Below are 54,585 nucleotides of genomic sequence, written 5' to 3'. Positions count from 1 at the left end.
TAGACGTGCCGCTGTCGATGGTGGTGGACACCTTTATGCTGCCGTTCGATGCGCAGCATGGCCCCTACGAGTAACTTCGTTCAGCGGGTGGCGAACACCACCAGCTGGTAGCCTTTCTGCCCGCAATGGAAAGGCGCCAGCGCCGTCATCCCCAGCCCTTGCACGTGAGCGGCCAACGAATGCGGATTGTCGTCGTCGATAAACAGTGCGCCCACGTCGTAATCATGGCGGGTGTGCGCTTTGACTGCGGCGTAGAGGCGCTTTAATACGCCTTTGCCGCGCCAGGCCATGCTGAGGCAGACCGGGCCGTAGAGAAATACCCGCTGCTCACGCAGCGGCCGTCCGGCGAATGAGTGCGTGGCGAGCGTCGCCAGCATCGCATCCACCACCGGCGGCCGCGGCTGCGCGTCGGCGGGCATCAGGCAAACGAACCCCGCCAGTTGGCCTTCCTGTTCCGCCACCCATATGCCGATGCTGCGGTTGATCGCCGTCAGCTGCGCCTCATTCATGCGCGATACGATAAATCCCTGCCGTTTTTGGCGCTCATCGAGCGCTTCCGGCACGTTTTCCGCCTGCAGCTGCAAAATGGCGGGGTAGTCGGTGGGGCGGGCCTGGCGAATGTTCATGCTGCCTCCTTGGCGTTCAAAGCGTCGTGCGGGTTAACGTTCATCCCACTCATCGGCGGCGGCCTGGCCTTCTTCGGTATCCAACGGCGGCTCGAGCTGGAAGTCGCCTTCCTCCCATTCGTACAGGGTGTTTTCGTCTATCCACTCGGCGGTGATTTCCACCTCGTCGTAGTCACCGTCGAAGATCGCCTGCGCCGCCGCACCGCTGCGCAGCGTCAGGCATTCCACCGCCTCGCCTTCTTCTTCGAAGAACTCCGCCTGCCACATCGTGTCGCCATCCTGCATCACGTACTTTTGCAGATTGAACTGCTGCGGCACCGGCGGTTCGTCACCGCCGCCGCCTTCGGCGGTGTCGAGAAACTCTTCGCGTGCGGCCTCGATGGCTTCTTCCAGGGTTGCATACAGGCTCATGTTCGCCTCCGTTGACAATGAGAGTAAAGCGTCCGGCGCACTGCCGGTGCGGTGGGGGAAACGTCAAAACTAATTGTTGTCTCACTGGCGCAGGATGCAAATTTTTTTGTTGTCCGCTTTGCGACGATGGTTGTCCGCAAAGCGGGAGAAGAGGAGGCGATGGCGGGAAATAATGACGCATCGTTCACTCTGGCGTCAGGAGAAGCCCATGTTAATCGACCCTTCAAGCAAATACCGACCGTTCCCGCCGGTGGCGTTGCCGGACCGCCAATGGCCTGCGCGTACGCTGCGGCAGGCGCCGCGCTGGTGTTCCAGCGATCTGCGCGACGGCAACCAGGCGCTGGCGGAGCCTATGGATAACGCGCGCAAGCGCGAGTTCTATCAACTGCTGTTGCAGTGCGGTTTCAAAGAGATCGAGGTGGCTTTCCCTTCGGCGTCGCAAACGGACTTCGACTTTGTGCGCGCCCTGATCGACGAGCGGCTGATCCCGGACGATGTCACCATTCAGGTGCTGACGCAGTCGCGCGACGATCTGATCGACCGCACCTTCGAGGCGCTGCAGGGGGCGCCGCGGGCTATCGTGCATCTGTACAACGCCACGGCGCCGATGTTTCGCGACATCGTGTTCCGCCAGGATAAGGCGGCTACCGTGGCGCTGGCGGTGAACGGCGCGCGGCGCATTCGCCGGCATTGCGAGGCGCAGCCTGATACCGTCTGGTGCTTCGAATATTCGCCGGAAACCTTCTGCTTTACCGAATTGGCGTTCGCGCTGGAGATCTGCGAAGCGGTGGCGGATGTTTGGCAACCGGGGGCACAGCGGCCGATGATCATCAACCTGCCGGCGACGGTGGAGGTGAGTACGCCCAACGTGTATGCCGATCAGATCGAATGGTTCTGTCGTCACTTCAGCCGTCGCGCTGATGTGACGATCGGCGTGCACCCGCATAACGATCGCGGCACCGGCGTGGCCTGTGCGGAGCTGGCCTTGCTGGCCGGCGCCGATCGGGTCGAAGGCTGCCTGTTCGGCAACGGAGAGCGCACCGGCAACGTCGATCTGGTCACGCTGGCGTTGAATCTTTATACCCAGGGCGTGGCGCCGGGCCTGGACTTCAGCCGCCTGAAGCAGGTGGTGGAGGTGGTGGAGCAGTGCAATCAGCTGCCGGTGCATCCTCGCCATCCTTATGCCGGCGAGTTGGTGTTTACCGCCTTTTCCGGTTCGCATCAGGATGCGATCAAGAAAGGTTTCGCCGCGCAACGGCAGCGGCAAGATGGCCGCTGGCAGGTGCCATACCTGCCGCTCGATCCCGCCGATGTCGGTTGCAGCTATGAAGCGGTGATCCGGGTCAACAGCCAGTCCGGCAAAAGCGGCGCCGCCTGGCTGTTGGAGCAGAACCATGGGCTGGCGTTGCCGCGCGGTTTGCAGATCGATTTCAGCCAGGTGGTCCAGCGCGCGACCGACGGCAGCGGCAAAGAAATGAGCGGCGCGCAGCTGTGGCGTTTATTCCGCGATACTTACGGGCTGGTGGAGCAGCCGCGTTTGCAGCTGTTGAGCTACCAAACGGAAAGCCATGGGGTAGAGGCCTACAGCTTCAACGCGCGAGTCGCCTGGCAGGGGGAGCCACTGCGCCTGCAGGGGGCCGGCAACGGTCTGCTTTCCAGCGCGGTGGATGCGCTGCGTCAGCGTTTCGGCTTGTCGCTGGCGATCGAGGATTATCACGAGCATACGTTGGGACATCAGAGCGATAGCCGAGCGGTGGCCTATATTCGCTGTACGCTGCCGCAAGGTGAGGCGACTTACGGCGTTGGCATCGACGCCGACTCCGCCAGCGCCTCGCTGCAGGCGCTGTTCAACGTCGCCGGGCGCTATCTGGCGCCAACGTCGGCGCAGTCCGGCTGAAATAGTCGCTGGGCGCTACTCCCAGCAGCCGGCGGAACATGGCGCTGAACGCGCTGGGGCTGTCATAGCCGAGATCCAGCGCCACTTCCAACACCGAGCGTCCGGTCGCCAGCGCGTTCAGCGCCGCCAGCAAACGGGCGCGTCGCACCCAATCGCCAAAACGCAGCCCGGTTTCTCGCTGGAAGCGCCGCGACAGGGTGCGTCCGCTGACATTGAGGCGTTCGGCCGCCTGTTCCAGCGTCCAGGGCTGCGCCAGCGTGGCCTGAATATGGCGGCACAGGGCGAGCAGCGAGGCCTCGCGCGGCTCGGGCAGGTGCAGCGGCAAGCTCGGCAGCACCCGTAATTCATCCAGAATCAACTCCATGATGCGCTCGTCGCGCCCGCCGCTGGGGTAGCCGGGCGCAATCTCCATCGCGCTGATAATCAGCTCGCGCAGCAGCGGCGACACCTGCACCACCTGGCACTGAGCCGGCAGATCGGCGCGCGCCAGCGGATCGATGAATAACGTCCTGGCCGCTACCTGGCCGGTGATGCGTAGACTGTGCACCACTTTCGCCGGTACCCAGACGCCGCGGCCGGGCGGCACCACCCAACTGCCGAGCCGGGTAGTGACCTGCACCACGCCGCTCAGGGTGTGGATCAGCTGCGCGCAGTTATGGTAGTGCTCCGGCTCGCTCTCACCATGATGATAATCCCTGGCTAACGGCCGGACAGGCTGATCGGGCGGCAGAACGTCGTGAAAAAACAGCATCGCTGGCGCCCTCCGCGCGGCAAAAGGATAAGACCAAACAGCATGCCATGCGGCGTTATTTCACGCCAGCCTGTGGCTTTGCGTGTCAATACTTTATAAAATAATATTATATAATTTTGTATATTGATGGAGGGGCAATGGATATTGACGCGATGCGTAAGGCGGCGGCGCAGGCCGGCGCGATGCTGCGCACCCTGGGTAACGAAGATCGGCTGCTGCTGCTGTGCCGGCTCAGTCAGGGCGAGATGGCGGTGAGCGAACTGGCGCAGGCGCTGGATATCCGCCAGCCGACGCTGTCCCAGCAGCTTGGCGTGCTGCGGGAGGAAGGGTTGGTGTCCACCCGGCGCGCCGGCAAGCAGATTTACTATGCGGTGGCCGATGCCAAAGCGCTGGCGCTGCTCCATACCCTGTATCAGCTCTATTGCCCACAACCGGAGAACCGCGATGACCATTGACTGGCAACACTTCACGCCTTATTCCGCGCTGGCGGGCGGGGCCATTATCGGCGGCGCGGTGGCGCTGCTGCTGCTGTTCAACGGCCGGATTGCCGGCATCAGCGGCATTACCGGCGGTGTATTGAGTGCCGGTGGCCAGGAGCGGGGCTGGCGCGCCGCATTTATTGGCGGGTTGCTGCTCTCTCCCTGGCTGTATGCTGCCGCTGCGGCTTTGCCGTCCGGTGAGATCGCGGTCGGCAACGGTGGGCTGGCGGCCGCAGGGCTGTTGGTGGGATTGGGCACTCGATTGGGCAGCGGTTGCACCAGCGGGCACGGCGTGTGCGGCGTCGCACGGTTGGCGCCGCGTTCGCTGGCCGCCACGGCGGTGTTTATGCTGCTGGGCTTTATGACCGTGTGGTTGATGCGCCACCTGGCGGGAGGTTGAGAATGCTTAAAACGCTGTTGGCGCTGCTGAGCGGCGTCATTTTCGGTCTGGGGCTGATCGTCGCCGGCATGGCCAATCCAGCCAAAGTGTTGGCGTTTCTCGACGTTACCGGCGCGTGGGATCCCTCGCTGGCGTTGGTGATGGCTGGTGCGATCGCGGTGGCGGCGCCGGCCTTCCTGTGGGCGAGGCGACGAGAGCGTAGCCTGTTGGGGGAAACGCTGCAGATCCCGGCCGCCGGGCGTCTGGATCGTCGTTTGCTGGCGGGCAGCGCGCTGTTCGGCATCGGCTGGGGCATCGCGGGTATTTGCCCCGGCCCAGCCTGGGTGTTGGCCGGGGCGGAGATAAGCCGGGTATGGCCGTTCCTGCTGGCGATGCTGGCGGGCATGGCGCTGTATGACGTTATCATGAGGAGGAGGAGGACATGTCGATAGCCAAAGCGGTGTTGCGCATCGCGCGCCCGACCGACCGGTTGCAAGAGATTGCTACGCTGTATTGCCGCGGGCTGGGGTTCGAAAAGCTGGGCGAGTTTGTCGATCATCAGGGGTTCGACGGCATGATGATCGGGCATCCGCAGCATGCCTACCATCTGGAGTCACGCAGCATCGTGGGGTGCGGGTCGGGCAGGCGCCGACGCAGGATCATCTACTGGTATTTTATCTGCCGGATGAGAACGAATGGCGGGCCGCGTGTGAGCGGATGCGGGCGGCGGGATTCTTATCGGTCGCCGCCTATAATCCCTATTGGGATCGGGCGGGGCAAACCTTTGAAGATCCTGATGGCTACCGGGTGGTATTGCAGCATCAGGCCTGGCAGGCATAAAAAAACCGGCGCATCGAGCGCCGGTTTGCGAGATAAAACGGGCTATCCGTCAGGCGTTGGTCGCCGGTTTTTGCGCGCTCTTGGACTGGGTATTTTCCAGCATGCGGCGAATCGGCACGATCAGCACGATAAGCACGGCGGCGCAGATCAGCAACGCGACTGAGCAGCGGGCGAACAGATTCGGCAGCATATCCAGTTGGTCGGCCTTGACGTGACCGCCGATCAGACCGGCCGCCAGGTTGCCCAACGCACTGGCGCAGAACCACAGCCCCATCATCTGACCGCGCATTCTCTCCGGCGCCAGCAGCGTCATGGTGGCCAGCCCGATCGGGCTCAGGCACAGCTCACCCAGCGTCAGCATCAGGATACTGCCCACCAGCCACATCGGCGATACGCCGGCGCCGCCGTTGCTCAGCACATTCTGCGCGGCCAGCATCATCAGGCCAAAACCGCCGGCGGCGCACAGGATGCCGATCACGAACTTGGTGATGCTGCTCGGACGCACGTTATTGCGCGCCAGCGCAGGCCAGGCCCAGCTGAAGACCGGTGCCAGCAGGATGATGAACAGGGCGTTGATCGACTGGAACCATACCGCCGGGATCTCGAAGTCGCCGATCATGCGATTGGTGTAATCGTTGGCGAACAGGTTAAACGAGGTCGGTTTCTGTTCAAACGCTGACCAGAAGAACGCGGCGGAGATCAGCAGGATGAAGCACACCAGCAGGCGTGCGCGCTCTTTGCGGCTCAGGCCGGCAAAGGCGAACAGATAGATGAAGTACAACGTGACCGACGCGGCGATCACATACACCAGCACGCTGGCCACCTCGACCGGATTGATGACGATAGTGCCTTGGGCGATCAGCACGATGACCGCCACCAGGATGGCCGCCAACGCCAGCAACCAGGCGCCGACGCCTTTTTTCTTCGCGACCGGGCTGTTCCAGGTGGAGTCCAGGCCCACTTCGCGGTCATAGCGTTTCATCGCCGGGACGGCGAACACCCGGAAGATCACCAACGCCACCAGCATCCCGATACCGCCGATGCCGAAGCCCCAGTGCCAGCCGTGTGACTTGATCAGCCAGCCGGAGATCAGCGGGGCGATGAACGAACCGATGTTGATGCCCATGTAGAACAGCGAGAAACCGCCGTCGCGACGCGCATCGCCTTTCTTGTACAGCGTACCGACCATCACCGAGATACAGGTCTTGAACAGGCCGGAACCGAGCACGATGAACATCAGACCGATGAAGAACAGGTTGGTGCCCATCACTGCGGACAGCGCGATCGACAGGTGGCCGAGCGCGATCAGAATCGAACCGTACCAGACGGCCTTGCGTTGGCCGAGCCAGTTGTCCGCCAACCAGCCGCCCGGCAGCGCCGCCAGGTACATGCTGCCGGCGAAGATGCCGACGATCGCCGACGCGTTCTCGCGCGCCAGGCCCAGGCCGCCGTCGTACACCGTGGCGGCCATAAACAGGATCAGCAGCGGACGGATGCCGTAGAACGAGAAGCGCTCCCACATTTCGGTGAAGAACAGAGAACCCAGCGGATAGGGATGGCCGAAGAAGGTCCGGCTTTCTGACTTATTGACAGAGGATTGCATAACGATTTCCCAATAAAAGGCGCTGCAAGGCTGCAGCCCGTACTGTGGTATGTATGTGTATTTAATGAAGGCGATCCGCCCAATGCGGATTACCCGACAAAACCGCGGCTGCAACGCTGATAAACCGTGGAAAGCGTGCTGACCTTTTCTTCACTTGGCCGATGGTTCACATCTGGCGTGATATTATTTAACCATTTGATAACTGGTCGTTGGTTTTGTCTAGTACCTGTATCCCATTTTTTAGACGAAAAGTCGACAAGCATCTCCTTTTCTGGTTTTTCTGTTGGTTGTGACAGGAATATGATTGACAGCGGGTTTTATGCGCTGAAAGTTAATTATTTGTTGATAAACAAGATGTTGTATTAAGAAAGTTCTGAGTTAGGTGAAAATTCACCGGCGGCGAGAAAGCATTATTAAAAATAGGGGAAACGCGCCGTTGATCCGGCCAATGGCGAAAGCTGGCGATAAATGCAGCTATTGCTCTTCCTGCAGCGTATCTTCCCGCATATAGCCCGGCCGTCGTCGCAGACACCACCAGGAATAGCCGGCGTTGAACAGCACCACCAGCGCGGTGACGCCGAAGACCGCGCGAAAACCGTAACCGGCGGAGACTGCGGCGCCGAGCAGCGGGCCGCTGACGTTGCCGACGTCGCGGAACGACTGGTTATAGCTGAAAATACGGCCGGCCACCTGATTGGTGCAGTTATAAATCAACAGCGTCTGTACCGCTGGCAGCAACGCGCCGTCGGCCGCCCCCAGCAGAAAACGCAGCACCCCGAGTTGCCACGGTGTTTGCACGAACGCCATCGGGATCAGCAGCAGCACCGAAACGATCAGCATGAACACCAGTATGCGTTCCGGGCCGATGCGATCGCCCAGCTTGCCCAGCCGCGGGGCGCTCATCAATGCCGCGACACCGGGCACCGAGGCGATCAGCCCGCTGATAAACGCCAGATTGTGGGTGGCGCCGGCCAAATCGCGCACATACAGCGTCAGGATCGGCGCGATCGAGCCGGTGGCGATCTGGATGATCATGGTGGTGACGAACAGGCTGAGCACCAGCTTCGGGTTTTTCAGCGAAGCGAACACCTGTTTTGCGTGCAGCATGTCGCGCTTTTGCACCGGGGTGAATTGTTCTTTGACATACAGCAGCGTCAGCACGAAGCAGGCGAACAGCACCGCAGCGGTGATATAAAACACCGGGCGCAGGCCGTATAAATCGGCCAGCAGCCCCCCGATCAGCGGGCCGACCAGCGCACCGCCGACGCCGCCGGTGGACAGGGTGCCGAGCGCCCAGCCGCTGCGGTTGCGCGGCACCTGGGTGGCGATCAGCGCGTTGGCGTTGGGAATGAACCCGCCGAGCAGCCCCAGCACCGCACGCAGCGCGAGAAACTGCCAGACCGTTTGCGCCATGCCCATCAGCGCCATGACGATCGCCATACCGAGCGCCGAACGCAGCAGCATCAGTTTGCGGCCGCGTCGATCGGCCAGGGCGCCCCAGAACGGCGCGGCGATAGCGGAAAACAGGAAGGTGATGCTGAACAGCAGACCGGACCACATGTTGAGCGCCTGATGGCCGGTAACGCCCAGCGTCTCTACGTACAGCGGCAGAAACGGCATCACCAGGCTGAAGGCGGCGCCGGTGAGAAAACATCCCAGCCAGGCGACGAAAAGATTGCGTTTCCAGTTAACGGGTTCTGCTGCCGAAGCCATAAATGTCCACTGCCGAAAGGTGACGCGTTTTGCCGGTGGCGAGATGATGGGGCAAAACGTGAAAGTTAGCGTGGTAAGTATGCGCCGCAGGCGCGGCGACGGCAAACGAGGGGACGCAGATAGGGCAAAAAATGAAATAAAGTTTTAAAAATGGCGTTTAAACCTTATTCCGCGCTTGGCGCGCGGAATTTACAGCGTTTTATAGTCCGGCCAGCGCCTCGAAACCGGCAGCGGTGGTGGTGGCGCTAAAGTCGGTGACCTCGTAGTGGGCCACGGCGTTGAACGGATCTTCGGCCAGGATGGCGTCCAGCCGAGCACGCTCAATGCCTTTGGCCAGGATCACGCCGCCGGTGCGGGGATTCTTGCGGCCGGAGGCGACGAAGGTGCCGTCCTGAAAATATTTCTTAAGCCAGGCGATATGGCCTTCAAGGTGGCTGTCGACGTCGGCGATCGGGCGATGGTAGGTCAGGCTGACAATGTACATGGCGGCTCCAAGGGTGGCGGCAAAAGCATTACCATCCCACCCTCGCCGGCGATTCTCAAGGGGCGCGCAATAAAAAACCCGCCGGCGGCGGGTTTGCGTGATCAGTACAGCGAAGGCTCGCCTTCCGGGCGGGTCTTGAAGCGGCGGTGCAGCCACATGTATTGGTCCGGCGCCATCAGGATCTCTTTTTCCACCACTTTATTCATAAAGGCGGCGGCGTCGAGTTCGTTGTCCAGCGGGAAGTCTTCCACCGCCGGCTGCATGATCAGCTCATAGCCTTTGCCGTCCGGCAGGCGACGCGGGGTGAACGGAATGATCGCCGGTTTGCCCATCCGCACCAGCACGTAGCTGCCGGTGGTGGTGGCGGCTTTATCCACCGCGAACAGCGGCACGAAAACGCTGCTGCGCGGGCCGTAGTCGTGATCCGGCGCATACCAGATGATATCGCCCTGTTTCAGGGCGCGGATCATGCCTTTGACGTCTTTACGATCCAACATCGATTTGTTGGAACGCATCCGGCCCCAGGTTTGCAGCCAGTCCATCAGCTTGTTGTCGTGCGGGCGGTAAACGCCGATGCCCGGGTTGTGAATGCCGAAGATGCGCGCGCCCAGCTCCAGCGTCAAAAAGTGCAGGCCAATAAGCAACACGCCCTGATGGTTGTCGCGCGCTTTTTGAATGTGCTCCAGGCCGCTGACCTTGAACCAGCGCTCGATGCGCCAGTTCGGCCAGAACCACGCCATGCCGGTTTCAAATAACCCCATGCCGACCGATTCGAAATTCTTTACCACCAGCGCATCGCGTTCAGCCTGCGGCATGTCGGGAAAACAGAGTTCGAGGTTACGTTGGGCGATAACGACGCGCCGCTTGAGAAAGCGCATGGAAAATCGCCCGATCGAGGTGCCGAGCCAGTAGATGACGGGATAAGGCAGCAACACCAGCAGATACAGCAAGCCGATGCCTACCCAGGTCAGCCAGTAGCGCGGGTGCAGTAAGGAGCGATTGAAAGTAGGAACTTGAGTCATGGGTTCTCTGTTTTAATACGGTTGTTTAAGTGTAATGACAGAGTCATAGCATGGTCTGACGGCCGGGTGGGCTCGGTCGCAAGGTTCTTTTCTGCCGATTGTTTGCGACTATTGTGGCATTTTTCTGACGATCCGGGAAAACACAACGCATTAAAATCCCTTTTTGGGCGTTAAATATGCATCGAATGCCGAATTTTTCCACAATGTTTCCTGCCAAAAGCCCATGGCGATATCATTATCAGGAAGGTCAATACGGTGGCATCCGGGATGAGTGCGCGATGCAGGTATGCGCACGCGAGCGCCAGGGCTGCGCGGCGGCGGTTTTTCGGGTATGATGTGCGCCGCGCGCGGGCCGGCTGGCTGCGCGCGGTAATCAGTCACCTCCCGAAAGACAGGAAAGTACACCATGCCAGTGTTACATAACCGAATTTCTAATGAGGAACTGAAGGCGCGCATGCTGGCGGAAACCGAACCGCGCACCACAGTTTCTTTTTACAAATACTTCTCCATCGACGATCCCAAGGCGTTTCGCGACAGCCTGTACGTTCAGTTCGAAAAACTGAAGGTGTTCGGCCGCATCTACGTGGCGAAAGAGGGTATCAACGCGCAGATCAGCGTGCCGCAGCATAACTTCGACGCGTTCAAAGCCGCGCTGTTCGCCTCGCACCCGGCGTTGGATCAGGTCCGCCTGAATATCGCGCTGGAAGACGACGGCAAGTCCTTCTGGGTGCTGCGCCTCAAGGTGCGCGAGCGCATCGTGGCTGACGGCATCGATGACGAAAGCTTCGATCCGAGCAACGTCGGTGAGTATCTGCAGGCCGATCGCGTCAATCAGATGATCGACGATCCAAATACGGTATTCGTCGATATGCGCAACCACTATGAGTACGAAGTCGGTCATTTCGAAAACGCCATCGAGGTGCCGTCGGATACCTTCCGCGATCAGCTGCCGATGGCGGTGGAGATGCTGCAGGACAGCAAAGACAAGAATATCGTCATGTACTGCACCGGCGGCATTCGCTGTGAAAAAGCCAGCGCCTATATGCTGCACAACGGCTTTAAAAACATCTACCACGTGGAAGGCGGGATTATCGAGTACACCCGCAAAGCGAAAGAACAGGGGTTGCCGCTGAAGTTTATCGGCAAAAACTTCGTGTTCGATGAGCGTATGGGGGAGCGCATCTCCGACGATGTGATCGCCAACTGCCACCAGTGCGGCGCGCCGTGCGATACCCATACCAACTGTAAGAACGACGGCTGCCATCTGCTGTTCATTCAGTGCCCGAGCTGCGCCGCCAAGTTTGAAGGATGCTGCAGCGAGATTTGCCGCGAAGAGCTGAAGCTGCCGCGCGAAGAGCAACGCGCGCGCCGTGCCGGCCGCGAAAATGGCGTCAAGATTTTCAATAAATCGAAAGGATTGTTGCAGACCACGATGCACATTCCGGCACCGGAAGAAGAAGGCCCAGCCCGCTGAGCCTGAGGAACCGACAAGCCCGGCCGCCAAGCCGGGCTTTTTTTATTTCTCGCGCACGCCTTCTACGGAGATGATCAGCTCAACGTCTTGCGACGCCGGGCCCAGATCGGTGGTGATGCCAAAATCTTTCAGCTTGATCTTGCCGTTGGCTTCAAAGCCGGCGCGGTAGCCGCCCCACGGATCGTTGCCCTGGCCAATCAGTTTGGCATCGAGCGTAACCGGTTTGGTGACGCCGTTCAGCGTCAGGTTACCGACCACCGCGTAACCGTCGCCGCTTTTCTTCACTTCGGTGGATTCAAACTTGGCTTGCTTGTTCTTCTCCACGTTGAGGAACTCGGCGCTGCGCAGGTGCTTGTCGCGCTCGGCGTGGTTGGTGTCGACGCTGGCGGTATTGATGGTCACGTTGACCTTGTCCTTGGACGGATCTTTCTCGTCGAAGGTGAAGCCGCCGTCGAAGTCTTTAAAGCTGCCGTACAGCCAGCTGTAGCCCAGGTGCTGGATGCGGAATTCGATAAAGGCGTGTTGGCCTTGTTTATCGATCTTGTAGTCTGCCGCCAGTGCGGAACCGGCGCTCAGCAGCAGGGCGCCTGCGGTCAGGCCCAATACGGTCTTTTTCAACATAGCAATCTCCATAAATCCAAAGGTTAATCGGCGCTGCTACCCAGCATCCGTTTCAAAGTGACATCACGATCGATAAAGTGATGTTTAAGCGCGGCCAGCCCGTGCAGTACCGAGAGCACTACCACGGCCCAGGCCAGGTAAAGGTGTATGGCGCCGGCGGTGTCGGCCTGTTCCGCCATGCCGGTCACGGTGGCGGGCACGTTGAACCAGCCGAACACGCTGATCGGTTGGCCGTCTGCGGTGGAGATCAGATAGCCGCTGATCAGAATGCCGAACAACACGGCGTACAGCGCCAGATGTGCGAGGATGGCGCTGACGCGAGTGAGGCGGCCATAGCTGGCCAGCGGTTTAGGCGGCGGTGAGACAAAGCGCCAGACCACGCGGATCACCATCACGATGAACAGCAGCGTGCCGATGCTTTTGTGGATCTCCGGCGCCTGATGGTACCAGACGTCGTAATAGCCCAGCGTGACCATCCACAGGCCGAGTGCGAACATGCCGTACACCGTCAGCGCCACCAGCCAGTGGATCAACACTGACACATGGCCGAAACGATCGGCGGTATTTTTCCAGAGCATCCTGTTTCCTTCGATTACCGATTGGCTGGCTGCAATAATTAAACTTTAGGAAACATAAAATCAATAATAAATTTAACTATGTTACTACTTTGAAATATTAGTCAGTGAATTTGTTCGAGATGTTCGGAGTTAATCAGATAAATCGTTGGAGATAATATTATTTCGCTCACGAGAGGTTCACGCTAGTCATTGAAAAATGGGGCTATTATCTATTAATGTCAGCTTTTGTCATTTTACGTAAACCCCTCGTGAGTTGCCCGGCGAGATTATTTGTTGGCAAAGGTTATGCCTATTTATTGCGGCGCAGGGCAGGGCGGAAAGATTAACTTTGTCGAACGGTTGCGCTAAATCCCCTGCGGTGCAGAGGCGGATTTTGCTACCATTAGCGCCAAGAGCCGGCGCCCTGGCGCCGGTTAACCCAGTGAAATAACAAGGAAACGTCATGGGCCGAACCCGTGTGACCGACAGCAGCCTGCGTCTGGCCGTCCTGCTGGCGATGTTGGTGATCATTTTGGCCGGGGTGAAAGCCGCCGCCGACATTGTGGTGCCGTTTTTGCTGGCGGTATTTCTCGCCATGGTGCTGAATCCGCTGGTGGCGATGCTGGAGCGTAAACGGGTGCCGCGTATCGTCGGGGTGACGCTGCTGGTGACGGCGGTGATCGTGGTCGTGATGCTGTTTATCGGCATGCTGGGGGCTTCGCTGAACGAGTTCGCCCGTTCGCTGCCGCAGTACCGCGGCATGATGATCGAGAAGCTGCGCGAGCTGCAGCATTACGCCGACCGTTTCAATATCAGCCTTTCCAGCGAAGCGATGCTGCAGTATGTCGATCCCAGCGCGGCGATGAATCTGGTCACCCGCATGCTGGGGCACCTGTCTGGCGCGATGACCAACGTCTTCCTGCTCCTGATGACCGTGGTGTTTATGCTGTTCGAAGTGCAGTTGCTGCCTTACAAGCTGCAGCAGGCGCTGGATAAACCGAACGAGGGGCTCGCCGCGATGCGGCGGGCGTTGGATGGCGTGACGCGCTATCTGGTGATTAAAACCATCATCAGCCTGGCCACGGGGGTAATCGTCTGGATCTTCCTGGCGGCGGTCGGCGTGCGTTTTGCCTTTATCTGGGGGCTGCTGGCATTTCTGCTTAACTACATTCCCAACATTGGCTCGGTATTGGCCGCCATTCCGCCGCTGATTCAGGCGCTGTTGTTCAACGGATTAGGAGATGCGCTGGTGGTGGCAGGCGGCTTTATCGCTGTCAACATGGTGATCGGCAATATCCTCGAGCCGCGCGTGATGGGGCGCGGGCTGGGGCTGTCGACGCTGGTGGTGTTCCTGTCGCTGATCTTTTGGGGCTGGCTGCTCGGCCCGGTGGGCATGTTGCTGTCGGTGCCGCTGACGATCGTGGCGCGCATCGCGCTGGAGACTACCGAGGGCGGCTATCGGCTGGCGGTTATCCTGGGGGACGGCCGCCCGCCGCGCCAGCCTCCGGCGGCGCCGGAGTGAGGTAATTTCTTGTGGCCACGTTGAGCCGTGCGTTATTAATGAATTTTGAATAAGCCACCCAACGGTGGCTTAACGCTTCTACTGCTAATGCATACTGTGAACATTGGCCATTCAGTAAATACTACAGCCACTTAGACCACCTTACATAGGCGACACAAACGACAATGGCCCAGATGAGGGTGAGATAAAAACCAGTCTTTGGAAACACTGAAACGAGAATAACCCCGCCGACAATAATGAGTACGATAGGGATTAGGTAAGCGAACGAGTTACCCAGCCATTCAATCAACCACTTCATTTTGTGAGGATCTTGTTCATCAGGAAAATGATTTCCTCTTCATTATTAGATCCTGAATTAGTTAGGTAGATGATTTTTTTCATTTCTGGCTCGATCATAAAGTACAGCAATTCTAGGTTTTCTTTGTAGAGAGCAGAGTAATAGTTAGGATCTGAAAATTGAAGTTTTCTTGCAGAAATGGCGGCTGTTTGCATTTTTCCATAGAAACTTAAAACGCTTACGGCAACTAAACTACTTTTATTGATGATGTTAATATGTGATTCTTTGAAGTCGTGGGATTCAGTAATTAGTTTTGCGATCGTATACGCAACTGACAATTTAGAAAACTTTTCTGATGCATGGTTAGCAAGTTTTTCAGTGATAGCTTGCATAATTTTATGCTGACCTGGGGCACTGATCCTACTAAGCTTAATATTAAAATAGATTTCCACCATATCCAGTACTACGTCTTTTCGCTGGTACACCTGCCGAATTGATAACAACATGCGGGTATCTTCTTGCCTCAACTGCTTACATACGTCTTTGTAGTCATCAAACAGACAGGAACCATACCAACTTGCTCGCTCGGCACCAGACCTAAAACTCTGTACAGTACTGGTAGTGTCTTTCTTGAGTTGTCCAAGGGACCTCTCAATACTTAGGGCAATGGCTCGGTCTGCCTGCATCTTTAACTTGAGATAGGACATGCGTTATCATTTCCTTTGATGTAGAATCCATTAGGCGATTATATATTGAACAGTAAATAATGCAAGGATGACCAATGAAGAGAGTAATTGCATATATAGTATTGACTCTGATCTACTTTGTCGTACTGGCTGAAGTGGTTTTCAGGCGTCTATCAGAGGATACGTACTTAAAGATGGCGAAGATCTCAAACCCACTAGGTTTAATGAGCTCATCGTTTGACTCTCTAATTGTCATGCTCATTTTATTATCGATCGTTATTTCTTGGGTAACGATGCGTCTTATCTCAAAGCGTAGAGATTGATAGCTTAATAATGTCCGGCGCCCTAATAAAAGGGTATCTCAGGACTAATGAATTAGTATTACCGGAAAAATTACCTTTTCCTCCATTGCATTTTATTTATTGGGAACCCCGTTGAATAATAGTTCATCCACCGCAATCGTCTCCGATGTCGTCGGCGTAAGGAATATTTTGCCATTCACGCCGGGCTGGGCGGCGTGGTGCAGCGCCGCTGCGTACTGACGCAAAGGATAAATCGCGGCGGGCGGGCGCAGCGCCAGCTGGCCGCGTCGCAGCAGCAGGAATAACTGATAAAACGCCGTCTGCCATTGCGCCGGCGCTGCCTGTGCGTTCCATTTGCGCAAGTGGAACAGCGAAGCGCGCAGCTTTAACTCGTCCACCACGCGCCGCCAGTCTACCTGGCGGCCGCTCAGCAGGCCCAGCGCCACAAAATCGCCGCCGGTGCGGACCGCCTGCGCCAGCTGCAATCCGTCTTCCCCACCGATGCAGTCGATGGCCGCACGGGCGCCAAAATTCGTCATTTCCACCAGCTGAGGTGCTTCGATAACGCGCCAGGCGCCGGCGGCCAGTAACGCCTGGCGATGAGCGGCGTTGCGCACCACGACCGCCAGACGAATGCCGCGCAGCGCCGTCAGCTGCGCCAGCAGCAGACTGACAGCGGAGCCGCCGCCGTTGATCAGCAGTACGTCGCCGGCGCTGAGCGGCAGCCATTGGGTCAACAGCACCCAGCAGGTGAGCGGGTTGATATAGATTTGCGCTGCGCAGGCGTCGTCGATGTCGTCCGGCACCCAGACCACCCGATCTTCAGGCAGCGTGACGAACGTTTGCCAACTGCCGTTACCCGCTACCGCCAGCGCGCGTCGGCCCGTTGAATGCCCATTCTGCGGATTGACGACAACGCCCACGCCTTCATATCCCGGCACCTGAGGAAGGGTGATGCGGTGCGCGTATTGGCCGTGGATCGGGATCAGATCGGAAGGGTTGATCGGGGCATAGCGCATCTGCAATAACCGCTGTCCGGGGCGCAGCAACGGTCTGCTCATCTGCTGCAATTCCAGCACCTGGGCGGGATCGCCGAAGCGGTTGAAGCTCAATCGGGGAAATAACGGCGGCATGGATTACATGACGAAGAAGAAATAGACATCCAACGCCAGCAGCACCAGCCACAGACAAAGGTACAGCACCAGATGCTCACGCACATTGTTGACGATAGCCGCCAGTATTCGGTTTAACATTTCAGCCGCCTGAAGAGAAGGACCCTTGATTATAGTCCTTTTCTCGGCGTCATTTATAGCGCGCCGCGCGTGAGTGGCGGGAAAGTGGCGATAAAAAAGCCTGCGTTATCGCAGGCTTGAGGTTACACGGCCAACAGCGCCAGCGGCGTTGAATTCGCCGGCGTGCTCGGCGGGTAGAAATAGCGCAGCACGTTATACAGCGAGTAAAACTCCAGCCGGTTGCGCGCGTTAATCTTTTCCGTGATGTGACGCTTGTGCACATAGACCGTATGGGAGCTGATCTGCAGTTTTTTCGCAATGCGGTAGTTAGGCATCTCTGCCATCCAATACTTCATTACCGTCAGCTCCTGCGGGCTGAACAGGGAACGCTCTTCGCCGTCATCGGCCAGCGCCAGCGGATCCTCGCGCAGTGTGCGTAAGGTGAGCGGCAGAATGCTTTTATTGAACAGAAAAGCGTTATCGGCGATGCGCATTGGCGCTTCGCTGTAAGGGTAAGGTGTATCGAGATAGATAAACAGCAAGGCGGACTGGCTGGCTTCCATAAAGGCCTGCAGTTGCGCGTCCGCTTCGTTATAGCGGCATTGGTTGCTGAGGTTCACCAGAATGTGGCTCGGCTGAAAGCTGGCCAACAGCGATGTAGCGTATTCAATGCTGTGGCAGCACTTGATCGTCGTGATCCCACTATCAGCAAAGTAGCTGGCTATACCGACCCGGGTGAAGCAGCATTCGTCCACGACAAGTAGTTTCATGGTGACGTCCTTGTTGAAAGCCGATGGAGCATATCTTCTGTAAAATAGGACTTACACTGCAAGTGTTCAATTCGGAAATTCAACTGCTGAATATAAGAAATTTCCGTTATCAGGATTTTTACTTGGTATTTAAAAGAGTTAGCAGGTTAACAAATTGTAACCGCCAAATTTCGCTGTCCAGTGCCTGAGGGGGACTTGGACAGCGAAATCCTTCGCTCAGCTAAATCGTTTCAGACCAAAGCTTGAGACGTCAACCGGCGGCGCTTTGTCCTGCGCGAACAGCGCGGCGATCTCGCCCAGAGCGCTGGCGAACTTGAAGCCGTGGCCGCTCAATCCGCTGATGACCATCAGGCGATCGCAATCCGGCAGGGTATCGATAATAAAGTCTTCGTCGGGGCTCATATCATAGCTGCAGGCTTCACCGTGTAAACATACGCCTACACCCGGCAAAAATTGCCGCAGGAAGGAGAAAACTTCCGTGCCGTCGCTGGCGTAGCTGCCGAAGGGTTTGCGCTGCTCGGGGGCATCCATCGGCTGGCCGCCGTCATGTTTGCCCACTTTCAGGCCGTCGTTATCCGCCGGAAAACCGTAATAGTGCGTGCCGTCTTGCGCTTCGACGGTAAAGGCCGGGAAACGATTGTTCACGCTGTAGCGGCCATCTGCCTGATGCCAGGAGAAGACTTTGCGCAGTGGCGCGATCGGCAGTTGCGGCAACAGCGCTTTGACCCAGGTGCCGGCGGTGATCACCGCTTTTCGCGCCGTGAAACGCCCTTCGCCGGTGATGACCTCAACGCCGCCATCGATGGGTTCTACCGCGTTGACCGGGCAGTTGAACAGCTGGCTGCAGCCGGCTTCTTTCGCCAGCTTGATCAGGCTGGTTATCGCCAGCTCGGCACGCAGGAACCCCGCGTCTGGCTCGAATACGCCGACATAACCTTCCGGTGCTCGGAATTCTGGCCAGCGCTGATTGATCTGTTCGGCGCTGAGGGTTTGCGCGTTCAGGCGGAATTTTTGCGCGCTGAGCTGCGCATTGCGAATGAATTCGGAGTGCTGTGGCCCCAGGTTGAGCACGCCGCACGACTGGAACAGTTCCTCGCCGGATTGTTGAATCAGCGCATTCCACAGCGCCTGCGCGCGCAGCACCAGCGGCACGTACTTTTCGCCTTCGCCGTATGCGTGACGGATAATGCGGGTATCGCCGTGATGGCTGCCGTTTCGGTGCGGAGGGATAGCGCTGTCGATCATCAGCACTTTCAAGCCGGCCCGCGTGGCATAATAGCCTGCCGCCGCGCCGACGGAACCGCTGCCCACCACAATCAAATCATATTCCACGTGCCAACCCTCTCTGATAGCGATTTCTTATGCCCCCATGATAAAAGGTTGGCGGACGCAATGCACTGATTGAACGGCGAAAGGCGAAGAAAAGGCGCCGGGAAAGGTCGCGGCGCCTTAGGGGGTAGGAGACGATGAATCAATGTTTTCTGCGATCAAGATCCTGGTAATCCGTAGCTTCAATCTTGGCGATGCCGGCCTCTAAGATATTGATTAATTGACGGGCGACATCTGTGGTCAGCCAAAGCGTTCGGTCTACTTGGGCTTCTTCGGGCGTTTGGTCTAGTGAAGACAGGTAATGAAGGCGTATCATCATGGCGTCGTAAACGTCGACAGTACTGATATCCCAACCGACAAGCGGGTGCGTCTGAATTACTTCATCATTTCTGTCCATAAAGACCCCTTATTGAGTAGTAACTACCGTGAGTGACTAACGAGGATCAATGCGGCTCATCATCATGAGAGCAATTACAGTATACGCATCCGCTTTCATCGGTGGAGGGGTTGTCACCTAAAATTGCAAAATAAATATTTATTTGAACAATTATTCTACAAATTCGGGTGCGAACGCGCGATGAGTAAAGCCTGTGGCGTTATTCCGCGCCGCCGGTGGGTGGGGCGGAGCCGTGCAGACATTTTTCCAGTTCTTCTGCCAAGTGCGCGAAATGTTTCTGCGTTTCGGCGTCGCGATTCTGGCTTTGCGATTCCAGCCTCAGGCTGTGGATCAGCCGTTGGTTGGCTTTGTCATCCAGGCTGAAGGCCAGGTAAGAGAAGGCCACTTCCAGTACGTTCAAGCGTCTTTTTTGATCGGCAATCAGCGCCAGCAATTCGCCAAACGTCATTGCGTCTTCGGATTTCACCTTGTCCGGGGCCATGCTTACTCCTTTGCGTTAAATACAGCGCTGAGGCGGATTTGGTTCCAGAGTAAGGGTAAGCGATGAATGGGCAGGGCGCCAGAAACAAAAAAGCCGGAGAGCGACCCCCGGCAAAAACAGCATTGCAGTGTTATTCTGCGCTGAACCACTCGTCCGCGCTTTCCCAGGTTTCCTGAAGGATTTCCTCAATCAGATCCCGGTCGGTTTTGGCGCCCCCCAGCACGGAGAGCCCGTTGGCGCCGGCATAACGGACGTGCACGACGGCGCCTGGAAACTGGCGATTGACCCGTTTGCCCAGCTCGCCGGTCAGCGCCTCAATGGCGCCCGACGGCAGCGGCCGGGTTTTATCTATAGTGACTTCAACACGCATAATTGCCCCCGAAGCGATTTACTGTTTATTTATACAGTTAACCGTAAGCGAGGGCAAGAGGGCGAAGCAAAAATATCAGCCTTTCAGCGACCAGTTCAGGGTTTCGCCGGCCAGGAATGGGATCACGGATTCATTGCCCAGGGCGATCTCTTCCGGCTGGGTGGTCGGCACGCGCTGCAGTTCGATGAAATCTTCGTTGATCGGCAGGCCATAGAAGCGTGGGCCGTTGAGCGAGCAGAAGGCCTCGAAGTGCTCCAGCGCGCCGAGCTGTTCGAAGACGGCAGCGTAAGCCGGGATCGCATTCGGCGCATTGAAGCAGCCAGCGCAGCCGCAGCTGGACTCTTTGCGATGCTTGAGGTGCGGCGCCGAGTCGGTGCCGAGGAAGAAACGGTCCGAGCCGCTGGCCACCGCCTGACGCAGCGCTTCCTGATGGACGTTGCGCTTGAGGATCGGCAGGCAGAACAGGTGTGGGCGAATGCCGCCGACCAGCATGTGGTTGCGGTTGAACATCAGGTGCTGCGGGGTGATGGTGGCGCCGAGGAAACGGTTGCCTGCCTGCACGTACTGCGCCGCTTCTTTGGTGGTGATGTGTTCGAAGACGATTTTCAGTTCCGGGAAGTGACGGCGGATAGGCTCCATCACCTGTTCGATAAAGCGCGCCTCGCGGTCGAAAATATCGACGGCAGGATCGGTCACTTCACCGTGGATCAGCAGCGGCATGCCGATTTTTTGCATTTGCTCGAACAGCGGGTAAATGCCGGTCACGTCGCTGACGCCGTGGCTGGAGTTGGTGGTGGCGTTGGCCGGATACAGCTTGGCGGCGGTAAACACCCCTTGCTCGAAACCGCTGACCAGTTCACTGGCCGCCAGAGAGTTGGTCAGGTAACAGGTCATCAGCGGAGTGAAGTTGTGACCCTGCGGCACTGCCGCCAGAATCCGATCGCGGTAGGCGCGTGCGGCGGCCACGGTCGTCACGGGCGGAACCAGGTTCGGCATCACGATCGCCCGGCCAAATACCTGGCTGGTATAGGGCACCACCGTTTTCAGCATCTCATCGTCACGCAGGTGGATATGCCAGTCGTCTGGGCGGCGGATTTTCAGAACTTGAGGTTGTGCGGTCATCTAGCTAGGCTCCGGCGGTCAAATACGTCTAATGAAAAGCGAATAATGGGTTTATTCACGCCGGGGTGTAAGGATAAGCGGAAAGTGCCGCAGATGCATCTGTTTGTTGGCGACAAGTTGAAATCAACGGCGCAGCAGGCGCATAGTGACAAGGATTTCAACGATGCCGACGCCAATAGCGTCGACTTTCATCAAGTGGAAAGGGAGAAAACAATGGAAGTACGCGTTATCGCCACCCTGCAAGCGAAAGCGGGATTTGAGGCCGCAGTCAGTGAAGCGGTGCACGACATTCTCGAGCCGAGCCGCCAGGAGCTGGGTAACCTGCAATATGATTTGCATCGCGATCTTGAAAAACCGGGCACCTTCGTGTTCTTTGAGCGTTGGGCCAGCAGCGAAGCGCTGGATAAGCATAATGAGACGGCGCATTTTCAGCAGTTCGTCAGTCGACTTGACGGCAAGTTGGAAGTTCTGGACATCAAAAAACTGAAAAAGATCGCCTGAGCTTTTTGCAGGCAAGAAAAAACCCGCCGTCGGCGGGTTTTTTTAGGTGTGCAGATTAACTTATTCGTTAACCGGCTGCGGCTTGGTGGCCGGCGCGGTGGCCTGGCTCACTGCCGAGTGACCACCGGCTGAACCTTTGCCTTCAAAGTTGAAGGAAGGGCGCTGCCAGTCGCTGTGCTTGCGTTCTTCCGGCACGTAGGCCGGCGCAGGCGCTTTGGTCATCGGCGCAGTGGCGATGTGTTTGTACAGCGCGTCCTGCACGGCTTTCACCGGTGCCGGCTGCTGAGCAACCGCAGGCTCGGCGGCCGTTGGTTCCGGCGCTTTTTCTACCGGAGCGGCTGCCGCTGCAGGTGCGGCTTCTACCACTGGCGCTTCTTCCGCCGGCGCGGCTTCTACCGGTGCAGTTTCGACCACAGGCTCGTCTTCCGCTGGCTTAGCTTCAACCACTGGCTCTGCCGCTACGGTTTCAGCTACCGGCTCAGCTTCCACTGCAGGGGCAGTCTCTTCCGCTTTCGGTTCTTCAATCGCAACCGTTGCCGGGGCGGTTTCCACCGGCGCCGGGGTTTCCTCGGCCGGGGTGACAACAACCGGCGCTACGACTGCCGCTTCTTCTATTACGGTGACGGCGGCAGTTTCAACGGCGGCTTCTGGTGCCGGTTCGTTGACGCTGGCCGCGGCCTGAGTTTCTTCCACGGCAACGCTGTGCTGTTCAACCGCTGCGGCGACAACCGGCGCCTGCTCTACGGCTTCGGTTTGCACTTCGGCTTCTTCAACCTGAGCGACCGGGTAGCTTACCCAGACTTTGCCTGATGCCATTTCCGGAGAAGCGAACGCGCCCACCAACGGCATTGGGGATTGCAGAGGGTAACGCTCGTCGCGGTAACGACGGCGACGCTGGCCGCTGACGCGCAGGTGACGTGGTGAACGACGGGAACGACGCGGCATGCCTTCGCCGTTGCCGCGGTTTTCGCCCTGGGCATCGTCTTCCGCCTGAGCGGCAACGGTTTCCGGCAGCAGCTTCACGCTGTCGTCGGCGGTTGGCTGCGCATCTTCGGCTTTCGCTACCGGCGCTTTCGGCGCCAACAGCTCTTCCGCTGCGCGCTGCAACTCTTCTTCCGCGGACAGGATGCGCACTTTCTGCGTCAGAGGGCGGCGCTGACGGCGCTGCATGTTCTGCTGCTGGCGTTCTTCCTGCTCTTCGTCGGTGCTCTCGACCGCGTCAACGCTTTCCAGCGCTTTCACTTCCTGCTGAGCCTGACGTTTCTCTTCCTGACGGCGACGCTGGCGTTCAGCACGCTGTTCACGGCGCTGCTGCTGATCTTCGCGCGGCGCTTTAGCGCTTTCTTCCGAGGCAGTTTCCTCCGCTACCGGCGCGTTCTGCTGCTGGTTGCGGCGGTTACGGCGCTGCTCATCGCGGGATTCACGCGATTCACGGCCTTCACGGTTCTCACGCGGTTCACGGTTGTCGCGTTCGCGATTGTCACGGCCTTCACCGCGCTCTTTACGTTCGCCGCGTTCCGGACGATCGCCACGGTCGCTACGCTCACCGCGCTCTTTACGGCCGGTGCCTTGACGGCGCTGACCGCGACGATCCTGACGACGGTTTTCACCGTTGCCTTCCGCCTTCGGCGTTTCGGCCGGTTTGGCTTCTTCGACGGCAGGTTGTTCTTCACCGGCGAACAGGCTCTTCAAACCACCGAACAGGCGGCCCAGGAAGCCCGGCTTGGCGGCGGCCGGCGCTGCGGCTTTAGCCTTGGCGGCTGCAGCGACAGGTTTGGCAACGGCGACGGGTTCTTCAGCCGGCGGCGGCACATCGGCGGACAGGGAGAAGGAAGCCAGGGCCGGTTGCTCCGGACGCTTGCGTTCCATCGGCGCATCTTCCAGCGGACGCTCCATGTCTTCTTCGTGCAGTTTCGGCAGCAGGTAGCTGAGGGTAGAGGTTTCCTCGCCCTTGCGTACGCGCAGCACCGAGTAGTGCGGGGTTTGCATTTCATCGTTCGGCACGATGACGGCTTTCACGCCACCCTGACGTTTTTCGATCGCGCTGACGGATTCACGCTTTTCGTTCAGCAGGTACGAAGCGACCTGAACCGGTACGATAGCGTGAACTTCTTTGGTGTTTTCCTTCAGCGCTTCTTCTTCGATCAGGCGCAGGATGGACAGTGCCAGCGATTCGTTGTCGCGGATGGTGCCGGTGCCGTTACAGCGTGGGCACACGTGGTGGCTGGATTCACCCAGCGACGGGCTGAGGCGCTGACGCGACATTTCCAGCAGGCCGAAACGAGAGATGCGGCCGATTTGGATGCGCGCGCGGTCTTGACGCACGGCGTCGCGCAAGCGGTTTTCCACTTCGCGCTGGTGGCGTACCGGCGTCATGTCGATGAAGTCGATGACGATCAGGCCGCCGAGATCGCGCAGGCGCAGCTGGCGAGCGATTTCGTCCGCCGCTTCCAGGTTGGTGTTGAACGCCGTCTCTTCGATGTCGCCGCCGCGGGTTGCGCGTGCGGAGTTGATGTCGATGGCGGTCAGCGCTTCGGTGCTGTCGATGACGATCGAGCCGCCGGACGGCAGGCGCACTTCGCGCTGGAAGGCGGATTCGATCTGCGATTCGATCTGATAGTGGCTGAACAGAGGAATTTCACCGCTGTACAGTTTGATTTTGCTGCTGAAATCCGGGCGGCCCAGCGCGGCGATGTGCTCTTTGGCCAGATCGAGAATTTTCGGGTTGTCGATCAGGATTTCGCCGATGTCCGGGCGCAGGTAATCGCGGAAGGCGCGCACGATAACGTTGCTTTCCTGGTGGATCAGGAACGGCGCAGGGCGGCCTTCGGCGGCTTTTTTAATCGCTTCCCAGTGCTTCAGGCGGAAGGAGAGATCCCACTGCAGCGCGTCGGCGGATTTGCCTACGCCCGCGGTGCGAACGATCAGGCCCATGCCGTCCGGCAGTTGCAGCGAAGAGAGCGCTTCTTTCAGCTCAGTGCGATCGTCACCCTCGATGCGGCGAGAAATACCGCCGGCGCGCGGGTTGTTCGGCATCAGCACCAGATAGCTGCCCGCCAGGCTGATGAAGGTGGTCAAGGCGGCGCCTTTGTTGCCACGTTCTTCTTTGTCTACCTGAACGATGACTTCCTGGCCTTCGCGCAGGACATCTTTGATGTTCGGGCGGCCATGGGAAGAGTAATTGCTAGGAAAGTATTCGCGGGCGATTTCTTTAAGAGGGAGGAAACCATGTCGTTCTGCGCCGTAGTCCACGAACGCTGCTTCAAGACTTGGTTCAATGCGGGTGATTTTGCCTTTGTAAATATTCGCTTTTTTCTGCTCATGACCCGGACTTTCGATATCCAAATCATACAGCCGCTGTCCATCTACGAGGGCAACACGCAACTCTTCCTGCTGAGTTGCGTTAATCAACATTCTTTTCATCTTAACTTACTCGTTATTTTTACATTATCGACAAAGCTGCGGGCAAAATAACCTCATGGCCGGAGTTAAACCGAAAGCCCCGTGTCTTCTCGCAAAGCCGTCAACCTCACGGTTGTCGCCTGCATAGGGGCGCATTATCTCGGTAAGCCTGCTTTTCTTTGTGAAAGACAGCACTTTTACTAGGGGAATAGCCTCTGATTTACGTCGACAGATCTGATTCCATTTGCCGGCCAAGCTGCAACCCGCAGCCCGCTAATTGTTTGATTTCGCATTACGTCTTACGCCATTGCTGCGTTTTTGCGCGATCAGACAAATTTTATAATTCCACCGTTTTCCCTGTTTAACGAGAATCAACGCGGAAAGTGACTGCATTATTCCACTGCTGATGCCGTTATAGCAAGGTGACTTTTCCTTAACTGCGGAAGAAATCGCAAACGTTCAAATCGGCTTGCTGCCTTATTGTCCGCTGGGGTTTCGCCCGCCGTCAGAGAGACAGTTAAGCACAGAAAAAGATGTGGCGCTATTCACGCGCTCTATTTAGAATCCCGCACCATGAAAACGAACAATCCAGCAGTACAATTCATCACGATTTCCGACGACGAAGCCGGTCAGAGAATCGACAACTTTCTGCTCGCTCGCCTGAAAGGCGTGCCGAAGAGCATGATTTATCGCATCGTGCGCAAAGGCGAGGTGCGGGTTAATAAAGGGCGCATCAAGGTCGAATACAAATTGGCGGCCGGCGACGTGGTGCGCGTGCCGCCGGTGCGCGTGGCCGAGCGCGAAGAGGCGCCGGTGTCGGCGAAGCTGGATAAGGTGGCGGCGCTGGCCGACTGCATTCTGTATGAAGATGACCACCTGCTGATCCTCAACAAGCCTTCCGGCACCGCGGTGCACGGCGGCAGCGGCCTGAGCTTCGGCGTGATTGAAGGGCTGCGGGCGCTGCGCCCTGAGGCCCGTTTCCTGGAGCTGGTGCATCGGCTCGATCGCGATACCTCCGGCGTGCTGTTGGTTGCCAAGAAGCGTTCCGCGCTGCGTTCGCTGCATGAGCAACTGCGGCTGAAGGGCATGCAGAAGGATTATCTGGCGCTGGTGCGCGGCCAGTGGCAGTCCCACTGCAAGGCCGTACAGGCGCCGCTGCTGAAAAACATTCTGCAAAGCGGCGAACGTATCGTGCGCGTCAACAGCGAAGGCAAGCCTTCGGAAACCCGCTTCAAGGTGGAAGAGCGTTACGAATTCGCCACCCTGGTGAAGGCCAGCCCAATCACCGGGCGTACCCACCAGATCCGCGTGCACACCCTGCATGCCGGGCATCCGATCGCCTTTGACGATCGCTACGGCGACCGCGAGTTCGATCGTCAACTGGCGGGTACCGGCCTGAAGCGTCTGTTCCTGCACGCCGCGGCGCTGCGCTTCGAGCATCCGGCCACCGGCGAAACGATGCGTATCGAAGCGCCGATGGACGAAGAACTGCGTCATTGCCTGCAAGTGCTGCGCCGACAGGCCGCCAAATAATCCGCGTCACACCAGCGGGTTGATGCCTTCAGCCCGCAACATCTCCAACAGCGCGATCAACGGCAGGCCGACCAGGGCGTTCGGATCCCGGCCTTCCAGCCTGTCGAACAACGCGATCCCCAATCCCTCGCTTTTGAAACTGCCCGCGCAGTTCAGCGGTTGCTCCAGACGCACATAGGCGGCGATCTCCGCTTCGCTCAGCGCGCGAAAATGCACGTGGAAAGGCTCGCACAGGGCCTGCAGCTGCTTGCTGCGGCCGTTGTACAGCGCCAGGCCAGTATAGAAGGTCACGGCCTGGCCGCTTGCCTGGCGCAGCTGCGCGCGGGCGTTTTCCTCGGTATGGGGCTTGCCGGTGATGCTGCCATCGATCACGCAGACCTGATCGGAACCGATGATCAGATGCTCGTGGTAGGCGAGGGCCAGCGCCTGAGCCTTCGCTGCCGCCAGGCGCAGCACCAGCGCTTCCGCGCCTTCGCCCGGCAGCGGGGTTTCATCCACCTCCGGCGCGGCGCAGTCGAACGGCAGCTGCAGTTTCTCCAGCAGCATTTTTCGATAGGGGGAGGTGGAGGCTAAAAGCAATCTCTGCATAATTTTTTTCGCAAACCGTAGCGTAAATGGGTACGGCATTTTAAACTGTCGGCCGCTGTGGAAGCGAATATTGGTGAAAGGAGCCGTTTTACGGCCTTTTTCTTTGACTCTATGTCGTTACAAAGTTAATATGCGCGCCCTATGCAAAAGGTAAAATTACCCTTGACCATTGATGCGGTACGTACCGCTCAGAAACGCCTGGACTATGCTGGTGTCTATGCGCCTGAGCAGGTTACTCGTGTTGCCGACTCCGTGGTCAGTGTGGACAGTGATGTTGAGGTGTCGTTGTCGTTTAATATCGACAATCAACGCCTCGCGGTGATAACAGGGCATGCGGACGTCACGGTAACGTTGATGTGCCAACGCTGTGGAGTCCCGTTCGAACATCAGGTTCACACAACATATTGTTTTAGCCCGGTCGTCAATGATGAGCAGGCTGAGGCATTACCGGAAGCGTACGAACCGATCGAAGTTGACGAGTTTGGCGAAGTCGATCTGTTGGCAATGATTGAAGACGAAATTATTCTTTCACTGCCTGTCGTTCCGGTACATGAATCTGAACACTGTGAAGTGTCCGAAGCGGACATGGTATTTGGCCAACTGCCTCCCGAGGCGGAGAAACCGAATCCGTTTGCCGTATTAGCCAGTTTAAAGCGTAAGTAATTGAGGAGTAAGGTCCATGGCCGTACAACAGAATAAACCAACCCGTTCCAAGCGTGGCATGCGTCGTTCTCACGATGCTCTGACCACGACTACTCTGTCTGTAGACAAAGTATCCGGTGAAACTCACCGTCGTCACCACATCACTGCCGACGGTTTCTACCGCGGTCGCAAGGTTATCGGCTAAGTAGCGATACCTTGACTCGTCTAACCCTGGCGTTAGATGCAATGGGCGGGGACTTCGGTCCCTGCGTCACAGTGCCTGCTTCGTTGCAGGCACTGGCCTCTAATTTACAGCTTCATCTCTTGCTGGTCGGTAATCCCGACGCCATCTCCCCTTTGCTTGCCCACGCCGATCCGGTTCTTCTGGAGCGTCTGCAAGTCGTGCCCGCCGAGTCTGTGATCGCCGGCGACGCCAAACCTTCACAAGCGATACGCGCCAGCCGCGGCACGTCGATGCGCATTGCGCTCGAACAGCTCAGCAGCGGCAACGCGCAGGGCTGCGTCAGCGCCGGCAATACCGGCGCGCTGATGGGATTGGCGAAGCTATTGGTCAAGCCATTGGAGGGCATTGAGCGCCCGGCGCTGATGACGGTGATCCCGAACCAGCAGCGCAGCAAAACCGTGGTGCTGGATCTGGGCGCTAACGTCGAGTGCGACAGCACCATGCTGGTGCAGTTTGCCGTGATGGGCGCGGTGATGGCGGAAGAGGTGATCGGCATTGCGCAACCGCGGGTGGCGCTGCTGAATATCGGCGAAGAAGAGACCAAAGGCCTGGATAATATCCGGGAAGCGGCCGCTGTGCTAAAAAATACTCCGGCAATCAACTATATTGGTTACCTGGAAGGAAACGAACTGCTCACCGGCAAGACCGATGTGTTGGTCTGCGACGGCTTCGTGGGCAACGTCACGCTGAAAACCATGGAAGGGGTGGTCAGGGTGTTCTTATCGCTGCTGAAATCGTCCGGCGATGGAAACAAGCGAGCCTGGTGGCTGAAATTGTTGGGCCGTTGGTTGCAAAAACGGGTGGTCAAGCGGTTCGGCCACCTGAACCCCGACCAGTATAATGGCGCATGTCTGTTAGGATTGCGCAGCACCGTAGTCAAGAGCCACGGCGCTGCGAACCCTCACGCGTTTGCAGTCGCAATCGAACAGGCTGTGCAGGCGGTGCAGCGGCAAGTCCCGGAAAGGATTGCTGCGCGCCTTGAGGCTGTATTACCTAAGAGTGACTGATCGTACATGTATACAAAGATTCTCGGTACGGGGAGTTATTTGCCCGTACAAGTGCGCACCAATGCTGATTTGGAAAAAATGGTGGATACCTCTGACGAGTGGATCGTCACGCGTACCGGTATTCGCGAACGTCGCATCGCCGCTGCGGATGAAACCGTCGCGACGATGAGCTTCCAGGCCGCTGAGAAAGCTCTGGAAATGGCAGGTGTGGCTAAAGAAGACATTGGGCTTATCGTCGTGGCGACCACCACGACGACTCACGCGTTCCCGAGTGCGGCGTGCCTGGTGCAGCAAATGTTGGGCATCAAAGACTGCGCGGCGTTCGATCTGGCTGCGGCCTGCGCCGGCTTTACTTATGCGCTCAGCGTGGCCGATCAGTACGTGAAAAACGGCGCGGTCAAACATGCGCTGGTTATCGGCGCGGACGTCTTGTCGCGCACGCTGGATCCTGAAGATCGCGGCACCATCATTCTGTTTGGTGATGGCGCAGGGGCGGTGGTGCTGGGGGCTTCTGAAGAGCAGGGCATTCTGTCTACCCACCTGCATGCCGACGGCAGCTACGGCAGCCTGCTGACGCTGCCTTACAAGGATCGTCAGAATCAAGACAAGCCGGCCTATGTCACCATGGCGGGCAATGAAGTATTCAAGGTTGCGGTCACCGAACTGGCGCGCATCGTCGATGAGACGTTGCAGGCCAACAACATGGACCGCAGCGAGCTGGATTGGCTGGTGCCGCACCAGGCCAACCTGCGTATCATCAGCGCAACGGCGAAAAAACTGGGCATGGGGATGGACAAAGTGGTGGTGACGCTCGATCGTCACGGCAACACCTCTGCCGCCTCGGTGCCTTCCGCACTGGACGAAGCCGTGCGAGACGGGCGAATTCAGCGTGGCCAGCTGGTGCTGCTGGAAGCCTTCGGCGGCGGCTTTACCTGGGGCTCGGCGCTGGTTCGTTTCTGATTTGAACAGGAATAAAAAATGACGCAATTTGCTTTTGTTTTCCCGGGCCAGGGGTCACAGGCCGTTGGCATGCTGGCCGAATTGGCCGCACAGTTCCCGATCGTCGAAGAGACTTTCGGCGAGGCCTCTTCCGCGCTGGGTTACGATCTGTGGCAGCTGGTGCAGCAAGGCCCGGCGGAAGAGCTGAACAAGACCTGGCAGACCCAACCGGCTCTGCTGGCGGCTTCTGTGGCGATTTTCCGCGTGTGGCAGCAGCAGGGCGGTAAAGCGCCCGCATTGATGGCGGGCCACAGCCTGGGCGAATACTCGGCGCTGGTCTGCGCCGGCGTGCTGGACTTCAAGGCGGCGATCCGCCTGGTCGAGCTGCGCGGTAAGCTGATGCAGGAAGCGGTGCCGGAAGGCACAGGCGCTATGTACGCCATCATCGGCCTGGACAACGACGCGATCGCCAAGGCGTGCGAAGAGTCCGCGCAGGGACAGGTGGTTTCTCCGGTCAACTTCAACTCGCCGGGCCAGGTGGTTATCGCCGGCAATAAAGAAGCGGTTGAACGTGCAGGCGCCGCCTGTAAAGCGGCGGGCGCCAAACGTGCACTGCCGCTGCCGGTGAGCGTGCCTTCGCACTGCGCGCTGATGAAACCGGCCGCCGACAAGTTGGCCGTGGCGCTGAAGGACATCACCTTCAACGCGCCGCAGGTGCCGGTGGTGAACAACGTCGACGTACGTACCGAAAACGATCCTGAAGCGATCCGCAGTGCGCTGGTGCGTCAGCTGTACAGCCCGGTGCGTTGGACCGAGAGCGTTGAATTTATCGCAGCACAGGGAGTGACGTCGCTGCTGGAAGTGGGGCCGGGCAAAGTGCTGACCGGTCTCACTAAACGTATTGTTGACACCCTGACGGCTGCGGCGGTGAACGACACCGCCAGCCTGTCGGCGGCGCTTGAACAATAAAGAGGAAAATGATGAGCTTCGAAGGTAAAATCGTTCTGGTCACCGGCGCGAGCCGCGGTATTGGCCGAGCTATTGCAGAAACGTTTGTGGCCCGCGGCGCCAAAGTGATCGGCACCGCGACCAGCGAGAGCGGCGCTGAAGCGATCAGCGGCTACCTGGGCGCAAACGGCAAAGGGTTTATGTTGAACGTTGTTGATGCGCAATCTATCGACAGCGTGCTGGCATCGATTCGCGCCGAATTTGGCGAAATCGACATTTTAGTGAATAATGCCGGCATTACGCGTGATAACCTGCTGATGCGTATGAAGGATGATGAGTGGGAGGATATCCTCGACACTAACCTGACTTCCGTATTCCGCCTGTCAAAAGCGGTAATGCGCGCTATGATGAAAAAGCGGTTTGGCCGTATCATCACCATCGGTTCCGTTGTCGGCACCATGGGGAACGCAGGGCAGGCGAACTACGCGGCGGCTAAAGCCGGTCTGATTGGTTTTAGCAAATCTTTGGCACGTGAAGTTGCTTCTCGTGGCATTACGGTCAACGTCGTGGCACCTGGCTTTATTGAGACGGACATGACACGGGCGTTGACAGATGATCAACGCGCAGGCATTTTGTCATCAGTTCCAGCCAACCGGCTGGGCGATGCTAAAGAAATCGCCAGCGCTGTTGCATTTTTGGCCTCTGATGAGGCCGGCTATATCACCGGTGAAACGTTACATGTCAATGGCGGCATGTACATGATTTAAAAAATGTGAAAACCATTTGCGTTATTTGAGGCAAAAACCGCAAAATAGCGTAAAATCGTGGTTTGACCAGCCGGGATTTAGTTGCATCTTTTTCAGCATTTTATACACTACGAAAACCATCGCGAAAGCGAGTTTTGATAGGAAATTTAAGAGTATGAGCACTATCGAAGAACGCGTTAAGAAAATCATTGTTGAGCAACTGGGTGTTAAACAGGAAGAAGTTTTGAACAACGCTTCTTTCGTTGAAGATCTGGGCGCTGATTCTCTTGACACCGTTGAGCTGGTAATGGCACTGGAAGAAGAATTCGACACCGAGATTCCAGACGAAGAAGCTGAGAAGATCACTACTGTTCAGGCAGCTATTGATTTCATCAACGCTAGCCAGCAGTAAGAGAACATATCTAGGCGGTCGTTCGACCGCCTAAGTTTTTTCTATCCCTAGTGTCATATTTTTCCCTCCCTGGAGGACAAACGTGTCTAAGCGTCGAGTAGTTGTGACCGGACTGGGCATGTTGTCTCCTGTCGGCAATACGGTAGAGTCCACGTGGAACGCTCTTCTTGCCGGTCAGAGTGGCATCAGCCTGATCGACCATTTCGATACCACTGCCTATGCGACCAAGTTTGCTGGCCTGGTAAAGAATTTTAATTCTGAGGATTTCATCTCTCGCAAAGATGCGCGCAAGATGGACGCCTTTATCCAGTACGGTATCGCTGCGGGCATGCAAGCCATGCAGGATGCAGGTCTGGACATCACCGAGGCTAACGCCAGCCGCATTGGAGCCGCGATCGGTTCCGGCATCGGCGGCCTGGGTTTGATTGAAGAAAACCACAGTTCACTGGTTAACGGTGGCCCACGGAAAATCAGTCCGTTCTTCGTGCCTTCCACCATTGTGAATATGATTGCAGGTCACCTGACAATCATGTACGGCATGCGTGGCCCAAGCATTTCCATCGCCACCGCCTGTACTTCAGGTGTGCACAACATCGGCCATGCCGCGCGTATCATTGCTTACAATGATGCGGATGTGATGCTGGCCGGTGGGGCAGAGAAAGCCAGCACCCCATTGGGCGTCGGCGGCTTTGGCGCAGCGCGCGCCCTGTCCACCCGTAATGACAACCCGCAGGCGGCGAGCCGTCCGTGGGATAAAGACCGCGACGGCTTCGTGCTGGGCGACGGCGCCGGCATGATGGTGCTGGAAGAGTACGAGCACGCGAAAAAACGCGGCGCGAAAATCTACGCCGAAGTGGTGGGCTTTGGGATGAGCAGCGATGCTTATCACATGACGTCGCCGCCGGAAAACGGCGCAGGCGCTGCGCTGGCGATGGAAAATGCCCTGCTTGACGCCGGTGTGACCCCGTCACAAATCGGCTACATCAATGCGCACGGCACCTCTACGCCGGCGGGCGATCAGGCGGAAGCGCAGGCGGTGAAATCCGTCTTCGGCGCTGATGCCCAGCGCGTGCTGGTGAGCTCGACCAAATCGATGACCGGCCACCTGTTGGGTGCGGCGGGCGCGATCGAGTCTATCTTCACCGTGCTGGCGCTGCGCGATCAGGCGGTACCGCCGACCATCAACCTGGATAACCCGGATGAAGGTTGCGATCTGGACTTCGTGCCTCACGAAGCGCGCCAGGTCAGCGATATGGAGTACACCTTGTGTAACTCCTTCGGCTTTGGCGGCACCAACGGCTCGCTGATCTTCCGCCGAGTGTAACTCGCGTGGTTGTTCGCTGATGAAAGCCCGGTTTTTAACCGGGCTTTTTTGCGCGCGCAATTTGACGGAGAGGGGCATTTGCAGGGGGGTTATTTAATATTTTTCGCCGCTTGCAAGATGGATTGATTGCCAAGTGTAGCCTGCCACATGTCGAATTGAGTACGCCATTCTTCGAAGGGGGCGCCCAGTGAGCGCGGATCGCCGCTCATGGAATAAGCCATCCCCTCAATCAGCCATGAGGGCTTGGTCAACATGGCGAGATTACCGAAGGATTCTGCCTGCCGATAGTGGATCATTTCATGCGTTAAGTAGAACGCTGTCCAACCGCGTGGTGCAACAATCAGACCGAGATCACCAATCGCAGCGGCGGCCCGTTTTCCCATGCCGAACATCTCGGCGCAGGCTGCTGCGCTGCAGAACACGACTCGAGGGCTGCCGATAAATGGTCCGACGGCGTTACTGGCGTGCGCATAGCCGGTTAGATAAAGCTTTTGAGCATCTACTAATTTTGCGACATCATCCGTGCAGAGGGTTGCTGTTGGGCATGTTATTCCCGGCAGCAATGAGGGGAAGGCAACGCGCAGCGGCTTTATGGTCAGCAGCCCGGCAGTTATCAGAATGGTAAATAAAATTATAATTATTGATAATATTTTTTTGTATTTCATGCGGATAGCCTAATTTTTCCAATGAGCTACCATAACACCAGCCGAGCTGGATGATAAGTGGTCATATTGAGCGCTTTTGCATTAACGGCCGCCTGCTATTCTGCGAGCGTAATGAAATCACCCGGCAACAGGAGGAAGCATGTACTGGATTAACGGACAACGCCACGATGCGCTGGCGCCGAGCGATCGTGGCCTGCAGTTCGGCGACGGCTGCTTTACTACCGCCCGGGTTATCGACGGTAAAATCGAGCTGCTGCCCTGGCATCTGGAGCGGCTGCAGCAGGCGGCCCAACGGCTGATGCTGCCCGCCACCGATTGGCCGGCTTTCGAGCGCGAGATGGCGCAGGCGGCAGAATCAATTTCGCTCGGCGTGGTCAAAGCGATACTGACGCGCGGCAGCGGTGGACGAGGCTACAGCCCGACGGGGTGCGAAAACCCGACGCGCATCGTCGCCCGCAGCAGCTACCCTGCGCACTATTTGCAGTGGCGCGAGCAGGGCATCACGCTTGCGCTCAGCCCGGTGGCGCTGGCGCGCAATCCGCTGCTGGCGGGGTTGAAGCATTTGAACCGCCTGGAGCAGGTGCTGATCCGCGCGCATCTTGACCAGACGGCCGCCGACGAGGCGCTGGTGCTTGACACTGCCGGTATGCTGGTGGAATGCTGTGCGGCTAATTTATTCTGGCGTAAGGGAAAAGCGGTGTTTACCCCTGACCTGAGCCAGGCGGGCGTCGCGGGCCTGATGCGGCGACGGGTGATCGCGCTGCTGGCGGGATCGGAATACCGTCTGCACTGCGTCAGCGAGCCGCTGGAGACGCTGGCCGATGCCGACGAAGTCCTGGTGAGCAACGCGCTGATGCCGCTGCTGCCGGTAAACGTTGCTCAATCATGGCGTTATCATTCGCGCCAGCTGTATGATTTTTTGCGTCCACACTGTTAACCATGGCTGATTGATGAAGAAAAGAAAGCTGAAGGTCCTGTCTGTTATTGTTGTTCTGGCATTGGCGCTGCTGTTTTGGGGCTACCAGAAGATCGAACGCTTTGCCGATACGCCGCTGGCTATCCAGCAAGAGACTATCTTCAAACTGCCTGCCGGCACCGGCCGGGTGGCGCTGGAAGGGTTACTGGTACGCGATAAACTGGTGCGCAGCGGCCGCTGGTTCCAGTGGCTGCTGAAACTGGAACCGGAGCTGGCGGAGTTCAAGGCCGGAACCTACCGGTTCACGCCGGGCATGACGGTGCGCCAGATGCTGAAACTGTTGGCCAGCGGTAAAGAGGCGCAGTTCACCGCGCGCTTTATCGAAGGCTCACGCCTGCGTGACTGGCAGCAGGTGCTCCAGCAGTCCAAATACCTGAAACACACCCTGGCGGGCAAAAGTGACGCGGAGATCGCCGCCGCGCTCGGCATTGCTGCAGGAGAAACCCCGGAAGGGCGGCTGTACCCGGATACCTACCAGTATACCGCCGGCATGAGCGACATCGCGCTGCTCAAACGCGCCCACGTCCGCATGAACAAAGCGCTGCAGGCCGCCTGGGACGGCCGCGACACCAGTCTGCCGTACAAAACGCCGGAAGAGCTGCTGACCATGGCATCGATCGTCGAGAAAGAGACCGCCGTGCCGGAAGAGCGCAGCAAGGTGGCGTCGGTGTTCGTCAACCGTTTGCGTCTCGGCATGCGTCTGCAGACCGATCCGACGGTGATCTACGGCATGGGCGAGAGCTATAATGGCAACATCACGCGCAAGGATCTGGAGACGCCGACGCCTTACAACACCTATGTGATCGCCGGCCTGCCGCCAACGCCGATCGCCATGCCGGGCGAGGCCTCGCTGCGAGCGGCCGCCAATCCGGCCAAAACGCCATATCTCTATTTTGTCGCCGACGGCAAGGGTGGGCATACCTTCACCACCAATCTGGCGAGCCATAACCAGGCGGTGCGCGTGTACCGCCAGGCGTTAAAGGAAAAGAATGAAAAGTAAATTCGTTGTAATCGAAGGGCTGGAAGGCGCGGGCAAAACCACCGCGCGCGACACGGTAGTCAATGTGCTGCGTGAACATGGCATCAACGACATCGTCTTCACCCGTGAACCCGGCGGCACGCCGTTGGCGGAGAAGCTGCGCGACCTGTTCAAGCGCGGCATCGACGGCGAATTGCCGACCATCAAGGCCGAAGTCTTGATGCTGTACGCTGCGCGCGTGCAGTTGGTGGAAACCGTGATCAAACCCGCCCTGGCGCGTGGCGCCTGGGTGGTGGGCGATCGCCACGATCTCTCTTCACAAGCCTATCAGGGCGGCGGCCGTGGCGTGGATCCGCAGCTGATGACCTCGCTGCGCGACACCGTGCTGGGGGATTTTCACCCGGATCTGACGGTCTATCTCGATCTGCCTCCGCTGGTCGGCCTGCAACGCGCACAGGCGCGCGGTCAGTTGGATCGCATCGAGCAGGAGGCGCTGCCATTCTTCGAACGCACCCGCGCTCGCTATCTCGAACTGGCGGCGCAGGACGAAACGATCGTCACCGTCGACGCCGCCCAGCCGCTGGAGCAGGTGACTGCGGCGATCCGCGACTGCGTCAGCCACTGGCTGCGGCAGCAGGAAGGCGCATAATGAACTGGTACCCGTGGCTGAATGGCCCTTATCGCCAGCTGATTGGGCAGTACGCCGACGGCCGTGGCCATCATGCGCTGCTGCTGCATGCGGCGGCGGGCAATGGTGACGATGCGTTGGCCTACGGCCTGAGCCGTTGGTTGATCTGCCAACAGCGCAACGGCGAAAAAAGCTGCGGCGAGTGCCACAGCTGCCGGTTGATGCTGGCGGGCAATCACCCGGATTATCACGTGTTGGCGCCGGAAAAGGGCAAGAGCAGCCTGGGCATCGAACCCATCCGCCAGGTGATTGAAACGCTGTACGCCCATGCGCAACAGGGCGGCGCCAAGGTGATTTGGCTGCCGCAGGCGGAACAGCTGACCGAGGCGGCGGCCAACGCGCTGTTGAAAACGCTGGAGGAGCCGCCGGAGAAAACCTATTTTCTGCTGGGTTGCCGTGAGCCGTCGCGGCTGATGGCGACGCTGCGCAGCCGCTGCCTGTACTGGCATTTGGCCAGCCCGGATGAGCAGCTCAGCCTGCAGTGGTTGGGCCGGCAGGCGGCGGGCTCTCAGACAGACCGAGTCACGGCGCTGCGCCTGCACGACGGCGCGCCCCTGGCCGCCGAGCAGCTGTTGCAACCGCAGCAGTGGCAACAGCGCGGCGCCCTGTGCGCCGCATTGAGCGCCGCGCTGCCGCAACGCGATATGCTGTCGCTGTTGCCGGTGCTAAACCATGAAGACGTCGCCGAACGCCTGCATTGGCTGTGCGCGTTATTGGTGGACGCAATGAAGTGGCAACAGGGCGCGCATCACTATGTATTGAATCAGGATCAGCAGCCGCTGGTGCATCAGCTGGCCAGCCTGCTGAGCAGCGCTTCGCTGCAACAGATTGTGCAGCAGTGGCTGAACTGCCGTCATCAGCTGCTCAGCGTAGTGGGCGTCAACCGCGAGCTGCTGCTGACCGAACAGTTACTTCGCTGGGAACAGATGCTTGGCGCCGCCGGCTATTCCCAACCTCATTCGCTGTAAAGTAAAAGAGTTAAAAATTATGTTGTTAGTCGATTCTCATTGCCACCTTGACGGCCTGGATTACCAAACGCTGCACCAGAATGTGGACGACGCGCTGGCCAAGGCCAAGGCGCGCGACGTCGGCTATGTGCTGGCGGTCGCCACCACGTTGCCGGGTTACCGTTCCATGACCGAATTGATCGGCGAGCGCAACGATGTGGCTTTCTCCTGCGGGGTGCATCCGCTTAATCTGGAAGAGGGCTATGATTACGCCGAGCTGCGTCGCCTGGCGGCGGCGGAACAGGTGGTGGCGCTGGGAGAGACCGGGCTCGATTACTTCTACCAGAAAGACAACCTTGAGCTGCAGCAGGACTCTTTCCGCGAACATATCCGCATTGGCCGTGATCTGAACAAGCCGGTGATCGTCCACACCCGCGAGGCGCGCGCGGACACGCTGGCGATCCTGCGTGAAGAGAACGCGCAAGACTGCGGCGGCGTGCTGCACTGCTTCACCGAAGATCTGGCCACGGCCGAAGCCTTGCTGGATCTGGGCTTCTACATCTCCTTCTCCGGCATCGTCACCTTCCGCAATGCCGAACAGCTGCGCGAAGTGGCACGCTACGTGCCGCTGGATCGCATGCTGGTGGAAACCGACTCGCCTTATCTGGCGCCGGTGCCGCATCGCGGCAAAGAAAACCAACCCGCCTATGTGCGTGATGTGGCTGAATACATGGCGGTATTGAAGGGCGTCAGCCTGGAACAGCTGGCCGAAGCGACCACCGCCAACTTTTCACGCTTATTTCACCTCGAACTGTGATCTTTGACCTAGGCTATAGCGGTAGGTCATTGTCTGCGTAATTTTTTTTAAGCTCGTAATTAATCACTGAAACGGGTAAGGTTCGCTCCCGTTTCAGGGTGATTGGCGCGCGTTTTTTGCTCTGTTTTGCCAAAAAAACGCCGGTTTATGCAAAGTTGCCGCGGCTCGATCATCGAAACGTGATTGTCATCAAACATTGCGCAGGCTATTTATTTTACTCTGCGTAATAAATTCAAGGGGTGCTCAGACACCCTGAATTGCAGGGGTTTTTCTCCCCCCCTTGCAGCGCGACCAATCGCGACAAGAAGTAGCAAAGCATTATTACTCAGGAGCACACTCAACTATGTTCAAGAACGCATTTGCAAACCTGCAAAAAGTAGGTAAATCGCTCATGCTGCCGGTGTCCGTGTTGCCTATCGCAGGTATCCTGCTGGGCGTCGGTTCCGCCAACTTTAGCTGGCTACCTGCGGTAGTCTCCCACGTGATGGCGGAAGCGGGCGGTTCGGTCTTCGCCAACATGCCGCTGATTTTCGCCATCGGCGTCGCCTTGGGCTTCACCAACAACGACGGCGTTTCCGCGCTGGCGGCAGTGGTGGCTTACGGCATCATGGTGAAAACAATGGCGGTGGTTGCGCCGCTGGTGCTGCACCTGCCGGCTGAAGAAATTGCGGCCAAACACCTGGCGGATACCGGTGTGCTCGGGGGGATTATCTCCGGCGCCATCGCGGCCTATATGTTTAACCGCTTCTTCCGCATTCAACTGCCGGAATACCTGGGCTTCTTTGCCGGTAAGCGTTTCGTGCCGATCATTTCCGGTCTGGCGGCGATCGTTCTGGGCGTAGTGCTGTCCTTCATCTGGCCGCCGATCGGTACGGCTATCCAGACCTTCTCGCAGTGGGCGGCTTATCAGAACCCGGTCGTGGCCTTCGGCATTTACGGCGTGGTTGAGCGTGCTCTGGTACCGTTCGGTCTGCACCACATCTGGAACGTCCCGTTCCAAATGCAAATTGGTGAATTCACCAACGCGGCGGGCCAGGTGTTCCACGGTGATATCCCTCGCTACATGGCGGGCGACCCGACCGCGGGCAAACTGTCCGGCGGCTTCCTGTTCAAAATGTACGGTCTGCCTGCAGCGGCCATCGCCATCTGGCACTCGGCCAAGCCGGAAAACCGCGCGAAAGTCGGCGGCATCATGATCTCCGCCGCGCTGACCTCGTTCCTGACCGGTATCACTGAGCCGATCGAGTTCTCCTTCATGTTCGTCGCGCCGATCCTGTACGTGATCCACGCTATCCTGGCCGGCCTGGCGTTCCCAATCTGCATCCTGTTGGGCATGCGTGACGGCACCAGCTTCTCGCACGGCCTGATCGACTTTATCGTACTGAGCGGCAACAGCAGCAAAATCTGGCTGTTCCCAATCGTCGGTATCGTCTACGGTCTGGTGTACTACACCATCTTCCGCGTGCTGATCGCCAAGTTGGATCTGAAAACGCCGGGCCGTGAAGACACCGCTGCCGAGCAGACTGCGCAGGGCGGTTCCGAAATGTCCGCCGCGCTGGTTCAGGCCTTCGGTGGTAAAGAAAACATCACTAACCTGGATGCTTGCATCACCCGTCTGCGCGTCAGCGTGGCCGACGTGTCCAAAGTCGACCAGGCGGGCCTGAAGAAACTGGGCGCAGCCGGTGTAGTCGTCGCTGGCTCCGGCGTGCAGGCCATCTTCGGCACCAAGTCCGACAACCTGAAAACCGATATGGACGAATACATCCGTAATCACTGATTCAGGCAGGGGAGTTATCAAGGGAGGCGAAAGCCTCCCTTTTTTGTTGTTTATTTTATTGAAAAATATTGGTTTTATATTTTTAGTGGCCACATTTTTACCCATCTGGTTTGCTCTGTGTCTGGCATCTCTATGAAAACAGATGATAAAAAACCCCGCTCAAAGGCGGGGCCGGTTCACAGTGACAGGTTCAGCTGATCACGCCCATAGTGGGACGTTGGGAAGGCGTCTTGCGGGATAAAGTCGGGTGGTAGTTCTTCGCGCGGGCCGCGCTTTGTTACCAGCTTTTCAACGCTGTTTAGCGTCGTGAACGTGATACTGCATTCGAAATTCTGACACTGATGATATTGGCGTATCGTCATTTCACTGAGACGGCGACTGGTACGGGTGCGGGCCATAGCACCGCAGATCGGGCAAACAAACATGATGGCCTCCCATGGCGGGAGTTGAACTCCCCGTTATTATGGCCGTCACTTCTCACTTTCCGCAATCCATTCAGGTATTTTAGCCTCCAGTTCCAGCCGCGTGGTAAATCCGTTCCCGTCGATCGAATGGCTCGCCCTGGCGATTATCCAATCCTGATTATCAATATCCGTTTTAAATCCCGATACCGTGCCGTGCTGCTCCGGGTATAAATCGGCGCGGCCGTAGGCCAGGGTTAGGGTAAATTCAGCCGCGCCGCGTTTGAGCTGCTGCCATTTTGCGCGCGGCCCGTTTGGCAGCCGTTTCGTTATTGTAGGTTTTGCGCAGGACATAGACGTTACCGTCGGCCCCCTCGATGTAATCACCCTCGCGGCGGCTGCTGCGCTGCACTTTCTTTTTTGCCGGCTTGCGGGCCTTCACCGTGACCTTTTTCTTTTTCCCGAATTCCAAATCGAGCCAGTACGCGCGCACGCCGGTATAGGCATCACGATCGGCAATGCGGAAGGCGTGACGATCGCCGCTGCTGCGTGTGATGGCGAAGGAGGGCAGCGCCTTACCGTTGGCGCTGACGCCACCACCGGGCAGGATAAACAGCAGACTGCCATTTTTCACCGTGGCAATGGCGCCCAGCATTTCGGCCATGCGCGTCAGGAATGACATGTCGCTTTCTTGCGTCTGGTCGGCGTGGTCAATCTCTACCTCCATGAGTTGCTGCGAGATGATGGCCTTCAGGTTGTAGCGCCGGGCGATCGCTGACACCACCCGTTCTACGGTGACGTCATGCCAGGACACCTCGCGCTTGACGTTGAACTCGTCGCGAAAATCGGCACTTCTGGCGGTGATCGTCAGCGTATCAGGCGGCCCGGCGTGCGCTACTTCATCGACGATAAAAATGCCTTTGTAAACCAGTGCTTCACCGTGCCAGCCCATCGACGCGGACACTTCAGCGCCGCGCGGCGGCAGCTGCAGCTGGCCGTCAGTATCGTCCACGGTGATCGTCAGCTCGTCGGCCTCAAAGCCGCGGTTGTCGGTCATCTCCAACGACAAGACGCGCTCATCCAGTTTGGTCAGCTCCTTGCCGCCAAGCAGGACGCTGAACGCCGGCACGCGCGACAGCTCCGTCTGGTAATCGTTGAACGTGCTGGCGCCGCCACCCAGCAGTGATTTGGCCTTGTCGATCGCGTCAGTAGTCAGTGCCATGGCTCCCCCTTTGGCGCTGATGGTTTCATGCGCGCGCGACGGGGAAAACCGCGCGTTGTTGTCGCCGGCGGATGACAACCAGCGCCGCGTGTTGCGCCGGCGTTTTTCGGCGAATATCACCACGAACTCACAAGCATGATGGCGGTACAGTATGACCGACAATTTTTTCCATGGTGCGCGCGTCAAAGAGGATACCGACCTGCAGACCGCGATCAATGACGTTGACTCAACAGTCATTGGTCTGGTCGCGGTGGCGGATGATGCTGACGCAACCACCTTCCCGTTAGATACGCCGGTGCTGATCACGCGGGTAATCAGCGTACTCGGCAAGGCCGGTAAAACCGGTTCGCTCTATAAATCCCTGAAGGCCATTTCCGACCAGGTCAGCACACGCGTGATCGTGGTACGTGTAGCGGCAGCCGGCACGGAAGACGGCGCGAAAACCCAGTCGCAGCTGATTATCGGCGGTTCCCAGGCGGACGGCAGCTATACCGGCATGTTCGCGCTTTTGACCGCCGAGCAGAAAGTCGGCTACCGGCCGCGCATTCTTGGCGTGCCGATGTATGACACGCAGGAAGTCACCGCACAGCTGCGGGTGATTGCCAAGCAACTGCGGGCGTTTTCCTACAGCTATTGCGACGGCTGCGAGACGATTGCCGAGGCAAAAACCTATCGCCAGCAGTTTGCCGAGCGTGAGGGCATGCTGATTTGGCCGAATTTCATCGCCTATAACCCGGAGAGCGGCAAGAACGAAGAGTTCCCGGCGGTGGCGTATGCGCTGGGGATGCGTGCGAAGATCGATAACGAGCAGGGCTGGCATAAGTCGCTGTCAAACGTGGCGGTCAGCAACGTGCTCGGCATTTCCAAAGACGTCTTTTGGGCGCTGCAGGCGGAGGACTCCGACGCCAACGAGCTAAACGCCAACGAAGTCACCACGCTGATTAAGCGTGATGGCTTCCGCTTCTGGGGCAACCGCACCACGGACAAAGACGAGTACATCTTCGAGGTGTACACCCGTACCGCGCAGATCCTGGCGGATACCATCGCTGAGGCGCAATTTACCACGGTAGACAGTCCGCTTACGCCGGCAAACGTCAAGGATGTGGTCAGCGGTATCAATGCCAAACTGCAGGGGCTGGTCACCGCCGGTCGGTTGATTGGCGCCGCGTGCTGGTTCGATATCGTCGATAACCCGACAACCGGCATTCGGCAAGGCAAAGTTGTGGTGCGTTACAACTACAGCCCGGTGCCGCCACTCGAAGATCTGACCATGATCCAGACCTTCACCGATCAATACTACGAAGCGGCCTTCGCGTCGCTGGGAGGGGCATAAGTGGCTATCCCTAAAAAGCTTCGGTTGTTCACGCTGTATGTGGACGGCACCAACCACATCGGCAAGATCCCCAGCGTCACCTTGCCAAAGGTCACCCGCAAGACGGAGGACTATCAGGGCGGCGGCATGCAAGGTGCCGTAGCGGTAGACCTCGGCCTTGACGGCGGCGCGCTTGATGCGTCGATGGTGGTCGGCGGCGTCGTTGAAGAGCTGATCCTCAAGTACGGCGGCGATATTGACGACATGCGTCTGCGCTTCGTCGGCGAAATCTACAGCGGCGGCACCAGTTCGCTGATGGAAGTGGAAATGCGCGGCCGCATCACTGAAATCGATCCGGGTGAGGCCAAGCAGGGCGATGACACCAACCATACCTACGCCATCAAGAACACCTACTACAAGCTGTCGGTTGATGATAAGGCGTTGCTGGAAATTGACCTGCTGAACTTCATCTACAAGCGCGACGGGAAAAACCTGTACCCCGATCGCATTGTGTCAGCCCTCGGCCTCGGCGGCTGATCGTTAACCCTTAACATACTTTGAAGGCGGCACGCGTGGCCGCCTGGAGAACATGCACATGTCAGTAACGCTCACTACCCCGATCAAGCGCAACGACAAAGAGATCACCATCGTCTCTATCACCGACACCATCAAGCAGGCCGGCTCGCTGCGTGGTCTGCGCCTGGTCGACGTGCTCAACTTCGACTATGACGCCGTTTCAACGCTGCTAACGCGCGTCACTGCGCCGGCACTGACCGCCGCCGAGATCGCCACGCTGGATACCGGTGACTTTGTGGCGTTCATTGAAGAGATGACGCCTTTTTTGACCAAAGCGGCGCCGTCCGTACCGAACGTGGCGGAGACGGGGAACAAGTAAGGGAACCGCTTTTTGTCAGCGTTGACGACCTCATCGCTGACATTGCTGTAGTTTTTCACTGGCCGCCCTCCGAGATGTACGGCATGGAGCTGCGCGAGCTGATGGCATGGCGCCAGCGCGCCGCCATCCGCAGCGGCAACCATGACGATGACGAGGATGACCATGGATCTTAGTATTCGCGTCGCGTTTAACGCGATCGACAAACTCACCCGACCGGTTAAAGCCGCTAGCAAAGCTGTTAGCGGCCTTTCTGACTCCCTCAAGAAAACGCAAAACGCCGTTAAAGACCTGGACAAGCAAGCCGCCAGCTTTGACCGCCTGCGCTCGCAGGCCAACGACACGGCACAGAAGATCAACCGTGCGAAGCGCGAGTTTAACGGACTGAATCAGACCGTTAGAGAGGGCGGGCAACTGACCGACGCCCAGGCCGCGCACCTGGAAAACCTGCGCGGCAAGCTGTCCCGACTGACGCAAACCTACAGCCAGCAAACGGCCAAGCTGCGAGAGGCGGCCCAGGCGGTACGGCAGCATGGCGTCAACCTGTCCGCCGGCAGCGGTGCGGTACAAAGCGCCATCCGACGAACAGAGCAATATAACCAGCAGCTTGAGCGCGAGCGGCGGCAGCTGGCCGCTGTTACCCAGGCGCAAGCCGGTTACACCCGCGCCAAAGATGCCGCCGGCAAACTGCGCGGCGCTGGCATGGGGATGGTTGCCGGCGCATCGGTTGCCGGGTATACCGGCGGCCGTTTCCTGGCGCCGGCTGTGGGGTTCGATGCCGAAATGTCGCGCGTGCAGGCGCTGACGCGACTGGATAAAAGCTCCTCGCAGCTGGCCGACCTGCGCGCCCAGGCGAAAAAGCTCGGCGCCGAAACGGCCTTTACCACCCGCGACGCGGCCAGCGGGCAGGCGTTCCTGGCGATGGCCGGCTTTACGCCGCAGGCGATTCAGGCCGCGTTACCTGGCGTGCTCAACATGGCGCTGGCCGGCGGGATGGATCTCGGTGAGTCCGCAGATATCAGTTCGAACATCCTTTCGCAGTTCCGCCTCGATCCGAAGGAGATGGATCGCGTCAGTGACGTGCTGACGGGGGCTTTCACCCGCACCAACACCGATCTGCAGAACATCGGCGAGGCGATGAAGTACGCCGGTACGGGGTTATCTAACCTTGGCGTCAGCGTTGAGCAAACAACGGCGATGATCGGCGTGATGGCGAACGTGGGTCTGCGCGGCAGTATTGCCGGTACTGGGTTGCAAACCACGTTCTCACGCCTGGCCGCGCCAACGAAAAAGGCCAACGACGCGCTTAAGGAGTTGGGCGTCACCGTGGCCGACTCCACTGGCAAGATGCGTCCGGCCGAGGACGTTCTCACTGACCTTTACAAATCGATCAAGAAATACGGCGCCACCGATCAGCTCTCGTTCTTCAAGGATATCGCGGGCGAGGAAGCCGCGAAGTCATTCCAGGCGCTGGTTTTATCTGCCGGCAGCGGCGAGTTGCAGAAGTTGCTGGCTGATCTGAAGAAATCGCAGGGTGAGGCGCTGAAGGCCGCCAAGGTGATGGCGGATAACCTCGGCGGCGACCTGAAGGAGCTGGACTCCGCCTGGGAAGGCTTCCGCATCCAGGTTGAAGAAACTGCCGACGGCCCGCTGCGCAAACTGACGCAGGGGCTGAGTGAAGCGATCAACGCCGCGAGCCAGTGGGTGAAAGAAAACCCGCGGCTGGCGCAATCCATTCTGTTGACCGCCGGCGCTGTCACCGCCCTGGTGGCCGCGTTGGGGATCGCCAGCCTAGCAACCGGCCTGCTTATTGGGCCGCTGGCTAAGCTGCGTTTGGGCTTCACGTTGCTGACGGGCGGGCGCGGTCTGATGGGAACCGTTAGCGCACTGCGGGGCTTCGTTGGCGCCGGCGGCAACGCCATGGCAAGGATCAGCGGCTGGTCGCGCGTGTTGGCTTCGCTCTCTGGTGGCTTCCGTGGGCTGCTTGGCTCACTGGCGTCGCTGCGCAGCATGCTGATGGGCGTATTTATGGCACCGTCGGCAGCGCTGGGTTCATTGGTGCGTAGCGTGATGGGGTTGGCGTTGCGGCTGACGGGCCTGTCAACGCTATGGGGCATTCTCACCGGTGCTATTTCAGCGCTGGGGGCGGCGCTGTCGTTTCTGCTGAGTCCGATCGGGTTGATTGGCGCCGCCTTTGTCGCGGCCGGCGTACTGATTTGGAAATATTGGGAGCCGATCAAGGCGTTCTTTGTCGGCTTTGGTGCTGGCGTCATGGCGGCGCTGGCGCCGCTGCGTGACGCATTTGCACGTATCGCACCGATCTTTGGCGTGATTGGCGATGCCCTCGGCCGCGTGTGGGACTGGTTCACCAAGCTGCTGACGCCGATGCAGACCAGCAAAGACACGCTGGACAAATGCGCCAGCGCCGGTGAGACGTTCGGACGAGTGTTCGGCACCGCGCTGCAGGTGCTGCTGTATCCGCTGTCAAAACTGATGGATGGTGTGGGCTGGCTGCTGGAGAAGATGGGCCTCATCCCGGATGGCATCGAGCAGGCCAGGCGTAAGGCCGAAGAGCTGCGCAATCAGCCCGCGATGTGGGAATGGGATCCGCAGCAGAAAAAAATGGTGAAGAAGGGGTGGGGCTGGGCCGGCCCCGGTCTGCCTACTGGCCCGGCAACTGTTGATCCGAAGCTGGGCGGCTCACCACCCCCGGCACTGACTGGCGACACGGGCACGCTACGCCGCCTGAACGAGATCGCCGGCAACACCAAGGCGACCGCCGACAATACCAACGCCACCAAACGCATCGGGCCGGGGGACATCGTCTTCAAAAATCTGCCGCGTGCGCTGGCACTGCGTGGGGCGTACCAGGAAGCGCGGGTGATGTCGCAACCGGTGCCGCGTGTGGCGGCCGCTGCCGGCGGCGGGGTACTCTCGGTGCCGTCGGCGTCACAACCGGCCGCGATGGCGCCGGTGTCCGCACCTGGCGGCGGTGGGCCCATCTTCCAGTTGGTCTTTAACGACGTCGGCCAGCGTTCGGATCAGGAGCTGGAAAGGATGGTGCGCAGCGCAGTGCGTGATGCGATGGCCAGCACAGCCAGAGGTAACCGCGGGTCATTCCGCGATCGAGATTAACGGGAGTTAAAAACATGATGATGGTATTCGGGATGTTCGTTTTTACGCTGCGCACGGCGCCTTATCAGCAGCTGCGCCACTCTCAGGACTGGCGCCACGTCAAGAACGATCGCATTAACCAGTCTGCCGGCTGGCAGTATATCGGGGCGGGGGATGACAGTATCACGCTTGACGGTATGCTCTACCCGGAGATCACCGGCGGTAATCTGTCGCTGTCGAGCCTTGAGACCATCGGCTTTACCGGCCGGCCCTGGCCGCTGATCGAGGGGGATGGGCGTATTTACGGCATGTACGTGATGACGCGGTTAGAACGGGGTAAGTCGGAGTTTGACCGCTACGGCAACCCGAAAAAGATCGAGTTCTCCATCAGCCTGAGCCGTGTCGACAGCGATTTTCGCGAGAAGCTGCAAACGACGTCGGCGAGTGACGTGCTCGGCGAGCTGCGCACCAGCGCCAGCCGGGCGATCAACTCGGTGACAAAATCGGTAAACGGTCTGTTTGGGTGAGGTATAGCGCGATCTGACTGTACTCGATACCGGCAGATATAGACGGCGCCGGCTGTGCTGCAGGAGAAGAAAAAGCCCCGAAAGGGGCTTTTTTATGCGGCTCGATACCAGCACATAAGCTTGATATGGCTTTCAACAATGCTGAATGCCTGGCCGCCGCCGACCTCGGCAGATGTTATTTCGAGGCTGTGGCTGTGCTTACCAATGTCTACCGTGTGATTGTGCTTGCCAATATCGACGGTGTGGCTGTGCTTGCCGTTCTGGCTTGTCCAGTTAAGAGAATGTGCGCCGTCATTGTCGGTGCCGGATATGGTTTCACCGTATTTCTCACCCGGCCCTCGCATGCCGCCCTGGTGCGCGTGCTCGCCGCCTTCTGACGTCCATTTCGTACCGTGGTCAAATTCCGACGCCCACCTGGTGCCGTGGTCAAACTCGCCCACCTGGCCGCTGACGCCGTGGTTGTGCTTCGGCATGTTCCCGACACTCAGCGTCACCGTATCTGCGCCGCCTGTTCCCATCACATCGGAGCCGTCTTCTTTAGCGATCCGGATAGACTTATTTTCGCCGGTGTAATACCAAAGCGTGCCGGGCCACTGCTTGTTAGGGTTGAGGAACGTCGCGAAAAATTTCACGTCGCCGATGGGATACATTTCATCAAACGTGACTTTCTGGCGCGCCAGCTCGTAGGCGTCGTTTGCACGCTGTACGGCCTGCCGCACCTGGTTATTCACATATTCGACGGTTGCCAGCACCACGGACGGATCCACCTTCAGCGTCACGGCCTCGGTGCTGCTGACGCGCAGCAGCATGCGCACCGTGGAAATCCGCCCGGAGCCTTCCTCAAGCATCGGTTTGTAGGTTGCCGGCAGACTGCCATCGGCGATGCGCTCGCCGGTGTCGTCATAAATCGCCGTTCCGTGGATCCAGAATCCGCCGACGTTTTCAGGGATCACCATTTCCACGAACAGCACGCCATCTTCCACCACTGATAGCGTGTTAACCTCGGCGCGGTACATTTCTGTTTCGCCATCGGTGACGGTCATGTGCGTGATGTTCAGCCGTGTGCCATTGGCGATGGCCTCGGCGATCTTCCGTTCGCCGGCGGCGGTTAATTGGCTGCTGTAGATCGGCATACGTCCCCCTTTACAGCTTCGCTTTGACGGCGTTCAGGCGGTCATAGATGATTGCGCGCTCGTCCAGACTCGCCAGCCCCGGCACGATCAGCATCATAGCGAGATCGCCAAAGAAACCGTTTCTGAATGGACTACCGGCACCACCGATAATCAGCTGCCGTGATGCTGGCGTGTTGAACGGAATGGCGGGAACCGCTTTTTTCTGTCGCAATACGCCGTCGATCTCAATCAGGTGATGCTCTGGCGTGATCTCGATGTAGCCCGTGTGCCAAATCCCATCGTCAACAAACGTCGTATTCAGCGGGTAGTTGTTGTCCGTCACCGGTGAGTTAGTGCCGTGGTTCATCCACAGCGCTGTGCCGGTGTACGCATCATCGCGAAAGCGCAGGGCCATCAGATTGGGTGATGTGTCGTTATTGCCGAGGATATTACCTCCGGTGCCTTGATAGCCGCCCTGATTGCGCAGTGGTACGCGGTAAACCATCGCCAGCACAAAAACGCCATGCTGTGGGATGGCTTCGTATTCACCGGCCGCCAGCACCGCACCGGGTGCCGACGGGCCACGGCCCAGCCCGAAATTGAGCACCGGAGTGCCTTTTTCCGAGTTGATCACACGCGGGAATACGCTGGGATTCAGCGGTAGCCATGATGTATTGCCAGAGCGGTCATCAATTGACGTGACATTTGTCCCGCTGACATTCACGCCGCTGGTCGATTCGATCCACAGCGACGGATCCATGTACAGAATGTTTTCTTCCTGTTCTGTCAGGTCATACGATGGCAGATAGCCGTTTTCAAATTCGTCTTGTCCTTCAAATACCAGCATTTTTCTACCTCGTCATGTTCATGATGTAAGCCGGGCACCAGTTCGGGTGCGCCTTGTTTTCGTAAAGCGAAATGTGCGCCGTGCTGTCACACAGCACCCCGCGCGCGCCGATGATCGGCCCGTCCTGATTTGACGTGTTATCGTCATTGCGCTTGATGGCGTACCCCAAGCGGCACGATGGGCCGGCAGGGGGCTTGGATAGCTCAATTTCAATCAGCGTGTTGGATACCACTTTCACGCTGGTGATGGTCGGCGGGCTGTCGGTGAAGTCGTCAAAAACATAGCCCATGCCGGCACCCAGTCCAGCTGTCTTGATCACCTCGTCCGTCCTGTCAATCACCAGCGGCGGCCGTGGGACTTCATGCGTTAACTGAAATACGGTGTCGGACTTCCAGACGTAGCCGGTTGGGCGAACGGTGCGCCAGCCGGTGCCGAAACACTCCCACACAATGGCGCGCGCTACAGCCTGGCCGCGTCGGTTCTGGCCGAGCGAGTTGATGTGGATGGTGTCACCGGACGGGTGAGGGTAAACCGGCCCGGCCAGGCGCAGATTACCGATCCCATCAACATCAAATTGTGCCTGGCGTACCGGCTGATCCCAGATTTTGCGCGAGGTCGGTGTGAATGCGCTTTGCGAGATGATGATCGGCACATTGGCCGACTGATTGAAAATACGGCGCGCCTCGGCCTGGATATTGCCATCAAACTGCTGCAACTGTCGGCTGTAGCGCTCGGTCGTCATAAACGTCACCTGATCGCTGTCAGACTCACCGGCCATCACGTCGACGGCCAGGAATACCGGTTTCCAGCCGTTCCGGTCGCAAATATCCCGCGCATCGATCAGCCCCTGGACCAGCGCCTGCCAGGTCTGCGTGCCCTTGGTCAGTTCCATGTACGGTTTGCCGCCTTCTGCCGCAATGAATGACAGCGTGCGGATACGGTGGCCGGTCTGTTTTTCCACTTCGCTGACTACGTGGGCGGCCATGCTGCTTGCTGCCGTCTCTTTCCAGCCGCTGTTAATGGTTTCCCGCAGCGGTTCCAGCTCGCTGATCGGCGCGCTGCCTCGGTTGGGGTTTTCCTTGCCCGCGCCGCGACTGGATTTGAACATGAAGCAGGAGTCGGGGTAGAGCGGGTCGGTGGCGATCAAAACGTCGCCGTTCATTGTGTTCCAGCCTTGCGCCAGGCTCTGCCCCCAGATAACGATGATGTAGCAAATGTTAGGATCAGGATCGACAGAGAGCCGCGTGCGGGTGATACCGCACACGCCGCCGGCGGACGAGCTGCTGTAGTTGATGTTCTTTGCCGGTGCCTGCGTATCGCCGGCGATGCGCCGCAGCCCCTTTTCGGTGGCGATATAGTGCGCGCCGTCCTGCGTGTACGCCTCGGTGATCTGGCGCTTTTTGTTCAGATAGATGCGTGTGCAGACCGCGCCATCCGGCAGCGCGACCGGCAGCGACTTATACATGAAGCGCGCCGGCAACTCTGATTCGGCGGCGGCCAGCTGTGTGCGCCCACGCCGGCGGCCGTCAATCCAGCACAAACGGCCTTTTTTGTCGAGGAATGGCGCAACGCGCCCGGACGGCGCCCGAACACCGGCCGTAAACTCGGGCGGCAGCCCGGCCAGCCTGGATGGGACGTTGCGCACCTTGCGCTTGATACTGTCAACGGCATCCGTCAGCCCTTTGCCGCTCGGTAGCCATTCACCCGTTGGCGTCGCCACGCCGTCAACGTTTTGATATTCCTGCACCCACTGACCGGAAACCGTCGAGCGAACACCAAATTTTGTCCCTAACGGAATACGGCCGGCGGCAATATCCGCCTGCGCCTGAGCTGCGCTGGTGTACGGCCCCTCGCCGAGTAATGCCATGCCGGCCAGCGCGTCAGCCTGGTTACGTAAGAAGGTGGTGCGGTCGGCAAGCTGCCGGGCCTGGATATTGGCGACGCCGCTCTCCCCGCCTTCGACAGTGTCGGCCCTGTCAATCTGGTAGATATCAGGCACCCAGAGTGATTGCTCATTGATTTTGGTCATACTGCTCCCCGGTGAAAGAAATTTGCCCGTTGTAACTGCGAACACCGTCATAGCGGTTGATAAATTTCGGTTGATACCCTTCCGGGTACACCGTGAGGATTTCCCCCATGTAGCCGCACGCCGCAAAGTGAATAATCCCCTCCGTTCTGGTGACGATGTTCATTTGCGCAAGGTGTCGGCTGACCGGCTTGGCATCCGCCACAAGGCGGTTAAGCTCAGCCAGTGTTTTTTCAGTGATACCCACCTCGTTAACGTCGATCTCAAGCCGGAAGGTGCCCGGCCGATCGCCGGTGTCGAACCATTCGGCAAAGGTGGCCGAAAACCCCATGCTCTCAATCACCCTCCTCACCGCGGCGCGGGTGCCCTTGCGGCGGTGCTGCCAGTAGGATTGCTGGATCGCCGCTATCTTTTTCTCTGCCGGCCAGTTCTTGTCCCAGCGGTCGACCGACAGCGCCCAGGCGAGATACGGCAACAACTCAACCGGGCAGGCGGTCGGCGTCCACAGCGTGCGCAGCGCGACGGTGATCGCCGACAACCGCGCAGTGACCGTTTCGGTGTGGCGCATCCAGGCACCGGCGGACGGGGGGAGCAGGGTGTTATTCATCCGTCCCGCCATTCTCTACTGCATAGCCAATGTTGCGTGCGGCTTGCGTGTCGGAGATCTGCAGGTCAGTCGCCGGCGAACGCAGCACCACACGCTGCACCCCCTGCACATGCAGTGAGGCGGAGATCGCCGACCTGGCAACGTCACGCCCGATCTTCTTGTCGTTGTCGGCCAAAAAGCCACGCAGCGACGCCATGGCGGCGTTGATGATTGGTTCCGACTCCGGCCCCGGATACAGGAACAGCTCGGCATCAATCGAATAGTCGACGATATCCGCGCTGCGAACCGTCACGCGGTCGCCCAGCGGCCGCACTTCTTCATCGTTAACCGCGGCCGTCACGGCGGCCAGCAGCTCGGGCGAGGCGGTGCCGTCACCGTCGGTCGACAGAACGGCGATCACCACCTCCGCCGGCGCCGGGCTGGTTGCCCTGGCGTCGGCAACCTTGCCGCTGGCGCTGCGGGCAAAATATTCATACGCCGCCGACGGGCCGGCCACGCTCATGCCCTCGAACGCGGATTGCGCGCGCAGGCGCAGGGCTTCGTCACTTTCCATCACTGCATCGGACGTGTCCGTTTCCGGGGTGATCGTCAGGCGCTCGGTGTCGAGGTTGGCGGCCAGGTTGTCCAGGTCGGTGCCTTCGGCGTGGCTCAGCATGCAGGCGGCAGCCCCCTCGTTGATTCGCCGGCGTAACAGCAATTCGCGGTAGGCCATCGCCTGGGCGATCACGTTGAGCGGCTCGGACTCCAGCGACAGGGCGGCGGCAACCGACGCCTGCTGGTCAGCAGGGAAGGCGGCGATCATCACTGCCTTGACGTCAACGAGGATCGTCTCGAAGTCGAGCGGCTCGATGATCTGCGGCGATGGCAGCTGCGACAGGTCAATCGTTGGCATCGTTGTGGCTCCTTAACTCAATCGTCCCGGCGCTTTTCTCCATGCTTTCCGTCAGCATGCCGGACATCTCGGCCGTGACGGCGCCAGTGGGTGAATAGCTGATGTTGATGGTGTCCAGCGCAAGGCGCGGCTCCCATGCCGCCAGCGCGATCACGGTCGCGCTCATGATCTGCAGGCGGGTGACGTCGTTCTGCGGGCTGTCGAGTAGATCGGGCACAAGCGAGCCGTAATTACGGCGCATGATGCGCGAACCGATGGGCGTCAGCAGAATGTCATTGGCTGACTGCCAGACGTGATCCGCATCGGTCAGCGTGCCGGTGCCGCTGTTATTCATGCCGCGGTACTTCTCGCTCATCGGGTGCCCTCCGTCCAGTCGCCGCCGCGTTGCACGCCGCCGTGGTCGTGATCGTCGACCTTCACGCCGTTCGACACGAAGGCACCGCCGGTGTGATTGAAATCACCGTGCATCTCGCCGCCTTCGCTGACGTCGAATTGCCGGGTCTTCAGCAGGTTGGTGCATTCGACGACGGGCGAATCCAGGATCACTTTGACCTCGGCCGTTAATTTGGCGGTCTTGACGCCGCTGACCTCCAGCGCGCCGGCATCGGCGTCATAACGGAATTTGGCGCCGTCTGGGGCGGTGATCACCATCTCGTTACGCGAGCCGCCGGGGGCGGGGTGATCGTTGCTGTACAGGCTGCCGCCGATAAAGGCCGTCTCCGGGTTGCCGCCGATGCACAGCAGCCAGACCTGCTCGCCGAGCGACGGCGGCATCCAGATGTTGAATGCGCCGGCGCGCTGCGCATTCCAGCGCAGCCAGGTGGTATCTAACCCGCCGGTGGCGACGCGCACGCGCTTGTTGTCTTCGTCGATCGCCGTGACCACGCCAACGCGGATCAGGTTTTCCAGCAGGCGAATAAGTTCGGCCGCGTCCACTATTTCACCCCCAGCGAGTCAATGACCGAACGGGCGATCGCCATGCGGTCGGCTTTGGTGATCCCCAGCACCTCACGGCGTGGGTAGGACGCCATCGCGCCGGACTTGTTTACCCTGTCACGCAGGCCGTACTGGTGCGTGCGCGCAATACGGCCCGCAACGCCGGTAAAACCGACGGTGGCGCCGCCGGCATCGGCGCGCGCCTTCAGGAAGCGCG

The 54,585-nt window shown here is 58.8% G+C and carries 59 protein-coding genes and 2 pseudogenes (2 of these 61 only partly in view); 30 read left to right on the top strand and 31 right to left on the bottom strand.

Annotation, left to right across the window (positions count from 1 at the left end; translation table 11 throughout):
* Positions 1–74, top strand: the 3' portion of a protein-coding gene (locus ITX55_RS04980; protein ID WP_033642658.1) for a YceK/YidQ family lipoprotein. 172 nt of this gene lie to the left of the window's left edge; only the last 74 of its 246 coding nucleotides appear in the window; its start codon lies off the left edge, out of view; the stop codon is at positions 72–74.
* A gap of 6 nt (positions 75–80) precedes the next feature.
* Here the strand turns inward: ITX55_RS04980 and ITX55_RS04975 are convergent, their stop codons facing one another.
* Positions 81–626 (bottom strand): GNAT family N-acetyltransferase, encoded by a 546-nt coding sequence (locus tag ITX55_RS04975; RefSeq protein ID WP_089191502.1) that lies wholly within the window; start codon positions 624–626, stop codon positions 81–83.
* Positions 627–659: 33 nt separating this feature from the next.
* On the bottom strand, positions 660–1,037 hold the full coding sequence (locus ITX55_RS04970) for a MysB family protein (RefSeq protein WP_015377419.1): 378 nt from the start codon (positions 1,035–1,037) through the stop codon (positions 660–662).
* A gap of 208 nt (positions 1,038–1,245) precedes the next feature.
* On the opposite strand from ITX55_RS04970, the gene leuA reads away from it, so the two are divergent.
* Positions 1,246–2,934, top strand: a complete 1,689-nt coding sequence (gene leuA / locus ITX55_RS04965) for a 2-isopropylmalate synthase (protein WP_197751849.1) — start codon at positions 1,246–1,248, stop codon at positions 2,932–2,934.
* Here leuA and ITX55_RS04960 read toward each other — a convergent pair.
* Entirely contained in the window at positions 2,885–3,685 is an 801-nt protein-coding gene (locus ITX55_RS04960; RefSeq protein WP_197755981.1) for a helix-turn-helix transcriptional regulator, read from the bottom strand. The genes leuA and ITX55_RS04960 overlap by 50 nt on opposite strands.
* Positions 3,686–3,822: 137 nt before the next feature.
* Here ITX55_RS04960 and ITX55_RS04955 point away from each other — a divergent pair, with 137 nt between their 5' ends.
* From ITX55_RS04955 to ITX55_RS04940, 4 genes and pseudogenes are all read left to right on the top strand, one after another.
* Positions 3,823–4,140, top strand: coding sequence for a helix-turn-helix transcriptional regulator (locus ITX55_RS04955; protein ID WP_033638023.1), 318 nt, complete (start codon positions 3,823–3,825; stop codon positions 4,138–4,140).
* Complete coding sequence (locus tag ITX55_RS04950) at positions 4,130–4,564, top strand: YeeE/YedE family protein (RefSeq protein WP_033642664.1); 435 nt, start codon at positions 4,130–4,132, stop codon at positions 4,562–4,564. Before ITX55_RS04955 ends, ITX55_RS04950 begins: the two co-directional genes overlap by 11 nt.
* Before the next feature lie 2 nt (positions 4,565–4,566).
* Positions 4,567–4,995, top strand: a complete 429-nt coding sequence (locus tag ITX55_RS04945) for a YeeE/YedE family protein (RefSeq protein WP_033650730.1) — start codon at positions 4,567–4,569, stop codon at positions 4,993–4,995.
* Positions 4,986–5,383, top strand: a pseudogene (locus ITX55_RS04940) (VOC family protein). Before ITX55_RS04945 ends, ITX55_RS04940 begins: the two are co-directional and overlap by 10 nt.
* Positions 5,384–5,432: 49 nt before the next feature.
* Here the strand turns inward: ITX55_RS04940 and ITX55_RS04935 are convergent.
* The 4 genes from ITX55_RS04935 to ITX55_RS04920 all read right to left on the bottom strand — a co-directional run bounded on the left by ITX55_RS04935 (position 5,433) and on the right by ITX55_RS04920 (position 10,205).
* The gene (locus ITX55_RS04935) at positions 5,433–6,986 is read right to left on the bottom strand and encodes a peptide MFS transporter (protein WP_042784184.1); all 1,554 of its coding nucleotides are present in this window, start codon (positions 6,984–6,986) and stop codon (positions 5,433–5,435) included.
* Positions 6,987–7,460: 474 nt separating this feature from the next.
* Positions 7,461–8,699, bottom strand: a complete 1,239-nt coding sequence (gene mdtG, locus ITX55_RS04930; protein WP_042784185.1) for a multidrug efflux MFS transporter MdtG — start codon at positions 8,697–8,699, stop codon at positions 7,461–7,463.
* 199 nt (positions 8,700–8,898) lie between these two features.
* Positions 8,899–9,183 (bottom strand): YciI family protein, encoded by a 285-nt coding sequence (locus ITX55_RS04925; protein ID WP_042784186.1) that lies wholly within the window; start codon positions 9,181–9,183, stop codon positions 8,899–8,901.
* Positions 9,184–9,284: 101 nt separating this feature from the next.
* Positions 9,285–10,205 carry a Kdo(2)-lipid IV(A) acyltransferase gene (locus ITX55_RS04920; RefSeq protein WP_033650733.1) on the bottom strand — a complete coding sequence of 307 codons (921 nt, stop codon included), beginning with the start codon at positions 10,203–10,205 and terminating at the stop codon, positions 9,285–9,287.
* Positions 10,206–10,611: 406 nt separating this feature from the next.
* On the opposite strand from ITX55_RS04920, the gene ITX55_RS04915 reads away from it, so the two are divergent.
* Complete coding sequence (locus ITX55_RS04915; protein ID WP_033638032.1) at positions 10,612–11,679, top strand: rhodanese-related sulfurtransferase; 1,068 nt, start codon at positions 10,612–10,614, stop codon at positions 11,677–11,679.
* A gap of 42 nt (positions 11,680–11,721) precedes the next feature.
* Here the strand turns inward: ITX55_RS04915 and ITX55_RS04910 are convergent, their stop codons facing one another.
* Positions 11,722–12,300 carry a YceI family protein gene (locus ITX55_RS04910; protein WP_016928208.1) on the bottom strand — a complete coding sequence of 193 codons (579 nt, stop codon included), beginning with the start codon at positions 12,298–12,300 and terminating at the stop codon, positions 11,722–11,724.
* Between the two features lie 23 nt (positions 12,301–12,323).
* Positions 12,324–12,878: a cytochrome b gene (locus tag ITX55_RS04905; RefSeq protein WP_033642671.1), complete on the bottom strand. Its 555-nt coding sequence runs from the start codon at positions 12,876–12,878 to the stop codon at positions 12,324–12,326.
* Between the two features lie 442 nt (positions 12,879–13,320).
* Between ITX55_RS04905 and ITX55_RS04900 the strand changes: the two genes are divergently transcribed.
* Entirely contained in the window at positions 13,321–14,379 is a 1,059-nt protein-coding gene (locus tag ITX55_RS04900; protein WP_089191506.1) for an AI-2E family transporter, read from the top strand.
* 294 nt (positions 14,380–14,673) lie between these two features.
* On the opposite strand, the gene ITX55_RS04895 is transcribed toward ITX55_RS04900, so the two are convergent.
* The 9 genes from ITX55_RS04895 to pyrC form a co-directional block, all read right to left on the bottom strand.
* Positions 14,674–15,363 (bottom strand): hypothetical protein, encoded by a 690-nt coding sequence (locus ITX55_RS04895; RefSeq protein ID WP_042784188.1) that lies wholly within the window; start codon positions 15,361–15,363, stop codon positions 14,674–14,676.
* A 394-nt stretch (positions 15,364–15,757) separates the two neighbouring features.
* On the bottom strand, positions 15,758–16,777 hold the full coding sequence (locus tag ITX55_RS04890) for a zinc-dependent alcohol dehydrogenase family protein (RefSeq protein ID WP_197755980.1): 1,020 nt from the start codon (positions 16,775–16,777) through the stop codon (positions 15,758–15,760).
* 3 nt (positions 16,778–16,780) lie between these two features.
* The gene (locus ITX55_RS04885; protein ID WP_004927822.1) at positions 16,781–16,897 is read right to left on the bottom strand and encodes a DUF2770 family protein; all 117 of its coding nucleotides are present in this window, start codon (positions 16,895–16,897) and stop codon (positions 16,781–16,783) included.
* A gap of 122 nt (positions 16,898–17,019) precedes the next feature.
* On the bottom strand, positions 17,020–17,646 hold the full coding sequence (locus tag ITX55_RS04880; protein ID WP_089191509.1) for a LuxR C-terminal-related transcriptional regulator: 627 nt from the start codon (positions 17,644–17,646) through the stop codon (positions 17,020–17,022).
* Between the two features lie 216 nt (positions 17,647–17,862).
* A complete protein-coding gene (gene solA / locus ITX55_RS04875) occupies positions 17,863–18,978 on the bottom strand; it encodes an N-methyl-L-tryptophan oxidase (RefSeq protein ID WP_047026296.1) in 1,116 nt (371 codons plus the stop codon).
* A gap of 139 nt (positions 18,979–19,117) precedes the next feature.
* Positions 19,118–19,372 (bottom strand): biofilm formation regulator BssS, encoded by a 255-nt coding sequence (bssS, locus tag ITX55_RS04870; RefSeq protein WP_004927812.1) that lies wholly within the window; start codon positions 19,370–19,372, stop codon positions 19,118–19,120.
* A gap of 199 nt (positions 19,373–19,571) precedes the next feature.
* Positions 19,572–19,853: a hypothetical protein gene (locus ITX55_RS04865; protein WP_046686854.1), complete on the bottom strand. Its 282-nt coding sequence runs from the start codon at positions 19,851–19,853 to the stop codon at positions 19,572–19,574.
* Between the two features lie 130 nt (positions 19,854–19,983).
* Positions 19,984–20,223, bottom strand: coding sequence for a DNA damage-inducible protein I (dinI, locus tag ITX55_RS04860; RefSeq protein ID WP_033650738.1), 240 nt, complete (start codon positions 20,221–20,223; stop codon positions 19,984–19,986).
* A 75-nt stretch (positions 20,224–20,298) separates the two neighbouring features.
* Positions 20,299–21,345: a dihydroorotase gene (gene pyrC, locus ITX55_RS04855; RefSeq protein ID WP_033642678.1), complete on the bottom strand. Its 1,047-nt coding sequence runs from the start codon at positions 21,343–21,345 to the stop codon at positions 20,299–20,301.
* Between the two features lie 213 nt (positions 21,346–21,558).
* Between pyrC and ITX55_RS04850 the strand changes: the two genes are divergently transcribed.
* A complete protein-coding gene (locus ITX55_RS04850; RefSeq protein WP_108682275.1) occupies positions 21,559–21,846 on the top strand; it encodes a putative quinol monooxygenase in 288 nt (95 codons plus the stop codon).
* Between the two features lie 60 nt (positions 21,847–21,906).
* Here ITX55_RS04850 and rne read toward each other — a convergent pair whose 3' ends face one another.
* Positions 21,907–25,269 carry a ribonuclease E gene (gene rne, locus ITX55_RS04845; protein ID WP_197755979.1) on the bottom strand — a complete coding sequence of 1,121 codons (3,363 nt, stop codon included), beginning with the start codon at positions 25,267–25,269 and terminating at the stop codon, positions 21,907–21,909.
* A 552-nt stretch (positions 25,270–25,821) separates the two neighbouring features.
* Here rne and rluC point away from each other — a divergent pair.
* Positions 25,822–26,781 carry a 23S rRNA pseudouridine(955/2504/2580) synthase RluC gene (gene rluC / locus ITX55_RS04840; RefSeq protein ID WP_004927787.1) on the top strand — a complete coding sequence of 320 codons (960 nt, stop codon included), beginning with the start codon at positions 25,822–25,824 and terminating at the stop codon, positions 26,779–26,781.
* A 6-nt stretch (positions 26,782–26,787) separates the two neighbouring features.
* Here rluC and ITX55_RS04835 read toward each other — a convergent pair whose 3' ends face one another.
* On the bottom strand, positions 26,788–27,369 hold the full coding sequence (locus ITX55_RS04835) for a nucleoside triphosphate pyrophosphatase (protein WP_089192586.1): 582 nt from the start codon (positions 27,367–27,369) through the stop codon (positions 26,788–26,790).
* Between the two features lie 141 nt (positions 27,370–27,510).
* Here ITX55_RS04835 and yceD point away from each other — a divergent pair, with 141 nt between their 5' ends.
* The 8 genes from yceD (at position 27,511) to fabF (ending at position 33,631) form a co-directional block, all read left to right on the top strand.
* On the top strand, positions 27,511–28,032 hold the full coding sequence (gene yceD / locus ITX55_RS04830; protein ID WP_004927780.1) for a 23S rRNA accumulation protein YceD: 522 nt from the start codon (positions 27,511–27,513) through the stop codon (positions 28,030–28,032).
* 16 nt (positions 28,033–28,048) lie between these two features.
* Positions 28,049–28,216 (top strand): 50S ribosomal protein L32, encoded by a 168-nt coding sequence (gene rpmF / locus ITX55_RS04825; protein ID WP_004927778.1) that lies wholly within the window; start codon positions 28,049–28,051, stop codon positions 28,214–28,216.
* Positions 28,217–28,227: 11 nt separating this feature from the next.
* Positions 28,228–29,262 (top strand): phosphate acyltransferase PlsX, encoded by a 1,035-nt coding sequence (gene plsX, locus ITX55_RS04820; protein ID WP_071841648.1) that lies wholly within the window; start codon positions 28,228–28,230, stop codon positions 29,260–29,262.
* Positions 29,263–29,268: 6 nt separating this feature from the next.
* Entirely contained in the window at positions 29,269–30,222 is a 954-nt protein-coding gene (locus tag ITX55_RS04815; protein WP_033642683.1) for a beta-ketoacyl-ACP synthase III, read from the top strand.
* 18 nt (positions 30,223–30,240) lie between these two features.
* Positions 30,241–31,170: an ACP S-malonyltransferase gene (fabD, locus tag ITX55_RS04810; RefSeq protein WP_033642684.1), complete on the top strand. Its 930-nt coding sequence runs from the start codon at positions 30,241–30,243 to the stop codon at positions 31,168–31,170.
* A gap of 11 nt (positions 31,171–31,181) precedes the next feature.
* Positions 31,182–31,916: a 3-oxoacyl-ACP reductase FabG gene (fabG, locus tag ITX55_RS04805; protein ID WP_004928729.1), complete on the top strand. Its 735-nt coding sequence runs from the start codon at positions 31,182–31,184 to the stop codon at positions 31,914–31,916.
* A 154-nt stretch (positions 31,917–32,070) separates the two neighbouring features.
* Positions 32,071–32,307 (top strand): acyl carrier protein, encoded by a 237-nt coding sequence (gene acpP, locus ITX55_RS04800; RefSeq protein WP_004719003.1) that lies wholly within the window; start codon positions 32,071–32,073, stop codon positions 32,305–32,307.
* Between the two features lie 82 nt (positions 32,308–32,389).
* Positions 32,390–33,631, top strand: coding sequence for a beta-ketoacyl-ACP synthase II (gene fabF, locus ITX55_RS04795; RefSeq protein ID WP_033642685.1), 1,242 nt, complete (start codon positions 32,390–32,392; stop codon positions 33,629–33,631).
* Between the two features lie 89 nt (positions 33,632–33,720).
* Here fabF and ITX55_RS04790 read toward each other — a convergent pair whose 3' ends face one another.
* On the bottom strand, positions 33,721–34,296 hold the full coding sequence (locus ITX55_RS04790; RefSeq protein WP_197801255.1) for a hypothetical protein: 576 nt from the start codon (positions 34,294–34,296) through the stop codon (positions 33,721–33,723).
* A gap of 139 nt (positions 34,297–34,435) precedes the next feature.
* Here ITX55_RS04790 and pabC point away from each other — a divergent pair, with 139 nt between their 5' ends.
* From pabC to ptsG, 6 genes are all read left to right on the top strand, one after another.
* Positions 34,436–35,233: an aminodeoxychorismate lyase gene (gene pabC / locus ITX55_RS04785; RefSeq protein ID WP_033642686.1), complete on the top strand. Its 798-nt coding sequence runs from the start codon at positions 34,436–34,438 to the stop codon at positions 35,231–35,233.
* Positions 35,234–35,246: 13 nt separating this feature from the next.
* Complete coding sequence (gene mltG / locus ITX55_RS04780) at positions 35,247–36,272, top strand: endolytic transglycosylase MltG (RefSeq protein WP_042784205.1); 1,026 nt, start codon at positions 35,247–35,249, stop codon at positions 36,270–36,272.
* A complete protein-coding gene (gene tmk, locus ITX55_RS04775; RefSeq protein ID WP_033642688.1) occupies positions 36,262–36,900 on the top strand; it encodes a dTMP kinase in 639 nt (212 codons plus the stop codon). The genes mltG and tmk overlap by 11 nt, the downstream gene beginning before the upstream one ends.
* Positions 36,900–37,907 (top strand): DNA polymerase III subunit delta', encoded by a 1,008-nt coding sequence (holB, locus tag ITX55_RS04770; protein WP_033650744.1) that lies wholly within the window; start codon positions 36,900–36,902, stop codon positions 37,905–37,907. Before tmk ends, holB begins: the two co-directional genes overlap by 1 nt.
* Before the next feature lie 19 nt (positions 37,908–37,926).
* Positions 37,927–38,703: a metal-dependent hydrolase gene (locus tag ITX55_RS04765; protein WP_042784208.1), complete on the top strand. Its 777-nt coding sequence runs from the start codon at positions 37,927–37,929 to the stop codon at positions 38,701–38,703.
* A gap of 343 nt (positions 38,704–39,046) precedes the next feature.
* Complete coding sequence (ptsG, locus tag ITX55_RS04760) at positions 39,047–40,480, top strand: PTS glucose transporter subunit IIBC (RefSeq protein ID WP_016928184.1); 1,434 nt, start codon at positions 39,047–39,049, stop codon at positions 40,478–40,480.
* A gap of 176 nt (positions 40,481–40,656) precedes the next feature.
* On the opposite strand, the gene ITX55_RS04755 is transcribed toward ptsG, so the two are convergent.
* Together ITX55_RS04755 and ITX55_RS04750 are read right to left on the bottom strand one after the other, a co-directional pair.
* Complete coding sequence (locus ITX55_RS04755) at positions 40,657–40,905, bottom strand: ogr/Delta-like zinc finger family protein (RefSeq protein ID WP_072062302.1); 249 nt, start codon at positions 40,903–40,905, stop codon at positions 40,657–40,659.
* Positions 40,906–40,950: 45 nt separating this feature from the next.
* Positions 40,951–42,103, bottom strand: a pseudogene (locus ITX55_RS04750) (phage late control D family protein).
* Between the two features lie 151 nt (positions 42,104–42,254).
* Between ITX55_RS04750 and ITX55_RS04745 the strand changes: the two are divergent.
* From ITX55_RS04745 to ITX55_RS04720, 6 genes are read left to right on the top strand one after another with little or no spacing between them, the layout of a single operon-like run.
* Positions 42,255–43,436: a phage tail sheath subtilisin-like domain-containing protein gene (locus ITX55_RS04745; protein ID WP_149505984.1), complete on the top strand. Its 1,182-nt coding sequence runs from the start codon at positions 42,255–42,257 to the stop codon at positions 43,434–43,436.
* Positions 43,437–43,952, top strand: coding sequence for a phage major tail tube protein (locus ITX55_RS04740; protein WP_060436783.1), 516 nt, complete (start codon positions 43,437–43,439; stop codon positions 43,950–43,952).
* A gap of 58 nt (positions 43,953–44,010) precedes the next feature.
* Positions 44,011–44,310, top strand: coding sequence for a tail protein (locus ITX55_RS04735; RefSeq protein WP_048233363.1), 300 nt, complete (start codon positions 44,011–44,013; stop codon positions 44,308–44,310).
* A gap of 32 nt (positions 44,311–44,342) precedes the next feature.
* Positions 44,343–44,483, top strand: coding sequence for a GpE family phage tail protein (locus tag ITX55_RS04730; RefSeq protein WP_071531441.1), 141 nt, complete (start codon positions 44,343–44,345; stop codon positions 44,481–44,483).
* Positions 44,473–47,442, top strand: coding sequence for a phage tail tape measure protein (locus ITX55_RS04725; protein ID WP_223084853.1), 2,970 nt, complete (start codon positions 44,473–44,475; stop codon positions 47,440–47,442). The genes ITX55_RS04730 and ITX55_RS04725 overlap by 11 nt, the downstream gene beginning before the upstream one ends.
* A 14-nt stretch (positions 47,443–47,456) precedes the next feature.
* Positions 47,457–47,948 (top strand): phage tail protein, encoded by a 492-nt coding sequence (locus tag ITX55_RS04720; protein WP_223084851.1) that lies wholly within the window; start codon positions 47,457–47,459, stop codon positions 47,946–47,948.
* 92 nt (positions 47,949–48,040) lie between these two features.
* Here the strand turns inward: ITX55_RS04720 and ITX55_RS04715 are convergent, their stop codons facing one another.
* The 8 genes in view from ITX55_RS04715 to ITX55_RS04680 are tightly spaced (at most 10 nt apart) and all read right to left on the bottom strand, a layout consistent with a single transcriptional unit that may run on beyond the window.
* Positions 48,041–49,081: a phage tail protein gene (locus ITX55_RS04715; RefSeq protein ID WP_223084849.1), complete on the bottom strand. Its 1,041-nt coding sequence runs from the start codon at positions 49,079–49,081 to the stop codon at positions 48,041–48,043.
* A 10-nt stretch (positions 49,082–49,091) separates the two neighbouring features.
* Positions 49,092–49,907, bottom strand: a complete 816-nt coding sequence (locus ITX55_RS04710; RefSeq protein ID WP_223084848.1) for a hypothetical protein — start codon at positions 49,905–49,907, stop codon at positions 49,092–49,094.
* A gap of 4 nt (positions 49,908–49,911) precedes the next feature.
* On the bottom strand, positions 49,912–51,936 hold the full coding sequence (locus ITX55_RS04705) for a hypothetical protein (protein ID WP_223084847.1): 2,025 nt from the start codon (positions 51,934–51,936) through the stop codon (positions 49,912–49,914).
* On the bottom strand, positions 51,920–52,540 hold the full coding sequence (locus ITX55_RS04700; RefSeq protein WP_223084846.1) for a phage tail protein I: 621 nt from the start codon (positions 52,538–52,540) through the stop codon (positions 51,920–51,922). Before ITX55_RS04700 ends, ITX55_RS04705 begins: the two co-directional genes overlap by 17 nt.
* A complete protein-coding gene (locus ITX55_RS04695) occupies positions 52,533–53,432 on the bottom strand; it encodes a baseplate J/gp47 family protein (RefSeq protein WP_070914649.1) in 900 nt (299 codons plus the stop codon). The genes ITX55_RS04700 and ITX55_RS04695 overlap by 8 nt, the downstream gene beginning before the upstream one ends.
* On the bottom strand, positions 53,419–53,787 hold the full coding sequence (locus tag ITX55_RS04690) for a GPW/gp25 family protein (RefSeq protein WP_223084845.1): 369 nt from the start codon (positions 53,785–53,787) through the stop codon (positions 53,419–53,421). Before ITX55_RS04690 ends, ITX55_RS04695 begins: the two co-directional genes overlap by 14 nt.
* The gene (locus ITX55_RS04685) at positions 53,784–54,368 is read right to left on the bottom strand and encodes a phage baseplate assembly protein V (RefSeq protein ID WP_223084844.1); all 585 of its coding nucleotides are present in this window, start codon (positions 54,366–54,368) and stop codon (positions 53,784–53,786) included. Before ITX55_RS04685 ends, ITX55_RS04690 begins: the two co-directional genes overlap by 4 nt.
* A protein-coding gene (locus tag ITX55_RS04680; protein WP_223084843.1) for a phage virion morphogenesis protein crosses the window boundary here: on the bottom strand, positions 54,368–54,585 show its 3' end. It continues 421 nt past the right edge of the window; the window shows 218 of its 639 coding nt (coding positions 422–639); the start codon falls outside the window, past its right edge — the gene reads right to left on this strand; the stop codon is at positions 54,368–54,370. The genes ITX55_RS04685 and ITX55_RS04680 overlap by 1 nt, the downstream gene beginning before the upstream one ends.

It is taken from the genome of Serratia sp. EWG9 (assembly GCF_019913725.1).
GTDB classification, from domain to species: domain Bacteria; phylum Pseudomonadota; class Gammaproteobacteria; order Enterobacterales; family Enterobacteriaceae; genus Serratia; species Serratia ureilytica.
This window is presented reverse-complemented; position numbering and strand designations above follow the sequence as displayed.

What these genes read in the sequence shown, in the direction of transcription:
- ITX55_RS04975 (WP_089191502.1), bottom strand. Translation starts at nt 626, where the DNA reads ATGAACATTCGCCAGGCCCGCCCCACCGACTACCCCGCCATTTTGCAG.
- ITX55_RS04970 (WP_015377419.1), bottom strand. Translation starts at nt 1,037, where the DNA reads ATGAGCCTGTATGCAACCCTGGAAGAAGCCATCGAGGCCGCACGCGAA.
- leuA (WP_197751849.1), top strand. Translation starts at nt 1,246, where the DNA reads ATGTTAATCGACCCTTCAAGCAAATACCGACCGTTCCCGCCGGTGGCG.
- ITX55_RS04960 (WP_197755981.1), bottom strand. Translation starts at nt 3,685, where the DNA reads ATGCTGTTTTTTCACGACGTTCTGCCGCCCGATCAGCCTGTCCGGCCG.
- ITX55_RS04955 (WP_033638023.1), top strand. Translation starts at nt 3,823, where the DNA reads ATGGATATTGACGCGATGCGTAAGGCGGCGGCGCAGGCCGGCGCGATG.
- ITX55_RS04950 (WP_033642664.1), top strand. Translation starts at nt 4,130, where the DNA reads ATGACCATTGACTGGCAACACTTCACGCCTTATTCCGCGCTGGCGGGC.
- ITX55_RS04945 (WP_033650730.1), top strand. Translation starts at nt 4,567, where the DNA reads ATGCTTAAAACGCTGTTGGCGCTGCTGAGCGGCGTCATTTTCGGTCTG.
- ITX55_RS04935 (WP_042784184.1), bottom strand. Translation starts at nt 6,986, where the DNA reads ATGCAATCCTCTGTCAATAAGTCAGAAAGCCGGACCTTCTTCGGCCAT.
- mdtG (WP_042784185.1), bottom strand. Translation starts at nt 8,699, where the DNA reads ATGGCTTCGGCAGCAGAACCCGTTAACTGGAAACGCAATCTTTTCGTC.
- ITX55_RS04925 (WP_042784186.1), bottom strand. Translation starts at nt 9,183, where the DNA reads ATGTACATTGTCAGCCTGACCTACCATCGCCCGATCGCCGACGTCGAC.
- ITX55_RS04920 (WP_033650733.1), bottom strand. Translation starts at nt 10,205, where the DNA reads ATGACTCAAGTTCCTACTTTCAATCGCTCCTTACTGCACCCGCGCTAC.
- ITX55_RS04915 (WP_033638032.1), top strand. Translation starts at nt 10,612, where the DNA reads ATGCCAGTGTTACATAACCGAATTTCTAATGAGGAACTGAAGGCGCGC.
- ITX55_RS04910 (WP_016928208.1), bottom strand. Translation starts at nt 12,300, where the DNA reads ATGTTGAAAAAGACCGTATTGGGCCTGACCGCAGGCGCCCTGCTGCTG.
- ITX55_RS04905 (WP_033642671.1), bottom strand. Translation starts at nt 12,878, where the DNA reads ATGCTCTGGAAAAATACCGCCGATCGTTTCGGCCATGTGTCAGTGTTG.
- ITX55_RS04900 (WP_089191506.1), top strand. Translation starts at nt 13,321, where the DNA reads ATGGGCCGAACCCGTGTGACCGACAGCAGCCTGCGTCTGGCCGTCCTG.
- ITX55_RS04895 (WP_042784188.1), bottom strand. Translation starts at nt 15,363, where the DNA reads ATGTCCTATCTCAAGTTAAAGATGCAGGCAGACCGAGCCATTGCCCTA.
- ITX55_RS04890 (WP_197755980.1), bottom strand. Translation starts at nt 16,777, where the DNA reads ATGCCGCCGTTATTTCCCCGATTGAGCTTCAACCGCTTCGGCGATCCC.
- ITX55_RS04885 (WP_004927822.1), bottom strand. Translation starts at nt 16,897, where the DNA reads ATGTTAAACCGAATACTGGCGGCTATCGTCAACAATGTGCGTGAGCAT.
- ITX55_RS04880 (WP_089191509.1), bottom strand. Translation starts at nt 17,646, where the DNA reads ATGAAACTACTTGTCGTGGACGAATGCTGCTTCACCCGGGTCGGTATA.
- bssS (WP_004927812.1), bottom strand. Translation starts at nt 19,372, where the DNA reads ATGGACAGAAATGATGAAGTAATTCAGACGCACCCGCTTGTCGGTTGG.
- ITX55_RS04865 (WP_046686854.1), bottom strand. Translation starts at nt 19,853, where the DNA reads ATGGCCCCGGACAAGGTGAAATCCGAAGACGCAATGACGTTTGGCGAA.
- dinI (WP_033650738.1), bottom strand. Translation starts at nt 20,223, where the DNA reads ATGCGTGTTGAAGTCACTATAGATAAAACCCGGCCGCTGCCGTCGGGC.
- pyrC (WP_033642678.1), bottom strand. Translation starts at nt 21,345, where the DNA reads ATGACCGCACAACCTCAAGTTCTGAAAATCCGCCGCCCAGACGACTGG.
- ITX55_RS04850 (WP_108682275.1), top strand. Translation starts at nt 21,559, where the DNA reads ATGGAAGTACGCGTTATCGCCACCCTGCAAGCGAAAGCGGGATTTGAG.
- rne (WP_197755979.1), bottom strand. Translation starts at nt 25,269, where the DNA reads ATGAAAAGAATGTTGATTAACGCAACTCAGCAGGAAGAGTTGCGTGTT.
- rluC (WP_004927787.1), top strand. Translation starts at nt 25,822, where the DNA reads ATGAAAACGAACAATCCAGCAGTACAATTCATCACGATTTCCGACGAC.
- ITX55_RS04835 (WP_089192586.1), bottom strand. Translation starts at nt 27,369, where the DNA reads ATGCAGAGATTGCTTTTAGCCTCCACCTCCCCCTATCGAAAAATGCTG.
- yceD (WP_004927780.1), top strand. Translation starts at nt 27,511, where the DNA reads ATGCAAAAGGTAAAATTACCCTTGACCATTGATGCGGTACGTACCGCT.
- rpmF (WP_004927778.1), top strand. Translation starts at nt 28,049, where the DNA reads ATGGCCGTACAACAGAATAAACCAACCCGTTCCAAGCGTGGCATGCGT.
- ITX55_RS04815 (WP_033642683.1), top strand. Translation starts at nt 29,269, where the DNA reads ATGTATACAAAGATTCTCGGTACGGGGAGTTATTTGCCCGTACAAGTG.
- fabD (WP_033642684.1), top strand. Translation starts at nt 30,241, where the DNA reads ATGACGCAATTTGCTTTTGTTTTCCCGGGCCAGGGGTCACAGGCCGTT.
- fabG (WP_004928729.1), top strand. Translation starts at nt 31,182, where the DNA reads ATGAGCTTCGAAGGTAAAATCGTTCTGGTCACCGGCGCGAGCCGCGGT.
- acpP (WP_004719003.1), top strand. Translation starts at nt 32,071, where the DNA reads ATGAGCACTATCGAAGAACGCGTTAAGAAAATCATTGTTGAGCAACTG.
- ITX55_RS04790 (WP_197801255.1), bottom strand. Translation starts at nt 34,296, where the DNA reads ATGAAATACAAAAAAATATTATCAATAATTATAATTTTATTTACCATT.
- pabC (WP_033642686.1), top strand. Translation starts at nt 34,436, where the DNA reads ATGTACTGGATTAACGGACAACGCCACGATGCGCTGGCGCCGAGCGAT.
- mltG (WP_042784205.1), top strand. Translation starts at nt 35,247, where the DNA reads ATGAAGAAAAGAAAGCTGAAGGTCCTGTCTGTTATTGTTGTTCTGGCA.
- tmk (WP_033642688.1), top strand. Translation starts at nt 36,262, where the DNA reads ATGAAAAGTAAATTCGTTGTAATCGAAGGGCTGGAAGGCGCGGGCAAA.
- holB (WP_033650744.1), top strand. Translation starts at nt 36,900, where the DNA reads ATGAACTGGTACCCGTGGCTGAATGGCCCTTATCGCCAGCTGATTGGG.
- ITX55_RS04765 (WP_042784208.1), top strand. Translation starts at nt 37,927, where the DNA reads ATGTTGTTAGTCGATTCTCATTGCCACCTTGACGGCCTGGATTACCAA.
- ptsG (WP_016928184.1), top strand. Translation starts at nt 39,047, where the DNA reads ATGTTCAAGAACGCATTTGCAAACCTGCAAAAAGTAGGTAAATCGCTC.
- ITX55_RS04755 (WP_072062302.1), bottom strand. Translation starts at nt 40,905, where the DNA reads ATGTTTGTTTGCCCGATCTGCGGTGCTATGGCCCGCACCCGTACCAGT.
- ITX55_RS04745 (WP_149505984.1), top strand. Translation starts at nt 42,255, where the DNA reads ATGACCGACAATTTTTTCCATGGTGCGCGCGTCAAAGAGGATACCGAC.
- ITX55_RS04735 (WP_048233363.1), top strand. Translation starts at nt 44,011, where the DNA reads ATGTCAGTAACGCTCACTACCCCGATCAAGCGCAACGACAAAGAGATC.
- ITX55_RS04725 (WP_223084853.1), top strand. Translation starts at nt 44,473, where the DNA reads ATGGATCTTAGTATTCGCGTCGCGTTTAACGCGATCGACAAACTCACC.
- ITX55_RS04720 (WP_223084851.1), top strand. Translation starts at nt 47,457, where the DNA reads ATGATGATGGTATTCGGGATGTTCGTTTTTACGCTGCGCACGGCGCCT.
- ITX55_RS04715 (WP_223084849.1), bottom strand. Translation starts at nt 49,081, where the DNA reads ATGCCGATCTACAGCAGCCAATTAACCGCCGCCGGCGAACGGAAGATC.
- ITX55_RS04710 (WP_223084848.1), bottom strand. Translation starts at nt 49,907, where the DNA reads ATGCTGGTATTTGAAGGACAAGACGAATTTGAAAACGGCTATCTGCCA.
- ITX55_RS04705 (WP_223084847.1), bottom strand. Translation starts at nt 51,936, where the DNA reads ATGACCAAAATCAATGAGCAATCACTCTGGGTGCCTGATATCTACCAG.
- ITX55_RS04700 (WP_223084846.1), bottom strand. Translation starts at nt 52,540, where the DNA reads ATGAATAACACCCTGCTCCCCCCGTCCGCCGGTGCCTGGATGCGCCAC.
- ITX55_RS04695 (WP_070914649.1), bottom strand. Translation starts at nt 53,432, where the DNA reads ATGCCAACGATTGACCTGTCGCAGCTGCCATCGCCGCAGATCATCGAG.
- ITX55_RS04690 (WP_223084845.1), bottom strand. Translation starts at nt 53,787, where the DNA reads ATGAGCGAGAAGTACCGCGGCATGAATAACAGCGGCACCGGCACGCTG.